This is a genomic window from Proteus sp. fly-1008 (assembly GCF_040140305.1).
GTDB classification, from domain to species: domain Bacteria; phylum Pseudomonadota; class Gammaproteobacteria; order Enterobacterales; family Enterobacteriaceae; genus Proteus; species Proteus vulgaris_B.
In genome coordinates this window covers 57,672-115,342 of the sequence record NZ_JBEEWH010000010.1, presented here as the reverse complement: position 1 = coordinate 115,342, position 57,671 = coordinate 57,672, and the positions used below count along the sequence as shown (strand labels likewise).

Here is a 57,671-nt window from a genome sequence, read left to right as displayed (position 1 = left end):
TGAAGCGGGTTATCGTAACTTTTTACCCGCTTATGGTACGGTGAAAAAAACACCTGAAGGCACTATTCCTTTTGATTTCGATGTAAACAATCCTGATTATCACCAATCGTGGCGTCAACAATATGGCGTAGGCTATGAATTTGAACATGAATTTAGTGACTCACTCAAAATAATACAAAATGCTCGTTATAGTCATATTAATCAAAAATATAAATACCTTGTTTTCGGCTCATTAAGAAAAGACAATCCTTATGTGCTCGAACGTAGAGCTCAACAAGAACAACGTAAAACGGATACTTTAGGAATAGATACACGTTTACAATCTGATTTTACTACTGCAAAACTTAATCATACTGTGATTGTGGGTATTGATTATCAATGGAGTAAAGATCAAGATAATTTACGCCGAGCTATGGGCTCAGAGTACGACTTGGATTGGCGTGATCCTAATTATAATTATCCGATTAATATGAGCTTACAAAAATCTGCAACCGATCAGTTGCAAAAACGCGATCAAATCGGGTTATATCTACAAGATCAGATCCAATGGCAAAATTGGATATTACTTGCAGGTTTACGCCAAGACTGGGCGCAAGTACGAACTCATGACTTCTTAGCAACCACATATGATCAGCAAAATGATAATAAACTAACGGGTCGTGCTGGTCTTTTATATGCTTTTGATAATGGTATTTCACCTTATATAAGTTACAGCACCTCTTTTGAGCCTAATTTACAAACCCGTAGAGCACCGGGTAGTGCGCCATTTGAGCCAAGTGAAGGACGCCAATTAGAAGCGGGTATTAAATACCTCACACCAAATCAGCAAACATTAGCAACGCTCTCTATTTATCAGTTACAACAACGTAATGTTACTAACTATAATGCCGAAAAAGCCTATTTTGAGCCTGTTGGTGAAATTAGAAGCCGTGGTATTGAAGCACAAATTAATAGCCAATTAACTGAAAATATCTCATTGATCAGTAGCTATGCTTACACCGATACAGAGGTCAAAAAAACCATTATTTCAGGAACGCAAGGAAAAGAGTTACCTAGAGTTCCTAAGCATATGGCATCATTTTGGGGTCAATATGATGAAACCTCAGGGCTATTTAATGGGGCTAAAGCGGGTTTTGGCGTGAGATATGTAGGTGTATCTCAAGGTGATACCAAAAATACAATCAGTGTCCCTGCGGTAACCTTGTATGATGCGATGATCGGTTATTCTTTAGATGAATTATCACCTTCTTTAAAAGGGGCTGAGATCCAATTAAATATGAATAATATTGCGAATAAACATTATGTTGCATCTTGTGCTGGTGATACCGCATGCTTTTATGGAATAGGTAGAACAATGACAGCAACGATGAATTATCGCTGGTAAGATCATATAGAATAAATTAACTACGTTAGCCATAGCCAATCTATTGATCGGCTATGGTTTTTAATTCTTATAGCGCTAAAAGAAGTTGTCGTTCTATTTGTGGATCTTGCAAAGTGACATGAAATCCGATTAATCGTACACCTCGGCCATTTCGGCGTTCATGCCATGCTTGATAAGCGATATCTATTAAATCGGCTTTTTCTAAAATAGGATGAGTATGCTCTTGCGTCGTTAACTGAAAATCATCAAATTTTAGCTTAACGCCTTGCCTTGCGATCCTTAGATCGGGTTTAACCTTTGTGAGTCTTTTTTCTAATTCGTGATACAACCCATCAAGTAATACTAAGCAGTCATCCCATGAATTAATATCGTGGGCAAACGTCCGTTCAACACCTACCGATTTTCTAAGTCTATCGGGGTTAATTTCTCGCTCATCAATACCATGACTACGTTCCCAAAGGTTTTGTCCAAACTTTCCTAATGCTTTTACCAAAGAAATAACATCTGTACGACGAATATCAGCACAAGTTTCTAACCCCATTTCTTGCAAGCGTGCAAATGTTACCTTACCTACTCCTGGTATTTTATTAAGCGGTAATTTCAAAATAAAATCATCAACTTGCTCAGGAGTAATAACAAATTGTCCGTTAGGTTTATTAATATCAGAAGCAATTTTTGCCAGAAATTTAATTGGTGCAATGCCTGCGGATGCAGTGAGATTTAATTCATCAAAAATTTGTTGGCGTATTTCTTGAGCCATCAGCGTTGCAGAGCCATGACAAAGCTTGCTTTCAGAGACATCAAGATAAGCTTCATCAAGTGAAAGAGGTTCAATAAGATGAGTATATCGAGAAAATATCTGCCTGATCTTCGTTGAAGTTTCTTTATACAGAGCCATTCTGCCAGGCAATACTTTTAAATGAGGGCATAGCTTCAATGCTGTCGCGGTTGACATAGCACTACGGACACCAAAACGACGTGCAGGATAATTTGCAGTACAGACAACACCTCGGCTAGAGGCATTTCCACCAACCGCAATTGGGATCTCTTTTAGTGCTGGATTATCACGCATCTCAATCGCAGCATAAAAACAATCCATATCAACATGAATAATTTTACGCATACAATTACCTCATCTATTAACTGTTTAAATATACAGTAAATACATATTAACTACAATTTTTATTCACTCTTGACTCCCTCTAACGAGGTGTATTTCTCATAAAAATCTGAATTAGTCTGTTTATTTATAGAATTGTCACAAAGTGATGTTAGATTATTTTTGCTTGTTGATTAATTACATTTACTTTAAAAATTGTTTTGTAACTACATATAAAACAAGGAAATAATTTTTCATGATCAAATTATTTATTGCTATTTCTCTCTTTTTTTATTCTGTAATTCTTATGGCATCTCCTAAAATTATCGCACATCGTGGTGGCACAGCTGATGCCCCAGAAAATACTGAAATTGCTATAAAAACAGCACTCTCTAATCAAGCTGATGCAATTTGGATCACTATTCAATTATCAAAAGATAACATTCCTGTACTTTACCGTCCTAGTGACTTAAAAAGCTTAACAAATGGACAAGGCACTATTTCTGAATTTACAGCACAGCAACTTAAACAATGGGATGCTGGCTATAAATTCGGAGAAGCACAGCAATATCCTTATCGAAATAAAGGGATCACTATTCCTACCTTAGATGAAATTTTAACTCAATTTCCCACTACTCAATTTTATCTTGATTTAAAATCACCTGATGCTGATCCCGTTATTCAAGGTGAAGCATTAGCTACAGTTCTCAGTAAGCATAATGCACTTGATAGAACCCGTGTTTATTCCACTAACACTGCCTTTCTTGAAGCACTCCCGACTAATGTAGAGCATTTTGAAAGTCGTGATATTACTCGCGATATCCTCGCCAATATTACTATGAGTCACGTTTGCTTATTGCCTGAAAACCTAGATATTACTCGTTGGTATGGGCTTGAATTACATAGAAAAGTAGAAGTTGTTGAAAAATATACTCTAGGTGAGGCGCGATCAGCTTCTGTTCTTAGTTGGGATAAGGATGCTATGTCATGTTTTCGTGCTGGTGGCAATGCCCATATTGTTCTTTTTGGTATCAACACCGAAAAAGATTATATTCAAGCTACCGAATTAGGTGCTGATGCCGTCATGGTTGACTCTCCAGCTAAAATGAAAGAATTTAGAAAAGAGTAAATAACTCTATTTAAGCTTTCACTTTTATATTCACTTTATTCTCTTCTACACTTAATAGTGTTATCCGATAGAAATAAGTAAGGAGGAATAAAATGTTAAACAATAAAATTTCTGGTGATTGGAATTTATTCAAAGGAAAAGTAAAAGAAAAATGGGGGAAGATCACCCATGATGAACTTGATATTATCGAAGGTACACGAGAGCAACTCATTGGTAAACTTCAAGAACATTATGACTATTCCTATGAAGAAGCCAAAAAAGAAGTTTTAGAATGGGAGGGGCAAAACCCTTATCCATGGAAGTGAACCTTTAACGCAAGAGTTCACTTTTTATTATCCTACTTCTATTCTATTAAAAACTTTTTTTAGAATACTTATATTTTTAGAATGAATAAAAAAGAGTGATGGTAATTAAAGCCCATCACTCTTTTTTTATCTAAATATATTTTTATTATTAAATAATTCGATTCTTTTTCAGTAACTCTTCTCGTGCGGACTCTTTTGCCATACGTTTTTTACGTGCATCACAAGGTTCAGGACAATCACACTCTTTTTCTATACCCATAGCCCCTAAACCACCGCAACTACCTTGAAGGCTTTTACGCTTTACAATATATCCTAACGCCATTCCAAAGAAGGCAATCAAGAATAAGATGAAGGCAAAAAGAAATATTTTTAACATAACCTTCTCTCCTTAAATTCTATTTTTTCAAGAACGGGGCGAACGCTTTACTATAGCGCTCTTCAAACCCATTTTCAGTTTTCACTATCATAAAGACAGGAATATTTAGTTCATTTGCTACTTCTAACCCCTTTTCAGGTCCTAAAACATTCAATCCTGTAGAAAGGCCATCAGCACTCATGCAAGTGGGGACAATCACAGTAATAGAAACAAGGTTATGTTTAATAGGATGACCTGTAGTTGGGTCAATAGTATGAGAATAACGGACACCGTTTTCTTCAAAGTAGTTACGATAATCACCAGAGGTTGCAATTGAATTATCACCCGGTTCAATAATTAACTGAACACTCTGTTTTGTACCATCATTAGCTGGTTTCTCAATCGCTATACGCCAAAGCTTGTCATTGCCATTTACGCCTTGTGTTCTTACTTCACCACCAATATCAACCATATAATTAGTGATATTCTGTGATATTAAATACTCAGCGACAGCATCGACACCATAGCCTTTAGCAATAGAAGAGAGATCGACATAAAGCTCAGGGATCTTCTTGATCAGCATATTTCCTTCAACAGCGAGGTAATCAATACCAATCCACTGTTTACGCTTTGCTAATTCATCTTCAGAAGGTTGGTGAGTAAATCGACCTTCTGGTCCAAATCCCCATAAATTTACTAACGGCCCAACGGTTACATCTAAAGCACCGTTCGTAATTTTATTAATACGAATGGCTTCACTCACTACTTTAGCAGTCGCAGGCGAAACAGGGAATGGTGTATTAATTTCACGACTTTGATTGAAACGACTCAATTCAGAATGAGGACGATATGTTGACATTTGATCGTTAACTTCTTCAAGAATACGATCGATCTCTGTTTGTAAGACGTTTTGTGGAGGTGAATTACTATCGGGGACATATTTAATCGAGTAATAAGTTCCCATTGTTTCGCCTTCTAATACCTGCTGTTTTTCACCACATGCAGACAATAGAACTAAAGCAGACAGCATCACTATCCAATTTATCATCTTTCTTTTTAACATAACTTTCTCTTCTGATCATGAGCGCCCACATAAGTGGGCGCTTGTCATTTCATTCATTTATGCTTTATGGGAGGTTAGGATCAACCGCCAAAGTCATCCAGCATAATGTTTTCATCTTCAACGCCTAAATCTTTGAGCATTTTAATAACAGCAGCGTTCATTACTGGCGGTCCACACATATAGAATTCACAATCTTCTGGTGCTGGATGATTTTTGAGGTAATTCTCAAACAACACATTGTGAATAAATCCAGTATATCCCGTCCAGTTATCTTCAGGTAAAGCATCTGAAAGTGCGACATTCCATGTGAAGTTTTCGTTTTCTTTTGCAAGCATATCGAAGTCTTCAGTGTAGAACATTTCACGCACAGAACGAGCACCATACCAGAAGCTAATTTTACGTTTAGAATGTAAGCGTTTTAACTGATCAAAAATGTGTGAGCGCATTGGTGCCATACCTGCACCACCACCAATAAAGATCATCTCTGCATCAGTTTCTTTAGCGAAGAATTCACCAAATGGCCCTGAAATTGTCACTTTATCACCTGGCTTTAATGACCAAATGTATGACGACATTATTCCTGGTGGTACATCAGGATTACGTGGTGGTGGTGTCGCAATACGCACGTTTAACATGATAATGCCATGCTCTTCAGGATAGTTTGCCATTGAGTAAGCACGTACTGTGGTTTCTTTTACATCAGAAACGTAGCGGAACAAGTTAAATTTATCCCAGTCTTCACGATACTCTTCTGGCACATCAAAATCTTCATAACGCACGGTGTGAGGTGGACATTCGATCTGAATAAATCCACCTGCACGGAAAGGTACAACTTCACCTTCAGGAATTTTTAATACTAATTCTTTAATGAAAGTTGCTTTGTTATCGTTTGAGATAACTTCACATTCCCATTTTTTAACACCGAAGATTTCTTCTGGTAATTCTAACTTAAGGTTGTTTTTTACGTTGACCTGACAGGCTAAACGACAACCCTCTTTAGCTTCACGCTTGTTAATATGCGAAAGTTCTGTCGGCAGAATATCACCGCCCCCCTCAAGCACTTTAACGCGACACTGGCCACAAGAGCCACCGCCACCACAAGCCGATGAAATAAAAATACCTTCGTTTGATAATACGTTTAGTAATTTATCACCTGCTGGTGCATTAAAGCTTTTGTCTGGGTCTCCATTGACCTCAACTGAAATATCCCCTGTATTGACCAGTTTTGATTTTGCGAACAAAATCAACGCTGTTAATACCAATACAATCAGGGTAAACATCACGACACCTAGAATAATTATATCCATGAGTTCTTCTCACCCTTTATAGCTGAACACCAGAGAAGGACATGAAACCTAATGCCATCAACCCTGTGGTGACAAAAGTAACGCCTAATCCTTTCATACCTGCCGGTACATCCGCGTACTTCATTTTCTCACGGATAGAAGCCAACAATACGATGGCTAACATCCAACCAATTCCAGAGCCGAAACCATAAACAATAGATTCACTAAAGTTATAGTCACGTTGTGCCATAAATGACACACCACCGAAAATGGCGCAGTTAACGGTAATAAGAGGCAAGAAGATCCCTAATGCGTTATACAGCGCAGGGAAATAACGGTCTAAAATCATCTCTAGGATTTGTACCAGTGCGGCTATCACACCAATGAAAGTGATAAAGTTTAAGAAACTTAAATCGACACCTTCCATTAATGCATTATCACGTAACACATAGTTGTAAACCAAGTTATTCAGTGGTACAGAAAGACCTAGAACAACAGTAACAGCGATACCTAATCCAAATGCCGTTTTTACGTTTTTAGATACAGCGAGGAATGTACACATCCCTAAGAAAAACGCGAGCGCCATATTCTCAATAAAAACAGCACGAACAAACAGGCTTATATAATGTTCCATGGCGATTAGTCCTCTTCAACCTGTGCAGGTTTTAATGTACGTAATCCCCAAATTAGCAAGCCAATGATAAAGAATGCACTTGGTGCTAACAGGAATAAACCGTTAGGCTGATACCAGCCACCATTCTGGATAGATTCCATCACGGTAATGCCAAATAATTTACCAGAACCGAAAAGCTCACGTAAAAATCCGACAAGGATCAAGATAGCGCCATACCCTAAGCCATTACCAATACCATCCATAAAACTTTCAATCGGTGGTGATTTCATTGCATAAGCTTCTGCTCGTCCCATAACGATACAGTTAGTAATGATAAGGCCAACGAAAACAGAAAGTTGCTTAGAGATTTCATACGCATAAGCTTGCAAAATTTGGTCAACAACGATAACTAATGAAGCAATAATCGCCATTTGAACAATAATACGAACGCTACTTGGTATGTAATTACGAATTAGTGAAATAAAGAAACTTGAGAATGCAGTAACCAGTGTTACAGCAATTGTCATCACGAATGCCGTTTCAAGTTTTGTTGTTACAGCCAGTGCAGAACACACACCCAATACCTGTAAAGCAATAGGGTTGTTATCTAACAATGGTCCAAGTAAAACGCGTTTAATTTCTTTTGTATCAGCCATTGATTTCTCCTTCACGTACTTTTTTCAGGAATGGGCCGAAACCTTTTTCACCTAACCAGAAGTCGAACATATGCTGGATGCCATTTGAGGTCAGTGTCGCACCAGAAAGTCCATCAATACCATAAGGATTACCAGAAGCAGCGCCACTACGTACAATCTTGATAGCAGGTACGCCTTCCTCATTGATTAGACGCTTACCTTTCCATTGTGCTTTCCACTGTGGATTGTCAACCTCTCCCCCTAAACCGGGCGTTTCACCATGAGCATAATAAGTAATACCTTTGGAGGTTACACCATCAATATCAACCGCTATAAAAGCATACATCACAGACCATAAACCTGAACCATAGACAGGTAGTACGACTTCTGTTGTTTTACCTTGCTCATCAAGGACAAAATACACTTCTGCTGTATTTGAACGTCGGCGAATTTTGGCAAAATCATCTGCCGGTGATAGTGCAATTGAAGTATCGTCACTACGTAATGCCGTATTTAAATCAAAATTACCTTTACTATCAGTCAGTTCACCTGTCTGAAAATTAACAATTTTTGCTTTAATACGAGTGTCATACACTTTCAATACATCTGTTGCGCTCATTTTAGGTACAAGCAATCCAGCAACATCAAGAATATTACGTTGTTTATCAAGAAGTTTTTGTTCTTCTTGTTTAGACTTAAGTCCAACCGCGGCCCCTGCTACTACGACGGAACACACAAGACACAGAATAAATACAACGAGAAACGTTCTTGCGACGCTATCTTTGTTTTTCTCTTTAGCCACGAGCTTTTCTCCGCTTAATATTCGCCTGAACAACCACATAATCGAACAGTGGTGCAAATAAGTTTGCGAATAAGATTGCCAGCATCATTCCTTCTGGGTAAGCCGGATTGACGACACGAATAAGCACAGCCATTACGCCAATCAAAATACCGTAAGCCCATTTACCTTTATCAGTAAATGATGCAGATACTGGATCTGTTGCCATAAACATCATACCAAACGCAAAACCACCTAAAACAAGGTGCCAGTGCCAAGGCATTGAGAAGAGAGGATTGGTATCTGAACCGATAAAATTAAACAGATATGACATCACGATCATGCCTACCATTACTCCTGCAACGATACGCCATGAAGCGATACGAGCAAAGAGAATGACAGCACCACCAATTAAGATCATCAGCGTTGAAACTTCACCAATCGAACCTGGAATATATCCCAGAAAAGCATCCATCCAAGAGATAGGTTGTTGGGTAACTGTGTTTAATAATGCGCTTTCACCTGATACAGACCATTGTGACAATGGTGTTGCACCCGAGAAACCATCAGCAGCAGTCCAAACCAGATCACCTGAAATTTGAGCTGGATAAGCAAAGAACAGGAATGCACGACCCGCTAATGCTGGGTTCAAGAAGTTACGACCTGTACCACCAAAAATTTCTTTTGCGATAACAACACCAAACGTAATACCTAGTGCAGCCTGCCAAAGTGGTAGCGTTGGCGGTACAATCAAAGCAAACAGTATGGATGTAACAAAGAAACCTTCGTTAATTTCATGCCCACGAATGAAAGCAAAAAGTACTTCCCAAAACCCACCAACCGCAAAAACAACAAGATAAATAGGTAAAAAGTAAGTTGCACCAAGTAACATCTTACTTCCCCAACCTGCATCCGTTGCTAATGATGCACCAAGGTATTGCGCAAGGCGATAATGCCAGTCGGAAGCGATGATTTGCTGTAATTCTACGCCACTATATAACTGATTCAGTGCAGGGATCGCTTGGTGGCCGACATTATACATTCCCCAAAACATTGCTGGAAAAACGGCTAACCAAACCAAGATCATCATGCGTTTTAGATCGATAGTGTCACGAACATGTCCACCATTACGCGTTACTGTGCCTGGCGTATAAAATACTGTGGTCACAGCCTCATAAAGTACGTACCATTTTGCTAATTTGCCACCGGGCTCAAAATGGTGCTCTACTTTTTCAAATAAATTTTTCAAACCCATGAGTTACCCTTCCTGCTCAATTTTGGTCAATACTTGGCGCAGTGCTGGGCCATACTCATATTTGCTTGGGCAAACATAAGTACATAATCCCAAATCTTCTTCATCCAATTCCAAACAACCTAATGCTTGCGAACTGTCTGTATCACCTACAACTAAATCACGTAATAAATGCGTTGCCATAATGTCTAATGGCATAACACGCTCATAGTTACCAATTGGTACCATTGAACGTTCGCCACCATTCATTGAAGTTGTAAAAGCAAAGCGTTTATTTTTTAGGAAGTGACCGATAGTTGTACGAGTGATAGAAAATTTATCGCTACCCGGCATACCCCAACCAAATAACTCTTTATCACGACCTTCTCGTAATACAGAAACTTGATTATGGAAACGACCTAAATAGTGATGAGCCTCATCAGATTTCCATCCCCATAACACAGAGCCAGAAATAATGCGGTTTTCATCATCAACTAATTGATCTTTGGTTAACTCATAGAGATCAGCCCCTAAACAAGTACGCACTAAACGCGGTGCTTTTACTTGAGGGCCGGCTAATGCAACGACGCGTTCAGTGTATAAAGAACCTGTTGTAAACAAGTAACCAATAGCAATCACATCTTGGTAATTTAAATGCCAAACCATTTTCTTAGCACTGACAGGCTCTAAGAAATGAATGTGAGTACCTACCAATCCTGCTGGGTGAGGACCAGAAAATTGGTTATAGCTAATTTGTCCGTCATTTAATTTTGCAGGTGATTTTTCGCCATGACAAACATAGACCTTTCCTTCAGTTAATCTGGTTAAAACAACAAGGCCATCATTAAATGCCTTCTCATTTTGCTCAATAATAACCATAGGATCAGCCGCAAGTGGATTGGTATCCATTGCAGAAACAAAAATGGCAACAGGTGTTGTACCTAAATGCGGAGTACGACTGTAAGGACGAGTCCTTAACGCAGTCCACATGCCCGATTTAACAAGGTTGGTTTCAACCTGTTCACGGGTCAAATCTGACAACGCAGCGCTATCATAGCGATTGAAGGTAATTTCTTCGTTGCCATCAATTTCTATCACGATAGATTGGAACACACGGCGTTCACCGCGGTTAATTTCAACGACTTTACCACAAGCTGGGCTGGTGAAAACAACACCGGCATTCTTTTTATCTTCAAAAAGAATTTGCCCTTTTTTTACATGCTCACCTTCCGAAACCATCATAGAAGGACGCATACCGACATATTCTTCGCCTAGCAGTGCTACGCGTTGAATCGCGGGTCCGTCTTCTATCACTTGGGCAGGCGCTCCTGCAATTGGGAGGTCGAGTCCTTTTTTAATTTTAATCATAAGATTTGCACAAGTTTATCAGTTAAACCCTAAGCTACAAATTCACCCCGAAAATGTAGCGACTCTGTAATAAAAACATCTTAAGGTGTTTTTGAACCTTAAGTTATTTATCTCCGATAATTGTTACTATTTTCTCTTATTCTGCCGACCTGAATTTTATCATCTCAGCCTAACCCTGTCTGACTATTCGAGTGATTTAGCTCAAGCAAATGGGAATATTATTTTGACTGAAACGTTAACAACTCGTATAAACCGAATTAAAATATCATCTTTCTCGACGATCGCTTAAATTTTACACAGAATATTTTGTAATAGAAAAGAAACCATCTCAGATTTTAATTTACAAATTTATTGCTTCATAGCAATCTACGATCTACTTTATCAACAAATTTTAAGCTATTTTTCTGATAAAACCATGACCAGTCACGCAAAACAACTAATCAGTTTTTTAACATTAATGTTAACTTCTTTATTAGTTAACGCCGAGAATAGTTCAAGATTTCTAATGGAACCTGTTAAAAAAAGTACAGGACAGCCTATCTATATTCAGATTTTCAAAGAAGAAAGCTTACTTGAACTTTATACAGAAAAATTAGATGGGCAATTAGAAAAAGTACGTACTTACCCCATCTGTAGCTATTCTGGTGGGTTAGGCCCTAAAAAGTTTCAAGGTGATTTAAAAAGTCCAGAAGGCTTTTATCAGGTTAATTTTTCACAATTAAATCCGAATAGTCGATTTTACCGAGCTATCAATCTAGGATTTCCTAACCAATACGATAAATCAAAAGGATACACAGGGGATTTTTTAATGATCCATGGAGCGTGTAAATCGGTTGGTTGTTATGCAATGACCGATTCAGTTATGGATGAAATTTATCAGTATGCTGAACTAGCCCTGAAAAATGGACAATCAGTGATCAATATTCATATTTTCCCATTTAAAATGACTAACGAAAATATGAAGAAACATCGCTATTCAACGGACATAGATTTCTGGCAACAACTTATGCCCGCCTATCAATATGTCGAAGAGCGCAAACAGATCCCTTCTGTAACTGTTAAGGATGGACACTATCTTGTTAATAGCACCTCAATTGTACCTAATCAAGCCATCCTTAATTTATCACAAAATAGTGAAAGTAAATGGCTACAGGATACGCACACCACGATCAAATAATACAAACTCCCCCACAGGAATACGTTGCCAAGACTCATTTCCAGTAAGTGGTAATGTTGAAATAACAGAAACAACATCATCTGATTGTGTATGTTGCTGAAAATCAATTTCTACATCTTGATCAAGTAGTTTTGCTTTTCCAAAAGGCGCTTTTCGCGTGATCCAATGCAAATTTGTTGAACAATATGCCATAACAAATCGTCCATCGGATAACAGCATATTAAAAACCCCTTTTTGCCTTAATTGAGAGGCTAAAGTAGCAATAAAACGAAACACAGCCGGCCAATTAGCAGGTGTTCGTTTATAACGCTCTTCAAGTTGATTTAAAATCCAACAAAATGCTTTTTCACTGTCTGTTTGACCGATAGATCTAAAGCGTCCTGTTTCAAGAGATTGATAGCCTTTTAATTGACCATTATGTGCATAGGTCCAGTTTTTACCCCATAATTCACGGGTAAAAGGATGGGTGTTTTCTAAAGAGACATTTCCTCGATTCGCCTGACGAATATGGGCAATGACAGCCTCAGATTTAATCGGATATTCTTGAACAAAGCGAGCGACAGGTGAAATAGCACTGGCTTGAGGGTCTTTAAATGTGCGACACCCTAGTCCTTCGTAAAAGGTAATTCCCCAACCATCTTTATGAGGCCCAGTTTTGCCCCCTCTTGGAATTAACCCACTTAGGCTAAAATTAATATCTGTCGGTACATTTGCACTCATGCCTAATAATTCACACATCGCTCACTCCTTCTTGTCGATGTTTATTGCTGATTTATAGCAATCTCAATAACGACTTACTTTTCCATTTCTTTTTCAATTAATTGGATCAGAATATGGATAACTTTGATATGGATTTCTTGGATGCGATCAGCATAACCAAAATGAGGAACACGAATTTCAATATCCGCAGTTCCATCCATTTTGCCACCGTCTTTACCCGTTAGCGTAATGACTTTCATGCCTTTTTCACGCGCAGCACTAATCGCTTTGATGATATTGCCTGAGTTACCTGAAGTTGAAATTCCCAGCAGAACATCACCTTCTCTACCTACAGCTTCAACATAACGTGAAAATACATATTCATAGCCAAAATCATTACTCACACATGAAATATGGCTTACATCAGAAATCGCAATGGCAGGATAACCTGGACGATTTTCACGGTAACGCCCTGTCAGCTCTTCAGCAAAATGCATTGCATCACAATGAGAACCACCATTACCACAAGATAATACTTTGCCACCAGCCTTAAACGAATCTGCTAATAATACAGCTGCTTTTTGAATAGCTTCAATGTTTGCATCATCTTGAAGAAAGCGAGAAAGGGTATCTGCTGCTTCTGTTAACTCACCACGGATAAGATCTTGGTACATAGGATTTTTACTCCAGAAAGGGTAATCGAAATTTTCTGTTTCTCAGTGTAACGGATTCGATGTCATGAAAGAAGATACCCATTACCGACAAATGCTAACTTCTCTCATTTACGAATAATTTGTGAGCTATATTGTAATTAGAATGTAAATATATTGATAAAAGTTAGTGACTAGATTAGATCTAAATAACAAACAACAGGTCTGACCTCTGATCTCTTGCTAAATACAGGAGTTTATTATGACACTACTCAGTATTGCACTTTTCATTATTCTTATTGGCATACTTAGTTATCGCAAATCTGGTATTGCGGTAAGTAGCCTTGTCCTTATTGCTTACACTTTTGTAATGGGTCTAGTCAATATTTGGAGTTACTGGCTACTTCTTCCCGTTGCATTAGTTTTATTACCCTTTACACTTCCGTCTATTCGTAAAACCTATATTTCTGCTCCTGCACTTAAAGCATTTCAAAAAGTCATGCCTTCTATGTCTAAAACAGAACAAGAAGCCATTGATGCAGGTACAACATGGTGGGAAGGTGAGCTTTTCCGTGGCGCTCCTGATTGGAAGCAATTGCATAATTATCCCAAACCACAACTCACCGCTGAAGAACAAGCGTTTCTTGATGGTCCAGTAGAAGAAGTTTGTCGTATGACAAATGACTTTGAAATCACTCATGAGTTAGCTGACTTACCACCTGAAATCTGGCAGTACCTGAAAGATAATCGCTTCTTTGCGATGATTATTAAAAAAGAGTATGGCGGATTAGAGTTTTCTGCCTATGCACAATCTCGTGTATTGCAAAAGTTGGCTGGAGTATCTGGTATTTTAGCTATCACAGTTGGTGTACCTAACTCTTTAGGCCCTGGTGAACTTCTTCAGCATTATGGTACCGATGAGCAGAAAAAACGCTATTTACCCGGTTTAGCCAAGGGAGATGAAATTCCTTGCTTTGCTTTAACCAGCCCTGAAGCTGGCTCTGATGCAGGTGCGATCCCAGACAGTGGTATCGTTTGCATGGGAGAATGGCAAGGAGAGCAAATATTAGGTATTCGTTTAAATTGGAATAAGCGCTATATCACCCTTGCACCTATCGCAACCGTATTAGGATTGGCGTTTAAATTGCGTGATCCTGAACATCTTTTAAGTAACGATGAAAACCCTGGCATTACCTGTGCATTAATTCCCACCTATGTAAAAGGCGTTGAAATTGGCCACCGCCATTTCCCATTAAACGTTCCGTTTATGAATGGCCCTACTCGCGGTAAAGATGTTTTTGTTCCTATTGATTACATTATTGGTGGGCCAAAAATGGCAGGACAAGGCTGGAGAATGCTGGTGGAGTGCCTTTCTGTTGGTCGTGGAATTACTCTACCTTCAAACTCGACCGGTGGATTAAAAAGTGTGGCAATGGCAACGGGCGCTTATTCTCGTGTACGCCGTCAATTCAAAATTCCTATTGGTAAAATGGAAGGTATTGAAGAGCCATTAGCACGTCTAGCTGGTAACGCTTATCTTTTAGATGCGGCTGCAACCTTAATTACCACTGGTATTATGTTAGGGGAAAAACCTGCCGTTCTATCTGCTATCGTCAAATATCATTGTACTCATAGAGCACAACGTGGTGTTATTGATGCAATGGATATTGTTGGTGGTAAAGGGATCTGCCTTGGAACTTCAAACTTTGTTGCCCGTTCTTATCAAGGTTCGCCTATTGCGATCACCGTTGAAGGTGCCAATATTTTAACACGTAGTATGATCATTTATGGTCAAGGTGCTATTCGTTGCCACCCTTATGTGTTAGATGAAATCGCCGCAGCACGTGACAGCAATCTACATGATTTTGACCGAGCCTTATTTGGCCATATCGGGCATGTTGCAAGTAACACCTTACGAAGTATTTGGTTAGGTATCACTAATGGTCGTTTAAGTGCATCACCAACCAATGATGAAACACGTCGTTACTATCAGCAAATTAACCGCCTTAGTGCCAATATGGCTTTATTATCTGATGTTTCAATGGGGGTTTTAGGTGGAAGTTTAAAACGTCGTGAGCGTATTTCTGCTCGTTTGGGTGATATTTTAAGCCATATCTTCCTCGCTTCTGCGACCTTAAAACGCTATGAAGATGAAGGTCGTCATACTGCCGATTTGCCATTAGTACATTGGGGTGTGAAAGAGTGTCTATACCAAGCTGAAAATGCAATTGATGAACTGTTACGTAATTTCCCGAGCCGAATGATCGCAGGTACTATGCGCGCCATTATTTTTCCTCTCGGTAAAGTGCAGAAACTGCCATCTGATAAACTAGACAGTAAAGTGGCTCAAATTATTCAACAACCATCTGAAACTCGCGATCGTATTGGTAGAGGCCAATTCTTAACACCTTGTGAACACAATCCACATGGTTTAATGGAAGAAGCATTACTTGATATTTTGGCAGCAGAACCTATTTTCGACCGCATTTGTCGCCTCTACGAGAAAAAATTCAGTTTTACTCAATTAGATAAGTTAGCAGATAAAGCATTAGCAGATAAACGAGTGACACCAGAAGAGGCTGATATTTTACGTAAAGCTGAACAAAGTCGCTTACGGAGTATCAATGTTGATGAGTTTGACTTTGATGCACTGGCGGTGCCCGCAAAAAAGTCTAAAACGAGTGATACTAAAACAGATAAAGCAGCCTAGTTTATTTATATGAAGGGCATATCACCCGCTGAATAAAACAAAACACCTCATAACTAAATAAGTCATGAGGTGTTTTTATTTCAATAAAAGTAAGACTAATAAAAAGGATTAATTAAAGATTTAACTCCAACGCTAATAATTCTTCTATGGTTTGACGGCGTCGAATTAATTGAGAAGCCCCTTTTATTATTAATACTTCTGGAATAAGAGGACGACTATTATAATTAGATGACATTGAAGCGCCATAAGCCCCTGTATCATGAATAATTATGTAATCACCCACTTGAATTTGAGGTAACAAACGAGGGGTAACTGTGCCACCTTCCTGCTGAGTAAAAACATCACCCGATTCACAAAGCGGGCCTGCAACAATAGTTTCTTGTAATTCTATCATTGGCTTTATTTGCCCATGATTATCTAAAACTGAAATTTGATGGTAACTTCCATACATAGCAGGGCGCATTAAATCACTAAATCCAGCATCCACCAGTACATAGTGACGGCTTCCCATCGATTTAACCGCTCTTACTTGAGAAACTAATACACCAGACTCAGCCACTAAGAAACGTCCCGGCTCGATTTCAAGCTCAATATCATGACCAAGATGTTGTGCAATACGTTGACGTGCTTTATCCCACAACGAAAAATAGTGAGTTAAATCGACCGTAGCATCACCTTCTTGATATGGCGTTGATAATCCGCCACCAGCTGAAATTGCTTGAATATCAACCTTAGCGGTAAGCACTTGTTCTACCATTGCATCACAAACGCTTGATAGATGCTGATAATCGACCCCTGAGCCAATATGCATATGAAAACCAACTAGAGTTAGGTTGTATTGTTGGATCACAGATAATGCTTCAGGAACATCATCGAACCAAATACCATGCTTACTATTTTCACCACCTGTATTAGTTTTTTGGCTATGTCCGTGACCAAATCCAGGGTTGATTCTTATCCAAACAGCATGCCCTTGATTGCGTTCACCTAATTGACGAAGCATATCTATAGAACCTGCATTAACAGGAATATCTAACTCAATAACACGTTCAATAGTTTTTTCATCCAATAAATCAGCAGTAAAGACAATCTCACTTTTTTCTCTACCGCCTTGATAACCTGCCACTAAAGCACGTTCAATTTCACCTAATGAAACCGAGTCTACTTTTACCCCCTGCGCTTTCATTAAACGTAAGATATGAATATTTGAGCAAGCCTTTTGAGCAAAGCGAACCACATCAAACGATTTTAGTTGAGCAATACGTTCAGAAATTGTATCGCCTTGATAAATCCATAATGGCGTTCCATACGTTTGCGCGAGTTGATATTGAGCCATAGTGATTGATGTTGTCATAATATTTACTCATAAAAGTCACTGGTGAATAAAATGATTATTAATTAACTTAAAAAGGAATAAAAATATCAAATAAGCTACACTCTATTCATCTGTGATATAGGAATAATAAATGAAAGCTCCTTTTAACTGGCGACATATTGAAATATTTCATGCTGTAATGACGACACAAAATCTCACTGAAGCAGCTGAATTACTGAAAACCTCACAACCTACTGTAAGTCGAGAGTTATCACGTCTTGAGCATTTATTATCATTTAAGTTATTTGACAGGATAAAAGGTCGGCTTCAGCCCACAGCAGAAGGATTACGATTTTTTGAAGAAGTGCAACGCTCTTATTATGGTTTAGATAGGATCATTAATGTTGCTGAAAGTATTCGTCATTTTCGACAAGCTGAACTAAATATCACTTGTTTACCTGCATTCGCTCAATCATTGCTGCCTTCTATTTGTCGTCAATTTATTGATCAACATCCCGATGTCAATTTAACTATCGTCCCTCAAGAATCACCATTGTTAGAAGAATGGCTATCAGCTCAACATTATGATTTAGGATTAACAGAACACACCCAGACACCAGCAGGAACTCGACAAGAAACACTGTTAACACTCAATGAAGTTGCCGTTTTACCTAAGTCACATCCATTGTGTCAAAAAACATTGTTACACCCGTCTGATTTTCAGAACGAGCGTTTTATCAGCTTATCTGTTAATGATACTTATCGACAGCTCATTGATACCGTTTTTATTCAAGAAGGAATAACGCGACAATTAATCATGGAAACACAAAGTGCTGCATCTATTTGCGCCATGGTCAGTGAAAATATCGGCATTTCAATTGTTAACCCTATTACTGCTCTTGATTACCTCAATAAAACACTTTGTATTCGCCCTTTAAGTTTTACAATCCCTTTTACTATAAGCTTAATTTGCCCATCTCACCGCCCATCATCACAACTGGTTTCCTATTTTATTGATGTAATGAAAAGTGCATTAGCGAATTACCCTGCACACTTAAAGCTCGCCTTTACCCGATAAACCAAGCCAATGTGAAGAGGATGAAAACCATTCAACAAGAAAATCGAGCAATACACGTACTGCAGCTGGCATATTTTGCCGACTTGCTAAAACAGCATAAATCCCCATAGGTTGAGCTTGATAGTCAGCTAAAACGTGTTCTAACTCTCCACTTTCAAGATAAGGTTTTGCTGAATAATAAGGCTGTAATGATATCCCCGCTCCTTTTAATGTTGCCTGTAATAACACAACGGATTCATTAGCACTCAAATTACCGCCAACGGGCACAGAATAACGCTTATCTCCTAAATTGAATTCCCACAAGCTACGACCAAAAAAACGATAAGTTAAACACTGATGTTGAGCGAGATCATCCGGTGTTTTCGGTATTCCTTTTTTTACTAAATAATCTTTATGAGCACATACTACAGAAAGGCATGTTGCCAGCGGCCGCGCAATTAAATTAGGCTCAAGATGATTAGTAATACGCAAAGCAATATCAATGCGTTCTTCCACCAAATTCACTGTTTGATTAGTAATTTGTAAATCGACAGCAATTAAAGGATAACGCTGCATAAACTCACAAATAGCAACAGATAAAATGCTATTTGCTAATGATTGTGAACTGGTAATACGAACAAGCCCACTAATTTGATGACGCTCTTTAGGAATATTGGCAGGGATACGTTCTGCCATTTCTAATAATTGCAAACTTTGTTCATAAACCATCTCACCAACAGATGTTAAGCTCTGTTTGCGTGTCGTTCTATGCAATAAACGAACACCCGCCCATTCCTCCATTTCATTTAAATAGCGAGTTACCATGGCTCTAGACATGCCTAGATAATCAGCAGCTTTTATCATGCTACCTTGCTTCACAATAGTCACAAAAACTTCTGATGCTTTTATTTTATCCATTTTATTTGCTCGATTTACGCAACAATTAATTGCCTGAAATGGGGTTTTTCTCTTGTTTTATGCAACATATTATAGTCAGCAACAACATTATGGAGAAAACAAAAGATGAAAAAATTACTTCCTTTAACACTTGCAACAACCGCCTTCTTCGCAACTTCAGCATTAGCTACTGAATTAACATTAGATATCTATAATCCAGGAGAGGCGAGTGTTTTTCCTGTTTCTTCTGAAATTATTTATGGTGATAAAGATGCTGTTTTAATTGATGCTCAATTTCAGAAAAATGATGCACAAGCCTTAGTTGATAAGATCAAAGCTTCTGGAAAAAACCTGACTTATATTTATATCAGCCATTCAGATCCTGATTTTTATTTTGGATTAGATGTTATTACTGATGCGTTTCCAAATGCTAAAGTGATTGCAACTGCGCCCACAATCAATGCAATCAACGAAACCCAAGCAGGAAAACTGGCCTACTGGAGCACAGTACTTAAAGAAAACGCCCCTAAAAAAATCATCATTCCTGAAGAGGTAACAGGCGATAGTTTTTCTATTGAAGGAGAGACTATTTCTATCAAAGGATTAGATAGCCAATCTCCAGATAGAACATATCTTTATGTTCCAAAACTGAACGCAGTGATGGGGGGTGTTTTAGTTTATGAAAATATTCATGTCTGGTTAGCAGATACTCAAACTATCACAGAGCGCCAACATTGGGTTAAAGCATTGCAACAAATAAAATCACTCTCACCAAAAACTGTTATTCCAGGCCACTATTTACCTAAAGTAACATATAGTCTACAAGCAGTTGACTTTACAATGAATTATCTAATTGAGGCTGAGAAAAATCTTGAAAAGACAAAAAATTCAGATGAATTTATTGCAGTGATGGAAAAAACTCATCAGAATTTAGCAGATAAATCAAGCTTAGAGCTCAGTGCAAAAGTACTTAAAGGAGAGATGCAATGGCCTCAGTAACAAGCAGTACAGGTAACACTCATAGTACTAAAATATTGCACTATGTTTACGATCCTCTTTGTGGTTGGTGTTATGGCATTGCTCCCCTTATTGAAGTAGTGAGTAATATATTTCCAGATGCTATTAAGTTACATGGTGGTGGTTTATTTACACCAACAAGAGCCGTAACCGGTGGTCAATCATGGAAAGAGCACGTCACCCCCATTGATGAACGTATTAGTCAGTTATCAGGTCAAGTATTTAGTCATGCATATCGTGACACTCTTGGTAACACAGAAATGGTATTAAACTCTCTGTTACCTATTTCAGCTATTCTTGTTGCCCAAATAATGGGAAAGCGTGACGTTTATTTATTAAAAGCATTACAAGAAGCCTATTACCTTGACGGTTTAAATATCAGTGATAAAAACACACTATTATTTATTGTGAAAAAGCTAGACTTTGATGTTGAACAGTTTGCATCTTTACTGTCTGAAATTAATGAAGCACAAACTCAACAACATTTAAGTCAAACACAGCAATTAATGAGCCAAGTTAATGGCCGTGGTTTTCCGACACTATTTATTGAAGATGCTCAAGGTTATCACCTGATATCAGTTGAAAAATATTTAGGTAATACAAAACGTTGGCAGCAATTTATAACAGAAAATCTATAATCAATTTTATAGTGTGCTGATTTATTTACGTATTTCTGCACACTACCTTCTTTATTATTCAAAACATTACCCATTTTAAATGTTATAAATATAAAATTATCAATAAACTAAAAATAGAAACTAAGCACCATTAGTGTCGAAAAAGATAAACAAGAACCAAATGCGACTTTGTTTAAATATTCTTTTGTGGTTATTAATACGATGCAATACACACAAAGCCCCAACAAAGAAGCACCTAAAAGAATATAAGGTAATTTTTCAAATCCACACCATGCACCAATTGCACCAAACAATTTCACATCACCAAAACCCAATACACATTCTTGATAAATAAAATATCCCCATAAATAAATGCCATAAAACAGCCCCGTTCCCATTAAAAAACCATAAAAAGCATGATGAAAAAGGACTAAACCATATGTAGTATAATTTATTGATAATCCTAAAAATAACAACCAAAATGTTAAGTCATTAGGCAACAAAAAATAGTCCGCATCAAAAATAGAAAGCATTAATAAATAAAAAGTTAACATTGAAAATATTATCAATAAAGACAATGAATTAATTGAAGTTATCCAATAAAGAAAAATAACAAAATAACTAAAAATAAGCTGATAACGCCGAGATTTAGGCAATAAAGATAATAAAGAATAAAATGTACAAATTTTAATTGTCATAAAAAAATAACTAAGAAAAGAGAGCAAGAAATCACGTTTAAAGAGAAAATAAATAAAATTCATAAATATCAATTCCTTATTTTTTACAGCTCCTGTGAGTTAACTGTATAAGAGAATAAATTGAATACCGAGAATTCTTTTATAATTACCCTAAAAACATGAAATTTTGCGACAAAACTCGCAAGAAAAATCACGCTATAATAACGATAAAAGCAAAGTGATAACTTGCATGCCATAATGTCATGCGTATGATGCATATCACATATTTTATTTATCACGGTTAACCATCTTTTACGTAAGGGTTTCACGTTATGCGTATTCCTCGCATTTATCATCCAGAATCACTCACAACAGGCATGCAAACAACATTAGATGACGAAGCATCTAATCATGTTGGGCGTGTATTAAGAATGTCTACAGGGCAAAAATTGGCATTGTTTGATGGTTCAAACCAGGTGTTTGATGCCGAAATCATTGAAAGCACAAAAAAGTCAGTCACAGTGCAAGTAAATGAAGGCATTGTTGATGATAAAGAATCCCCTCTCGACCTCCATTTAGGGCAAGTATTGTCTAGAGGTGAAAAAATGGAGTTTACTATTCAAAAATCAGTAGAGTTAGGTGTAAATACAATTACGCCACTGATCTCAGAGCGCTGTGGTGTTAAACTAGATCCAAGCCGTTTAGAGAAAAAACATCAACAATGGCAAAAAATTATTATCTCAGCCTGTGAACAGTGTGGTAGAAATACACTTCCACAATTGATGCCAGTGATATCATTAGAAGAATGGTGTGCTCAAAATGATGATAGTTTAAAACTCAATTTACACCCTAGAGCAAACCAAAGTATTAATACCTTACCCTTACCTGTTAAAAAAGTGCGCTTATTGATTGGCCCTGAAGGTGGGCTTTCCCCCGAAGAAATAGCCATGACAGCAGAGCACCATTTTACTGATATTTTATTAGGTCCTCGTGTATTAAGAACTGAAACAACAGCGCTCACCGCAATCACCGCTTTGCAGGTTCGGTTCGGCGATCTGGGATAAAGGAGAAGTAATGATTAAATTAGGTATTGTGATGGATCCAATTTCATCCATCAAAATCAAAAAAGACACCAGCTTTGCCATGCTATTAGAAGCACAGCGCCGTGGTTGGGAAATTCATTATATGGAAATGAACGATCTTTACCTACATCAAGGTGAAGCTCGCGCTCATACTCGTTTACTCAGTGTAGAAGAAAACCCAAAAAAATGGTTTGAATTTGGCCAAGAGCAAGATATTGCTTTAGGTGAACTTGATACTATTTTAATGCGTAAAGATCCGCCTTTTGATACCGAGTTCATCTACGCAACCTATATTTTAGAGCGTGCAGAAGATATGGGAACACTCATTGTTAATAAGCCACAAAGCTTGCGTGATTGTAACGAAAAACTCTTCACAGCGTGGTTCCCAACATTAACACCAGATACTTTAGTTACCCGTGAAGCTAAACATTTACGGGCTTTTCATGAAAAACACGGTGATGTGATCTTCAAACCATTAGACGGTATGGGTGGCGCATCTATTTTCCGTTTGAAAAAAGACGATCCTAACGTAGGTGTCATTATCGAAACACTCACAGACCATGGCCATCGTTTCTGTATGGCGCAAAATTTCTTACCTGAAATTGTTGATGGTGATAAACGCATTCTTGTTGTAGACGGCGAACCTGTTCCTTATTGCTTAGCACGTATTCCTGCAAAAGGGGAAACTCGTGGCAATTTAGCGGCTGGTGGTCGTGGTGAAGCTCGCCCATTAACAGAGAGTGATTGGGCAATTGCACGTCAAGTCGCACCTATACTTAAGCAAAAAGGCCTTATTTTTGTTGGCTTAGATGTTATTGGCGATCGCTTGACTGAAATTAACGTCACAAGCCCAACTTGTGCGCGTGAAATTGAAGCTGCTTATCCTGATGTATCTGTAACAGGTATGCTAATGGATGCAATAGAAGTACGCCTAAATAAGAAAAACTAACTTTTAATCCCCCCCGCTAAAGGGTTTAAAAGTCTGAACCTAGCCCCTACATATAAATAGATGGTATACATTAAGAAATACAATGTATAAAGGGCTAGGTTTTTTACTAAAAATGATCAGGGAACAGTATTACTATTATGAATTTACTTAACCATTTTCTTATTGCTATGCCTTCATTAAGCGATCCGCTATTTGAGCGTTCGGTCGTCTATGTTTGCGAACATAATGAAAACGGTGCGATGGGCTTAATTATTAATAAACCTATCGAAGACATCTCAGTGGAAGGCGTATTAGATCAACTAGAGATTTTTTCAACGGACAGAGACGAAGCGATTAGCTTACAAAAACCTGTGATGTCAGGAGGTCCAGTTGCAGAAGAGCATGGTTTTATCTTACATACTCCGGTGTCAGGTTTTAGCTCTAGCATAAAAATCAGTGACAGCACCATGATCACAACATCCAAAGATGTATTAGAAACCTTAGGCACAGCAAGACAACCAGAAAAAACATTAGTTTCTTTGGGATATTCCAGCTGGGAACAAGGTCAGTTAGAGAAAGAGATTTTAGAAAATAGTTGGCTTACAGTTGAAGCTGCGCCTCAGATTATTTTTGATACCCCTATTGCTGAACGTTGGCATAAAGCTGCTGAATTAATTGGGATTAATATCCATACTATTTCGCCTATAGCGGGTCACGCATAATGTCAAACAGAACAGTAATGGGCTTTGATTTTGGCACTAAAAGTATTGGTGCTGCTATTGGCCAAGAGATCACAGGAACTGCTAGACCTTTAGCTTCATTTAAAGCCAAAGACGGTATTCCTGATTGGTCTCAGATCGAAAAAATCATAAAAGAATGGCAACCTGATTTAGTCATTGTGGGTTTACCTCTTAATATGGATGGCACGGAGCAATTAGTCACAACCCAAGCAAAAAAATTTGCCAATCGCCTACATGGTCGATTTGGTGTACAAATTGCCTTGCATGATGAACGCCTTAGTACCGTTGAAGCTCGTTCTCACCTTTTTGAGCGTGGTGGCTATCGTTCATTAGATAAAGGCAGTGTGGATGCAACATCTGCCGTTATTATTCTTGAAAGCTGGTTTGAACAGCAATGCTAACAAGTGCACGTCATGCAAAACGACAGGTCTTGTTAATCTCACTCTTAAGCAATCAATCTCGTTGAATTAATCCTTCATGTTGACGTTGCTGACGACTTAACATGAAGGTTTGCATGCCATATTCACTACCCGTTTGCATTAATGTTGTTACTTGGTGATATTTCCCTTCTCTAATAAGATGCGAAATGCCCTGCGTAACTTGCATTATTTCAAATAATGCCACTCGCCCACCTTCAGTTGAAGGTACCAACTCTTGTGAAATTATCGCCCTCAAACTGCATGCTAATTGTGATGAAATCCATTGACGCTCATTACCTGCAAATACGTTAGTAACACGTTCAAGTGTTTGTGTTGCGCCTTGAGTATGCAAAGTAGCTAGAACTAAATGCCCTGTTTCAGCTGCGGTTAAAGCTAACTTAATGCTTTGTGCATCTCTTAACTCACCTAGCATAATAACGTCTGGATCTTGACGTAAAGCACTCTTTATTGCACTTGCACTATTTTTCACATCGCGTCCAACCTCTCGTTGCTGAACAACACTTTGTTTATTGTTATGTATAAATTCAATTGGATCTTCTAATGTCAAAATATGCTGACGTTGATATTGATTTAAATGATCAATCATCGCGGCTAATGTCGATGACTTACCACTGCCTGTAGCCCCAGTAACTAAAATAAGCCCATAAGAATAGTTATCTAATAATGTTGAAACCGACTTAGGTACTCGAAGTTTATCTAAAGAAGGGATTTGTGTTTCAATTATTCTTAATACTGCTGAAACACCTTTTTGTTGTCGAAACAAATTAATACGAAGCCGTTGCCCACAGGGCAATGTAAGTGCTGTATCAATCTGACCTTCATTCTCAAAAATTTGCTTTTGGGCATCCGTCAAAAAAGGCCTGAACCACGCAAGTAGACTATCGGAAGTGATAGGTTTACATTGATTTTGTTGATAAAGTATTCCATTGATCCGTAATCGTGGTACATCGCCACAACAAAGATGCAGATCAGAGGCGTTATGCTTTACACTATACGCAATTAAATTTTCCATTTTCATCTTATTATCTCCTGAGTTGCCATGAATACTATTAAACAGAATCTCGTCAATGTCAGGTCTCACATTGACACAGCAGCGCAGAAATGCGGCCGTTCTTCAGAAGAAATAACACTACTTGCAGTGAGCAAAACAAAACCTGCGAGCGACATCGAAAAAGCAATCGCGTGTGGGCAAACTGAATTTGGTGAAAACTATGTCCAAGAAGGCGTTGATAAAATCAATTATTTTGCTGATAACCACACTTTAGTTTGGCACTTTATCGGTCCTCTACAGTCAAATAAAACACGCCTTGTTGCTGAAAATTTTGATTGGTGCCATACCATTGATAGATTAAAAATCGCTCAAAGATTAAGTGATCAACGTCCTACTTCATTGCCACCATTAAATGTACTTATTCAAATCAATATTAGTGATGAAAACAGCAAATCAGGTATTAATCTCACTGAACTTGATGGGCTAGCAGCACAAATTTCTATTCTTTCAAGCATTAAATTACGTGGATTAATGGCTATTCCCGCACCTGAAAGTAATTATGACAAACAAGTTGAAGTATTAGAAAAAATGCATCTTGCCTTTAAGCAATTACAATCTCAATATCCCAACATAGATACATTATCTATGGGAATGACGAGTGACATGGATGCTGCTATTGCTTGTGGTTCAACACTTGTTCGTATTGGTACAGCAATTTTTGGCGCAAGAGATTACGCGACTAAGTAAAAATAGAGGTTTATATGGAACATCGTAACATCGCTTTTATTGGCGCTGGAAATATGGCTCAAGCCATTATTGCTGGATTGATTCAAGGTGGATATCCAGCACATAAAATAACCGTCAGCTCTCCTTCTGCCATTCGCAGAGAGCCTTTAGAGAAAGAGTTTGGTATCCATAGTACTAATGACAATATTAGCGCAGTGAAAAAAGCGGATGTCATTATACTGGCTGTAAAACCTCAAATGATGGAAGAAGTTTGTAAGCCCTTACAAAATATTGATATGAGTAAAAAGTTAGTCCTCACTATCGCTGCTGGCATTCCTGCTACACGTTATAACGACTATTTTGCAGCTCAATTACAACTCGTTCGTATTATGCCAAACACGCCTGCACTCGTAGGTAAAGGCTTAAGTGGTATGTTCGCGTGCCATTCACTTTCATCTCAAGATAAACAATTCGCCGATGAATTAATGAAAAGTGTCGGAACAACTGTTTGGGTAGAGCAAGAATCTGCCATCAATGATATTATCGCCGTTGCTGGTAGTGCACCCGCTTATTTCTTCTTGTTTATGGAATCAATGCAACAAGAAGCTGAACGTTTAGGTTTTTCACCTGATGTAGCAAAAGCCATCGTGCAACAAGCGGCAAGTGGCTCTACTGCCTTAGCTGAAAAGCAACATATGCTACCTTTCTCAACTTTACGCGAGCAAGTAACATCAAAAGGTGGAACGACAGCCGCTGCGCTTATGCAGTTTTATGAAGGTAAATTACCTGAAAACGTCGCTTCTGCCATGCAAGCTGCGATTAAACGTGCGCAAGAAATGGAAAAACAATTTTAATTTCATCAGGGCCAACTAATGAATTTTTTAAATTTCGTCATTCTGACTCTTCTTCAACTCTATACATCCGTACTTTTATTACGTGTTTGGATGCAATGTGTTAGAGCTGATTTTTATAATCCTTTTTCACAATTTATCGTCAAGATCACACAGCCAATTGTTCGCCCATTAAGAAGTGTAATTCCTTCTATTGGCCCTATTGATACAGCCTCCGTTTTACTGGCATATGTATTAATTCTACTAGGTATTATTATTCCATCTTATCTATCTGGAACATCATTTCCTTTATCTTTAATGTTCCCATTTGCTTTTATTGAACTACTCACAGCAGCAGGTAAGATGATTTTTTGGTTGATCATTATCCGCGCGATCCTTAGCTGGGTAAGCCAAGGTCGTAATCCAATTGATCATCTTTTATATCAATTAACAGAACCTTTAATGGCACCTATTCGTCGTGTAATTCCGGCAATGGGTGGTTTAGATTTCTCTGCAATGATTGTTATTCTCGTGCTTTACGCTCTGAATTATCTGCGTGTAGACGTTTTACAATGGTTACTTAGCGCAACTCTTTACTAAGGATAACACTCATGCAAAAAGTAGTACTCGCAACAGGAAATCAGGGAAAAGTCAAAGAGCTAGCCTCTTTGCTTTCTGATTTTGGTTTAGATATTGTTGCTCAAACAGAGCTTGGTGTTGATTCAGTTGAAGAAACTGGCTTAACTTTTGTTGAAAATGCGCTAATTAAAGCGCGTTATGCAGCAAAAGTGACCGGTTTACCTGCAATTGCCGATGACTCAGGAATTTCGGTTGATGCTTTAGGTGGTGCACCAGGAATTTACTCAGCACGCTATGCAGGTGTAGATGCAAGCGATCAGCAAAATCTGGATAAATTGCTTAATGCAATGAAAGATGTACCTACTGAAAAACGCCAAGCGCAATTTAATTGTGTATTGGTTTATATGCGCCATGAAAACGATCCAACACCTCTGATTTTCCACGGTATTTGGCATGGTGTATTAAGCACAGAAATGCATGGTGAAGGTGGATTTGGTTATGATCCTATTTTCTTTGTTCCAGAGTTAAATTGCACTGCAGCGCAATTAACTAAAGAGCAAAAAAATCAGCACTCACATCGTGGTAAAGCACTTAAATTAATGTTGGATGCGCTTAAGAATGCTTAAGTTGCCCCCATTAAGTTTATATATTCATATTCCTTGGTGCGTACAAAAATGCCCTTATTGTGATTTCAATTCACACACACTAAAAGGTGAAGTACCACATCAGGAATATGTGCAACATTTACTCAATGACTTAGATGCTGATCTTATTCACGTTGGTTCTCGTGAAGTTCAAACGATATTTATTGGTGGTGGAACACCTAGTTTATTAAGTGCTGAATCAATGGCTGATTTGCTTTATGGCGTTAAAGAACGCTTAGCTGTTAGCCCTAATGCAGAAATTACCATGGAAGCAAATCCGGGAACCGTAGAAGCTGAACGCTTTGCCGGATTCCAACGTGCTGGTGTAAATCGTATTTCTATTGGTGTGCAAAGTTTTGGCAATGACAAACTTATTCGCTTAGGGCGCATTCATGATGCAGATGAAGCTAAAAATGCAGCTCGTTTAGCCAAAGAATTAGGCTTACGTAGTTTTAATTTAGATTTAATGCATGGATTACCAGACCAATCATTATCTCAAGCGCTTTCGGATTTACAGCAAGCAATAGAATTATCCCCACCACATTTGTCTTGGTATCAATTAACCATTGAACCCAACACACAATTTGGTTCCCGCCCGCCTAAATTACCTGACGACGATATGTTGTGGGATATTTTCTCAGAAGGCGATAAATTATTGACAGCTGCAGGCTATCAACAATATGAAACATCAGCATATTGCAAGCCGGGTTTTCAATGTGAGCACAACTTAAACTATTGGCGTTTTGGAGATTATTTAGGTATTGGCTGTGGTGCTCATGGAAAAATAAGTTTTGAAGATGGTCGCATAATGCGAACAGTAAAAACCAAGCACCCTAAAGGTTTTATGGAAGGCCGTTATCTCGATCAACAACATTTTGTTGATAATGATGACCGTCCATTTGAATTTTTTATGAACCGTTTTCGCCTATTAGAAGCATTTCCAAGACAAGACTTCAGCAATTATACGGGGCTTTCTGAAGAGGTTATTCGCCATCAGATAGATGAAGCATTGGCTTTAGGTTATATCAATGAAACAGATACTCATTGGCAAATTACACCTCATGGCAAGCTGTTCCTCAACTCATTGCTTGAACTATTTCTTTAATATTAATGATTTGAAATAGCTAGCTTAAAAAATGCCCATACTGTTATTCTCAGTTGGGCATTTTTCTTTAATAACAAACTTTAAAGATTAATCAATTAAAGTGCACTTTCTACTGCTTCAATCTGTTTAGTTAAGCTATCTAAACCACCGCCAGAGAGATACCAAAGATCAGCTTGCAGATAAACAATACCACCATTTTTATAGGCTGAAGTTGTTTTGATAGCATCATCTTCAAATACGGTTTTTTCTAATTTACCCGCACCAATAGCTTCGCTACGATCCACAATTAGAATAACATCTGGATTAGCTTTTGCGATCATTTCTGATGTAACTACACGACGTTTACCTTTATCTTCCTCTGCTACAGGTGGTAACTCGGCTCTTTTTGCCTTAACAACATCATAAACAACACTTTGATTATTAGGCATTAAATTACCAGCATTATGCATCAACACTAATATTTTTTTATCAGATTCAGTAGCTTTTTTCTGAGCTTGCTCAATAACGTTATTTAATTTAGTAATTTGTTCTTGAGTCGCTTGCTGTTTATCAAATAACTCACCTAATAATTTTATATTCGACTCAACTGAATTGAGATAATTAGCGCTATTAGTACCTAAATTAACAGTAGGTGCAATTTTCGCTAAAGCTTCATAAGATGCACCTTGGCGACCAGTAATAATGATTAAATCAGGTTTAATTTCAGCTAGTTTTTCTAAGTCAGGCGCTTTCATACCACCGACATTAGCAACATTACTTGCAATACTACCTTTAATGTAAGCAGGGGCATTACCTAACGGTAACCCAACCACTTTATCGGCTAAGCCTAACTGAACTAAAGAATCATAGAGGCCAAAATCAAATAGGACCACTTTGGATGGGTTCTTAGCGACCGTTGTTTCACCTAACAAGTGTTTAATCACCATCTTGTCATTCTGTTGACTAATAACTTGGTTAGGTTGATATTCAATTGGCGTTTTGCTTAACGCAGAGAAACTCGTTACAGAAAGGATAGATGCGATAACTAAAGGAAGGATCTTCTTCATTAATTTTGCCCTGTTTAAGTGGAATACTCAAACAGGGCATTGTAAACAGCTCATCTCACAAGTCAATTGAATAGGAATGATTTTCATTATTATTTTCAATTATTGTGAGTTCACAATTTATAAAGCTTATTAATTACAAGGAATATAACGCTATTATTTATTCATATTTAATGAATTAATAAGTTCGATATGTTGGTTTTCCATCTGAGTTATTTTACTACAAGCTTGCTGACCAAATTGAGTAAATGCAGCTTCTTGCTGCTTCCACTCCTGATCTATGATTTTTTGGAAACCATCTAAGCTTCCTAATAATCCACCTAAGGCTTTTTTACTGTCGCCACCAGCAGCCGCTAATAACTGTTTTTTCCCCAATTCATTAATGCTGTCTTGCAACATACCACCAAGACTATTCTCTACGATTTCACGGCCTTTGGCTTCAACTTCTTTAATAGCTTGAGCATGAAAGGTGATGTTATTAGGTTCTATGCTAACCACTCTATCCATTTGTTGATTAAGATCTTTCTCTAACCGACTTAATCTATTGAGGATGTTGCTTTCTTTACCAAAAGCTTCAATCACCACTTTATCGAGCACTTTGCGAGAATCTTGCAGTTTTACCCCGGTTTCAGTTCTTAACCAAGGTACGTCTCGTCTCACTGTGGCTTGATACTTTTTTGCTAACTCTTGTTGTTGTGGCGTCAATGTGGCGCTTTTTTCATTTTGGAGTAATGTGCCATCAGGATAAATGACCATTAAACCATGTGAACCTGCAACTTCAACAAATTCAGAGGTTATGCGCAAATCATCTTTTGGCATTACAGCACAATCAAAACTGGGGGATGCATTGGCAGAGCCTGCAACAAAAAACAGTGCTACAGCAATATTTCTTAAATTCATAACAACTCTCCTGAAAACATGGCTAAAAAATCGAGCGCCCTACTTTGTTTGCTAATAATTCAAGTGCTGCACAACCTGCTAATGAGTTACCTGATTTATCCAGCTCTGGTGACCAAACTGCAACGGTAAAAGCATCTGGAACGACAGCAACAATGCCACCTCCAACACCTGATTTTCCCGGTATCCCAATACGAAATGCAAATTCACCGGCACCATCATACATACCACAAGTTAACATTAACGCATTTATTTGTCGGGTCTGTCTTGGCGTAATAATCTGATTTTTATTCCCAACACTTACACCCTGATTAGCTAAATAGCTAAAACATCGAACTAATTCAGTACAACTCATTTCTATTGAACAATAGTGAAAATAAGTTTCCAGCACCGTGATAACATCATTTTCAAAATTATCAAAAGATTTCATCAGATAAGCAATTGATGCATTTCGACTAAGATGCTCCATCTCTGATTTAGCCACTACTGAGTTATAACAAATATCAGGAGCATCAGTTAAAAAGCGAATAACTTCTAACATTCTTTGCTTTGGTGCACTTAATCGAGACTGCAACATATCAGTGATAACAATAGCACCCGCATTAATAAAAGGATTCCGAGGTATCCCTTTTTCCATCTCTAACTGTATTAAGGAATTAAAAGGCAGACCTGAAGGCTCTTTTCCTACACGTTGCCAAATTTCATCTTCTTCATAACGAGTTAAAGCGAGTGTCAAACTAAGCACTTTAGATATGGATTGAATAGAAAAACGCTTGTCTGCCATGCCCGATTGATAGAGTTCGCCATCCACCGTATAAACAGCCATAGCAAGCTGTTCCGGCAATACTTGGGCTAACGCGGGGATATAATCCGCGACTTTTCCTTGCCCGATTAATGGGCGAATTTGTTGCAAAATATCTGACAGTAATGCGTTAGATAACGTTGTAGTCACAGTCCCTTCCCCAGACAGACAAGGGCATCCTTTTGGATGCCCTTGTAATTATTTGCTAAATGTATAACTTTCTATCAGTCCCACCAAACGTCAAATAATTCAGAGGTCTGTACATCTTGCATTTTATTCTCTTTTAGGAAGTTTTCGACTAATTGGCGATGCTCTTCTGTACATTTACCAATTTGTTGTAAGCAGATTAAACCTTCCCAGCTCAGGTAACCACTTGCATCAAATGCCAGCCCATTTGGCTCAATGACTTTGAGGATCAGTTCATCAACAAAGCGATCCACTTCCTCAATTGGGGTATTTTCTGGGAAAGTCCATTTAACTGAAAAACCTAATTCCTGAAATTCATCGATACGCATTTTTTTGCGTAAACGGCGACTACGTTGTTTAGCCATTATTTTACCCTCTTGAACATAAGATCCCATACACCATGCCCTAAACGATGACCTCGTTTCTCAAACTTAGTCACTGGGCGTGTTTCTGGTCGTGGTACATAATCCTGAGTTTCTGACAAATTCTGATAACCTTCAACACTTGTCATCACTTCAAGCATATGTTCTGCATATGGTTCCCAATCTGTTGCCATATGAAAAACACCGTCTAACGTTAATTTTTTTAAAATTAATTCTGCAAAAGGCACTTGAACAATACGGCGCTTATTATGGCGCGCTTTGTGCCATGGATCAGGAAAGAATAACTGAACCATTTTTAAACTATTATCTGGGATCATGTGATTAAGTACTTCAATCGCATCATGACACATGACTCGCAAATTAGTTACTTGTTCTTCTTCAGCACTTGCAAGACAAGCCCCCACACCTGGCGCATGCACTTCAATACCGAAATAATTATTTTCTGGCGTATTTTTTGCCATAGTCACGAGCGATGCGCCCATTCCGAAGCCAATTTCCAAAATAACAGGTGCTTCGCGTCCAAAAACCTGACTGAAGTCGATGGGTTCCGGTTGATATTCAATGCCAAAAACAGGCCACTGCATTTCTAATGCTTGCTCTTGACGAGGAGTTAAACGGCCTTGTCTACGAACAAAACTACGAACGCGCCGTAAAGCACGCCCTTCTTCATTGAATTCCGGAGAAATTACATTCTTGATCATGTCTAATACTGTCAGTCGTTAGGCCAATTATTTACTTAAAATCGTTATAATGTCGCTATGGTATAAACTTAACCGACATTATCCAAAGATCCCTAAGTTTAGCAAGAGTCACTTATAGAAGCATCACTCTATAAGATAAATATTAAGAGTGTTTACAGTTTATTCTCACTGTGGTGCAATCTTACCTTAATCAGAACATGAGTTAATAAAATAAAACATGATGGAAGCACTGCAATTTTCGCAAGTCGTACTCAATTGGTATCATAAATATGGGCGTAAAACGCTCCCTTGGCAGCAAGAAAAAACGCCTTATCACGTTTGGTTATCTGAGGTAATGTTACAACAAACCCAAGTTGCAACGGTTATTCCTTATTTTGAGCGTTTTATTTCACGTTTTCCTGATGTCGTTGCGTTAGCTAAAGCACCATTAGATGAAGTGCTTCATTTATGGACAGGCCTTGGTTATTACGCAAGAGCCCGAAACTTGCATAAAGCAGCACAACACATTGTAGATAAACATCAAGGGCATTTTCCTGATACCTTTGAGGACGTTTGTGCTTTACCGGGTGTTGGCCGTTCAACCGCTGGTGCTATTTTATCGTTATCATTGAAAAAACCTTATCCAATCCTTGATGGTAATGTGAAGCGTGTTTTAGCTCGTTGTTATGCCGTTGAAGGCTGGCCAGGTAAAAAAGAAGTTGAAAATAAGTTGTGGGAAATCAGTGAAAACGTCACCCCAACTGTTGGTGTTGAGTATTTTAATCAGGCAATGATGGATTTAGGTGCAATGGTTTGTACTAGAAGCAAACCTAAATGTGATCTATGCCCATTAAATACAGGTTGTATCGCTTATGCTCAAAACAATTGGGCGGATTATCCTGGAAAAAAACCGAAAAAAGTTATCCCAGAAAAAACAACTTATTTTCTTATTTTACAATATGATAATCTTGTTTGGTTGGATAAAAGACCACCAGCAGGAATATGGGGTGGGTTATTTGCCTTTCCTCAGTTTGAGACAAAAACGCTTTTAGAACTGTGGCTAACTGAGCATGGACTAGAAAATAATGAATCAGAACAACTGATTTCATTTCGACATACTTTTAGCCACTTTCATTTAGATATTGTGCCAATTTGCGTAAAACTCTCGACGTTTACCTCTATGATGGAGGAGCAAAAAGGACTTTGGTATAACTTACAGACACCTGCAACCGTTGGGTTAGCGGCGCCTGTAGAGAATTTACTTAGACAATTAGCCTAAGCTAATCCCTGCGATATTGAGGACGTATTATGAGCAGAACTATTTTTTGTACTTTCCTAAACAAAGAAGCTGATGGACTTGATTTTCAGTTGTACCCAGGAGAAATTGGAAAGCGCATTTTCAATGAGATCTCAAAAGAAGCATGGACTCAGTGGATGACAAAACAGACGATGTTGATCAATGAGAAAAAACTCAACACTATGAATCCAGAAGATCGCAAACTATTAGAACAAGAAATGGTACGATTTTTATTTGAAGGTCATGATGTTCATATTGACGGCTACACCCCACCTGAAAAATAATATTCACTTTTCCAGAGCCTTTAAGGCTCTGGTCTTTTATTCACCATAGCGATGCAATTGACCATGAAAAAAATCCTTCTCTTGCTAATTATCGCCCCACTACTCATTTCATGTAGTAGCCAACCCTCTAAGACATTTGAACCTGATTACGCAAAGGACACCAATGCATTCGATATTCTTATGGGGCAATTTGCCAATAATATCGAAATGATTTGGGGGATGAAGGAAGTTTTAATAGCCGGCCCTAAAGACTACGTAAAATATACTGATGCTTATAAAACCCGTAGCCATATTAACTTTGAAGCAGGTACCATCACGATAGAAACACTAGGTGGTGATGCTCCTCAATTCCAATTACATAAGGCGATTGTCACTACATTATTAATGGGTGAAGATCCTGGCTCTATAGACCTCTATTCTGATGTCAATAACATCCCTCACAGTACAGAACCTTTTTTATCAGGACAGGTTCTTGATAATACAGGTCAGCCTATACGCTGGGAATGGCGAGCCAATAAGTTTGCTGATTATCTGATTGCCAATAAATTACAAAAACGCCAATCTGGTATAAATACAATTTGGTATGTCACCATTAATTTAGTCCCTAATCACCTTGATAAACGTGCACATAAATACTTACCATTAGTCCAACAAGCGGCAGCTAAATATGGTGTTGAACCTTCGCTTATCCTAGCTATTATGCAAATTGAATCAAGTTTTAACCCTTATGCAGTCAGTAGTTCAGACGCATTAGGTTTAATGCAAATTATGCCAGCAACGGCAGGACGAGATGTATTTCGCATGCAAGGTAAATCAGGGCAACCAAGCCGCAGTTACTTGTTCGATCCTGCTAATAATATCGATGCGGGAGCTGCTTATATTTCAATACTGCAAAACAGCTACCTTGGTGATATCAAAGATCCTATTTCCCGCCGTTACGCCGTTATACAGGCTTACAATGGCGGAGCTGGCAGCGTCTTACGTATATTCCATAGCGATAAGAAACAAGCAGCCGCTATGATTAACAACTTAGAGCCTACGCAAGTGTATACCACGTTACGTAATAAGCACCCTGCCGACCAATCTCGTCGTTATCTTGAGAAAGTCAGTACGGCTCAACGCAACTATCGTTAATTATTATTTGCTCTAAAGAAACAAAGCTTACTCAATCAATTTGGGTAAGCTTTGTTTGTTGTTACTAACCAAGAAACCGTCTTATTGTATTTTTTGTCACCATAATTCTAGCTACTACAAACTATGTTCAGCTTTGTTTTTACTCTTTCTTCGCGATAAATAGCGTTTTATTAACCAATAAGTTTAAAAAAACAGCAATCAAACAGTTTTGTGATAAATAACGTTGACGAGCAAGGCGATATCGGGTTTAATACGCCCCGTTGCCCGAATAGCTCAGTCGGTAGAGCAGGGGATTGAAAATCCCCGTGTCCTTGGTTCGATTCCGAGTTCGGGCACCATCTTCCATTTGTTCGTCAGTGAGTTAAATCACTGAGAGGGCAATCAAGAGTTGAGAAGTATAATTTGGCACTGTCACTTTATGTTGAAACTCTTAAACTAAACAGTCTTGCTCAAATCAAGGCTGTTTTTTTTATTTGTAACTTTTACTTTCTTTCCTAATCACTGTCAAATCTTGATACTCCTCCTGTTATTTTCATCACATCAATTCCGCTTCTAATATATCTCGCAAGTTATCAACACTTTCATCAATGTATTCTAATGTCGATATAATACTGGCATGAATTCATTGTAAATAACTCTCAATTAGCTACTTCCTTTTCTAGCAAGTCTTGAAGTATGCCCTGTTACTGCATTAACGGATAGCCCTTTATGCCAAGGTTCTATTCCTTTCTCTAATGCTTCAATAATCTTACTTGTCACTATGTGATAAGGATAGTTTTGCCGTGAGGATGTCCGACCTATTAATTCCTTTTTCATAGGCAATTCTCTTTTGGGGAAAATAAAGAAAGTTGATTTAATGAATGTTGTAATCACCCGAAAGTATTTCTTTCAGATTGCTGAAATATTGGCTGTTGCTAAAAATAACAAGATAATATTTAAAAAGCAAACACTAGGAATACTTAGTATGTAGGTTAAATTATTTTCTCGTAATTTATATTAACCCCTAATTAGAGTGATTTTATATTACTTAAAATAAAATCATAAAAATACACTCAAAAAATTTAACTTAAGATAATTAAATTAACCATAAAATAAAATCAATCTTCAATTATGGTATTAAATATTAATCTTATGTTATCATTAATCTGTAAAAACAAAAAATGGTATAAAATAAATGTTTAATAAAAAAGAAAAGAAAATATTAAAAAAAGCAAGAACAACACCTTACTTTATTAGTATAAAGTCAAGTGTATCATCAGTAATAAACACAACCTTAGTCATTTTATTATTATCTATTTTTTTCAAAAAGACAATAACTTACCATATCTAGTGATAATATTAATATCATTATCACTTTCAGTTACAATATATTTAGTTATTACAAAATTCCTCTTTGGAAGCATACTAATCGGTTTTAAAATAACTATAATTTATCTAAAAATAAAGATGAATAAATTACTCCTCTTTATATTCAGAAAGTAAAACTCTTGCTTTATTTACTGACATTCCTGAATTATACAAAAAAGTAGGCTTTGACATTTGATTTATTTTAAATGTGAAATCAGAACGGATAGCACTGACTAGCCTTCTTGAGCACCAGCCACATGCCTTTTGAACCTCTTAAAATGTCACAAATCCAAGATTTACACCACTCCAACTCACAGCACCAAACTAGAAAAGCGGTAATACGATATACATAGCGATTACGTTCTGGTGATTGCACCATATAAATTGTCACAATACATAGATAGTAATTTATCTATTTTTAAATATAATAAATACATAAATTAATCTAATAAGATTAACTTTAAAGTAAATTTAGCTTTAGATAAACATGAAGTTTAATTATATAAAAAGGAAAATAATTAATGTCTAATAATATTTATTTAAGAATAAATGGAAATATTCAGGGTAATATTTCAGCAGGATGCTCTTCATACGATTCACTTGGCAATAAATATCAGAGTTCTCACTTAAATGAAATATTAGTTATAGCATCCACATTTGATATATCAAGAAGACAAAATTTAAGTCATGCCCCTCTTTCTATAACCAAACATGTTGATAAATCGACACCATTACTAATTACGGCAATTACAAATAACGAAATTTTAAAATGTGAAATTGATTACTATAGAACTTCTCATACCGGCGCCCAAGAGAAATATATGACGGTTGTTTTAACCAATGCTTCTATTGTCAATTACTCACAAATACATGCAAGTACCTTAACTCAAAGTAATTCATTACCTAGCGAAATTATCACTATACAATATGAAAGTATCACCTGTAACCATATAATGGCAGGAACATCTGGATATAGTATTTCTGAACTAAGTTAACTAGTGAAAATTTAATGGTGAATTTAATATCTTGATTCACCATTAATTAAATCTATCTTTCATAAAATATCAATATGATAAATTACTTTTTTTTACCAAATGTCAGTGATATACAAAGGTAAAGTGCAAAAAAGAGACAGCTATAGCGAATAATATCTTTATTACCAGATCTTATAAATAATTCACCAATAAAAAATTTATCACCAAATTTAAATATAATAAGGCAACTACTACCAACAATATAAATAAATATAAGATACATTAAATTTAAAAATCTACTCTCTTTATTAAGAAGATAAATCTGTAATTTATATAGAATATAAAATAATAGAAATGAAGATAGATAGAATAGAAAAAGTTCCAACCAGCCAAATGGAAAAGGTGATAACACATCAAAATCATTCACTTTTATTTTTTTCCTTATATAAATCGTATGTAGAATAGAAGGTCACACCATCAAAGAAAAACTCAGAAGTAAGTGATAATCGCCCCATTGATTGCCATGATGTTATAAAATCACTCTTAATATAATGAAATAACTTCCATGAATCTTCTTTAAGAACAGGTTTTAGTAGTGATGCACCAGATAAACTTAAATCAACCACATTATAAAATATATCCGCTTCATTATCACCATAACCTAAAGCTTTAGATGTTGCTCTATATCCGTTTCTTACAGGTCCGCTATATTCCTCTCTAAATAATAAATAATATCCATTTTCAATCATACTATTTACACCTTGAGATACCATTCCAACTCCTAAACTACTGCATAATGTTCCGACAGATCCCACACAAGAAGCTCCCCCTCCATATATTTGCATTGCTCCGCTGACAAAACCTACTTGTTTGAGTGTTAATTTATTATTTTCCTCACTTTCTTCTTGTTTACGTATTATTTCAAAAAGTGCATATTGCATTACGCTTCGATTTCTTAGTAAATTATCCTGTAACTCTAACCTTTCAATTTCATCTGAGATATTATCTAACCCTGCTGATAAACTTAAGCAATAACTGCTTACCTCTAACTCTGTTCTAGCAATAAGTTGTTCTATATCATTTAAGAACATCATTCTTGCAAAAGAATCACCAATATATTGATAGGCAAATTTCATTGCTATTTTTCTTAAATAACTGGATTCTCTTCTTAATGTATCTCTATATACATCGCTATAACTATAGTCTAGTTCATACTCAGTCATTTCTTTCACATCCTTATTTAAAATAAAAACTTAAGTAATATCTCATCCAAATTATCGGCTATTATAGTGTAATATTTAATAATTCTTATCAATAGTGAATATTTAGTTTTCTACTTAGCAGAGAGATAAAAGTCCATTTAACTAAAGCAATAAGATAAATAGACTATAAATCTAAATATATAAGATAGATCATTATTTATTTTAATAATTAGAAAAATAATTTCATATAAAGACTTTCTATATTTACATATTATTTATGATATTTAACGGAAAACCAAACATTCCCCTAATAATGTTATAAATGTTATAAATTTTATAAATTTTATTTAATATAAAAATCAATATATTATTAATACAAAAAACTCAGGGGTATTTCTAATTATATTTTATTATTAGTATATAAATCACAATTTAAATAACTCTTAAAAAAATAAATTCACTACCAATAATAATTCTTATTTTCATTTTGAAATTAAAAATATAATTTTAAATATACTTAGCCTAAAAAAGCGATCTGTTTTATAACATTTATCATACAATTTAAGTTCATTTAAGAAATACTCCATATATATATCTCTTTTTAATTAATACCTATCTCACAGAATATGAAATTCACCTGAATTGTCATTGACGAAATATAACTTCAGCAGTAAATATAATAGGTAATGATTATAAAAACAGTGACCATCTTTGAAGATGGCTTTTTTAATCCTTAAATTGTCTCATTTTTTAGACAGAGAGATATTACAGAAACCACGGGAGAATTCTCTTATGACTCAACAAGATACAGCGACCCACTATTCAATTGATGATATGAAAACATTAATTGAAACAATGCAGATTTATAAAAAAGACAACAGTGGCAAAGGGATCACACGTATTGCCTATGGTGAAGAAGATGAAGCCGCACATTTGTATATTGCAGGTTTAATGAAAGAAGCTGGCCTTGAAGTCTATCGTGATGGCATTGGAACACTATATGCCCGTTTACCGGGTAAAGATCGCTCATTACCCGCAGTAGGAACGGGCTCTCACCTTGATACTGTACCTCAAGGTGGAGCATATGATGGTGCTTTGGGTGTAATTGCTGGCTTTTATGCTTTAATGCAATATAAACCACAACAGCTTAAACGTGATCTTGAACTTGTTGTTTTTCGTGCAGAAGAATCTAGCCGTTTTGGTTTTTCATGTATTGGCAGTAAGGTCTTAACAGGAAAAATAGATAGAACTCGTTGGGAGCAAAATAAAGATGATGATGGCAATAACTTCTTTGAAGTTTTGAAATCATTAGGTTATCAGCACGATAATTTGAATAGTTGTTTAGTTAAAAAAGATCGTTATAGTGCATTTGTTGAGCTTCATATTGAACAAGGTAAACGCCTTGAAAATGACAAGAAAACCATTGGTATTGTTAATGGTATTGCTGCGCCGACACGTTTTTCAGTCACTGTTAATGGTCATGCAGATCACTCTGGTGCAACTCCAATGTATCAGCGTCAAGATGCGTTAGTGGCAAGTGCGGAGATTATTACCGATATCAACCGCGCAGCATGTACTGAAGCCGTTTATGGCACTGTAGGTACGGTGGGTAAACTCAACGTTGTTCCGAATTCCATGAACGTCATTCCTGGGCAAGTTAAATTCTCTGTTGATATTCGTGGTATTGATACTGAAAGTATTCAGCGGGTTGTACAACGTTTAAATAACAGTGTTGAAAAAGCAGAAAAAGATTTTGGTGTTGCTATTGATGTTCAACCAATTTCTGCAGAATCGCCAGTCAAATTAGATGATACAATTTGCCAAGTTATTGAAAGCTTATGCCAAAAACACAATATCGACTATATGACCATGTTAAGTGGTGCAGGCCACGACTCTATGAATATGGCGTCACTCTATCCAACTGCGATGATCTTTACACCTTCAGTTGCCGGTATTAGTCATCATCCTGATGAATTTACCGAGTTTAGTGATATTGCTGTCGCTGCAGATTTATTAGCAGAAACATTAGGCACATTAGCAAATCAATAATGACTGACTATTTGTTTTAAAAGGTTAATTGCATCATTCCCTTTGGTCGCTTTTAACCATAATTTATCAAAGAGAGATTGATATTGAAATATCGCCTCAGTTGAAGAAGTTACAGTGGCAATGCCCGTACTGACATTAGGAAACTCACCTAAACGGAACGGGCTAACAGCTAAAGAAAGAGGCACTTTGTCTTGATAAAATAATTGGAAAGTGAGAGATGGCATAGTATCTGAAATAATTGCAATATTAAGATAATTATTCTTTTGCTCTAGCTTTTCAATTAAATGAATAATTTCGCTTCTTGCTCGCTGTTTTCTTTCTTGTTGCAATGTTTTCGTTAAATTAACCGAACCTAGCATACCAACATAAAGAAATTTCTCGATTTGTTGTTGGCTAATAAGGTTATAAATATGAGGTGAATGTAGGGATTGATGTTTCTTACGTTCTTTTAAAATAGATAAAACTTCTTGTTGTTTTTCAGATAAAAGATTTAAAGGTGATGCTTCTGTTAGCATTTCAACCAATGTTTTGTCATAACAATCTGAAGTTAATAAATAAGAAAAAGGTTCGAAGTGAGTATAAATATGTGAAGATTGAGTCTCAAGTTGGCGCATTCGTTCGAAAAAACCATTCGCACTTGAGTAATATTCGGTATTAATACCTAATAAACTCGTTAATGAAGTATTTAATAATCTAGCAAGATTATCGAGAGTTTCAATCTTAACAATTTCGCCTTTTTCTAATCGATATACGGCAGCACGAGAGATACCTAAGCTTTCTGCAACATCTTCAGCTTTTAATGAAGAGGCTATACGGTAAGCTCGTAGTCGATAGCCAATGGATTGATAATCTATTTTTTCTCTAGGTATGTAAGGCATATTTATAATTGGCTCCCAAATGCACAAAGTACCAGGGTAAAGTAACGTCACTACAATAGGATGTTAGTTGAGATAGTTTAAATTAAACCCAAAATAAAAAGAATCACCTTCCTCACAATGAGGTAAATAAAAAAAGTTTGCAGTAAAAAGTTAGTCTATATCAATAAACCTGTCTCCTAGCAGGTAACCTCACCAGGGTTAAGCAGTAAAAATAAACAACAATAAAAAACTAAAAGGCGTTGTAATTGATATTACAGCGCCTTTTTCATTTATTAATTAACCAAATGTTCCAATACCATTGCTCCTGCACCTTGAGACACGATTTCATAAGCATGATTTGCGGGATAAACTTCTGTTTTTATATTTGGGAAAAGTGCGAGTTTAGCTTCAATCGTTTTTTTTACGGTATCAAAAAATGTATATTTAGGAATTAATGTACCGCCACACACAACAATATCAGGCTGTAGCATTAAGATAGAGTTTGCAATAGCCAATCCATAGTAATAAGCAGCTTCTTCTAATGCATCAATACACAAAGGATCACGCATTTCAATTGCCTGAAAAATAGTATGATAACTAATTTCATTATCAGTACTAATAAGCGATGTTAATAAAGAGGTTTTTCCTCGCCTTATTTGATGAATAACATTATTTTTTATCGCATCTAAAGAACAGAGTGTATTTAAACAACCGTAAGAGCCACATTCACACAAAGGTCCTTTTACATCAATTGTCATATGGCCAAAACAATTCATAGTTACTGATGTATCAGTTAAAAACTGGTTAGCAATAATTGCACAACCTCTGACTTCAGTATCACAAGATGTAAATAAAAACCGTTGTGTTTTTTGGCGGTAATATAAACGAAACTCAGCTAATGCAGCAAAATGTACTCCACTCCCTACCGTTACGTAAGTAGGAATTTTTTTACGCAATAATATTTCTAACTCACGAAATTCTTCATCAAGAGATTTAGACACTAATTGATGTTCAACAACATGCTCAATAGAGATCCCTAATCCCAGCACCTTTTCATAATTAATTTTATTTTTTAATAATAAAGCATCAATTTTAGGCAATAGTTTTTCTGTCATTTCAGAGGCAGATAAATAAGGTTCAGGTGAGATTTTAATTTTATCTAACATATTTAGCTTTAGGTCCATTAAGACAATAGTTGAATAGACCTTGCTTAACTCAATACCGATTAAAAACACCCCTTCTGCATTTATATTATACAAAATAGGTTTTCGTCCACCGGTTGACTCACCTAATTCTGCAGTTGTAATTAATCCAAGAGCATTTAATTCGTCAAGTAATCGGGCACAAGTCGCTGGCTTCATTTGTGCTAACTCAGTCAACGTTTCTGTTTTTATCGGGCCATTTTCTGCGATTAATTTATAAAGGCTTTTCAGTTTTAATGCTTTTGATGTCTTAGAAGATTGAAGTTCTTTTAAATTTTTCAATAGCATAGCTATTTCCTTTATTAAATTATTTCGCTAGTCAAAGAGGAATACCGCTATCTTACTGTAAAAAAAGTAATAGTTCCTTAGTCAAAACAAACAACATGATCTTAATCTCAAAATGAGAAAAAGAAAGTTGTTCATTTCTGCATATCAGGCAAAGTACTCTCAAACATAATTTAAAACGTAATGATGATTTACACAGGAGAGTGTCATGCACCAGATTTCTGAAATTAATAAAGCGAAAGAATTTGTTCAATCTAAAACATCTGAAAAACCAACTATTGGGATCATTTTAGGATCAGGTTTAGGTCCTTTTGCCGATACTTTAGAAGATGCTGTACACATTCCTTATCACACTATTCCACACTTCGCAGCATCTGGTGCTGTAGGGCATGCTAATGAATTAGTGATTGGTAAAATCGCGGGAAAAACGGTAGTTGCAATGAAAGGCCGCTTTCATTACTACGAAGGTGTATCTCTTGATGAAGTGACTTTTCCAGTGCGTGTTATGAAAGCTCTGGGTGTAGAAAAATTGATTATCACTAACGCATGTGGCGCTGTAAATACAGATTTTAATCCTGGTGATCTAATGTTAATTACGGATCACATTAATCTGACAGCAAATAACCCCCTAATTGGACCTAATAACCCTGAATTAGGTGTTCGTTTTCTAGATGTGAGTGAAGTTTATAACAAAGCAATGCGCCAAATTGTTATTGATATTGCCAAAGAACAAGATATCACTTTACACCAAGGTGTCTATGCATGGTGGACGGGCCCAACATATGAAACACCGGCTGAAATTCGCATGATAAGAACATTGGGTGCTGATGCCGTTGGCATGTCAACGGTACCAGAAGCACTTATTGCTCGCCATTCCGGCATCAACACTATAGGTATTTCATGTTTAACCAATATGGCTTGTGGAATTTTAGAACAACCACTTAGCCATGATGAAGTGATTGAAACCGCAGAGCGCGTAAAATCTACCTTCTTAAAACTTATTAGTGAAGTGATCGCACGTTTATAACTTTTTATCAATTAAAGAAAAAGTGGAGTATAGATAGCTGCCTATATTCCACTCTAATCCTATCCCCAACAGTGGAGATTGTTATGGGAATAAAAATACAGCTCAAAGGCATGATGTTTATGCAATATTTTATCTGGGGAAGTTGGTTAATCACCCTAGGTGCATACATGATGCAAACATTACATTTCACTGGGGTTGAAGTTGGGTTAGTTTATGGCTCAAAAGGTATTGCCGCCCTCATTATGCCTGGTTTACTCGGAATAATTGCAGATAAATTTATTCCCGCTAATCGTTTATATATTATCTGTCATGTGATTTGTGCTATTGCTTTGTTTTTTGCGGCATCAGTGACTGATCCAACCATCATGTTTTGGGTTATGTTCATTAATGCATTAGCTTTTATGCCAACAATTGCACTTTCAAACTCAATTGGCTATTTCTGCTTAAATAAATACAAACTAGATTCTGTTGCTAATTTTCCCCCTATTCGTGTTTTTGGCACGATAGGTTTTATTATCGCTATGTGGTGTGTTAGCTTACTCAAATTAGAACTCAGTAACACTCAACTATATATTGCATCAGTCGCTTCACTTTGTTTGGCACTCTATTCGTTTTGTTTACCTAAAATACCAACAGCCCAGCATAAACAATCAACGTCTTGGGCCTCTCGCTTAGGATTAGACGCTTTTGTTTTATTTAAAAAACCTATAATGGCTGTCTTCTTTTTATTTGCCATGCTATTAGGTGCAGTGCTTCAAATTACTAATACATTTGGTAGTCCTTTTATTCATGATTTTGCTAAAAACCCTGAATTTTCCGATAGTTTAATTGTTCAGTATCCATCAATTTTATTATCAGTATCACAAATGGCTGAAGTCGCCTTTATCTTAGCAATTCCCTTCTTTCTAAAACGTTTTGGCATTAAAAAAGTCATGTTAATTAGTATGATTGCATGGACTTTACGTTTCGGATTATTTGCTTATGGTGATCCCTCTCCTTGGGGTTTCGTATTGCTAATGCTTTCAATGATTGTTTATGGTTGTGCATTTGATTTTTTCAATATCTCAGGCTCTATTTATATTGAAAATGAAGTAAAACCTGAAATAAGAGCCAGTGCTCAAGGGTTATTTATGACTATGGTTAATGGTGTTGGTGCATACGCTGGTTCCATTTTAAGTGGCATGGTTGTAGATCATTTTACAATTGATGGAATAAAAGATTGGCAATCTATTTGGCTAATTTTTGCTTCATATACATTAATTCTAGCGATTATCTTTGTGATTGCTTTCAAAGAAAAAAAAGAACACTCAGATATAAAACCATGACGAGCAAGTAATAAATATATAACGGTAATAAATCATTCTATATTTATTACCGTTTTTATAAATATCTCTTTAATTTATAACAGCATAACCTCCCTAAAAAATATGAATCTATTCAAATCATATTTAATAAAAATCACTTACAAGATAAAACTATAAATTAATTATTTAATTGTTAATTTTTTGAAAGTTATTTAATTAGCCTACAATAAAATACAACTTCTTTTTATATAAATATAGTATTAATTAAAGGTAAATATATGGTAAGCAAATCAAATGGATTTAATGCTGTTTATAATATAATGTTAGGAAATAAAAACACCTCTAAATGGAACAACTATATACCAGAAAAAGGTTATACCGAAGTATCATATAGTTTCCCTTTATGGAGTGATTTAAGAGAAAATAAATATAAAACAATAACAACATTCAATGAATCACAGAAACAATTAGCTAAAGAAATATTGCAACAGTGGGAAGATGTTGCAAATATAAAATTTGTAGAACACACCCCAAATAAAGATACAAACATCAAATTTGGTTTATATAATAATGTACATGAAGGATTTAATTATACCTCACCTTCTGTTGCAGGATTTGCAACATACCCAGAAAAAAATGCCTTTTATAAAAATAAAATAGAAAAAGTAAGTGATTATAATTATAGCGGTCAAGTATGGATTAATTTATTTGAAGTGAAACAGGCTGATGTTATTGAAAAATCATCAATAACATCAAGTCAAAAAATAAAAGTAAATTTATTTAAATCAAAATCTGATAATATTAATTACTATTTTCATGAAACAGATACTCATTTTATTTTATATGAAAGTAAAAATTTAAATGTTCATAATAATAATCAAGGGCAAGCACCAGAAAAAGGAACATTTAAAGAGCATGCTTATCGGCATGAAATAGGACATGCGCTAGGTTTGCATCATACATTTAACAATGTAGATAAGACCGATTACAAAGAAAATAGCACACAATATTCAGTAATGGCATATCGTTCTCCTACACAAGATGCGTATTATCATGGCATTAATCCTATGACACCTCAAATTATGGATATTTGTGCTATTCAAACCCTTTATGGAAAAAATACTACAACTCGGATTGGTAATACTATTTATGGATTTAATTCAAATACTGAAAGAACAGCGTATAGCTTAAATTCGGCAGAAGATAAAATTGTTGCATGTATTTGGGATGCCGGTGGAAATGATTGGCTCGATTTATCAAAATATCATGTTGATCAAAAAATAGATCTTAATGAAGGAGCATTTTCTGATGTTGGAGGATTAAAAGGTAATCTTTCTATTGCTTATGACACCGTTATTGAAAATGCGATAGGCGGAAGCCAAGACGACATCATGACAGGAAATGATATTAATAATTGCCTTCTTGGAAAAGACGGAAATGATACGTTATATGGTCGTGATGGTAATGATTCCCTTTATGGTGGTCAAGGTGATGATAAACTTTATGGCGAAGCGGGTAATGATATTCTTTTAGGTCATTTAGGCAATGATCTTCTATGTGGTGGTCAAGGAAATGATCAATTAATGGGCGGATTAGGTAATGACTATCTTTGGGACGATGAAGGAAATAACATTTTATGGGGTGATGAGGGAAATGACATTTTAATTTCCGGTGAAGGTAATGATCACCTCTATGGTGGAAATGGTGATGATTATTTAGATGCTGGTAAAGGTTATAATCAATTAAATGGTGGTGATGGTAAAGACATATTTGCTTTCCATTTAGGCAATAATAATGAGATCAATTTGATTACTGATTTCAAACCTAATATTGATAAACTTACATTTTATCAGATTGAAAATGGTATAAAAATTAATACAGCACTCACTTTTTCAAACAATCAGTGGCTAAGTAAAAATGAAGCTAATATCAATTATGATAAAGAAAAAAACGTTACAACATTAAAAATAAATTCAGATAATGAATTTTCACAAAATCATTTAATAATCAATTTGGTTGGTGAGTTTAATCATGATGCTCTATTTTTATAATTAGCAAATATTAATCTCTTATTATTATAAATTACTTGATGATAATTTCCATCATCAAGTAATTTGATTTATCACCCTATTAATAAACTCTAACACCTTAATAAAACACATATAAAAACGACCCCATTAGTCATATATAAAAAAGATTATTCTTTTAAAATAACCTTTATAAATAATAACGATAATAAAAATCTCGAAAGGTAATATAACTACAATTGTATTTACTTAATTAAATTATTCTGACTTAAAACACACCTCACTTCACAATTATTTAAAAACATATTTTCCCCCTCTAGATTAATATCAATAAATAGCTATCTTTATTATCGCTGGCATTCGCCAGATAATAAAACTATTTTCAATATGAAAATAAACTTAACCTAAACTTGATATCCGGAGGATATTATGGGTTCTTCTTTATTAAAAAAAGCAGTAGGATTATCTAATGTTTCTGATTTATTAGATAAGAGTGGAATTTTTTATAATTTCTCAGCTAAGACTCTACCTTCTTTTGATTATGATACCGCAGGAAAACATATCGCGCGTGAAGATTCCACATGGAATGGGAAATATGTTATTGGACAAGCGGCAGAAGTAACGTATTCATTCCCAACTTGGGCGGGTAAAAAATTTAATGACTTTGGTGATAAAAATCCCTATGGGTTTAATTCAGCACAAAAGGATCATGCAAGACAATCTTTAGATGCATGGTCTGATATTGCAAATATTAAATTTACAGAAGTAGCACCGAATGTAAAATCAGATATTACTTTTGGAAATATTACTGATCCTTACGGTAAATTCCAAGCTTATGCAACATTACCAAATACCCCTGATTATTATGGGCGTGATATTTCAGGACAAGCCTGGTTTAGTGATTATTATTATGCGGGTAATACAACGCCTGAATTAGGTAATTATGGTCGCTTAACAATCATCCATGAAATTGGTCATGCTCTTGGTTTAATGCATCCTGGTGATTATAATGCAGGTCAAAATGTGCCTGGATATTTAAAATCTGATTATGCTGAAGATAGTCGCCAATATACCGTTATGAGCTATTGGGATGAATATGAAACTGGTGCACACTTCCAAGGTGCTTATGCTGGTGCTCCTTTACTTCATGATATTTCAGCAATGCAATACCTCTACGGTGCAAATACAACAACCAGAACAGGTGATGATGTTTACGGCTTCAACTCAAATACAGGTATTGATTATTACACTGCAACAAGCAGTAATGATAAATTAATATTCTCTGTTTGGGACAGTGGTGGTAACGATACATTTGACTTCTCAGGATATTATCAAGATCAAGTAATTGATTTACGTGAGGGTCATTTCTCTGATGTTGGCGGACTACAGAAAAACATATCTATTGCCCAAGGCGTTACAATAGAAAATGCAATTGGTGGCTCTGGTAATGATATTATCTATGGAAATGATGCTGATAATATTCTCATCGGTGGTGGCGGTAACGACATACTGTATGGTGGCGGTGGCCAAGATACATTATGGGGTGGTACAGGTAGCAACACCTTTGTCTATAAAGAAATCTCCGACTCTCTAGTCTCAGCAGCAGACAAGATAATGGATTTCAAATCAGGCATTGATAAGATTGACCTATCGGAGTTAATCGAAAATACCTTCAGTCATAAATTCCTTAATTTTGTTGATAATTTTACAGGTCGTTCAGGTGAGGCAACCATTAAGTATGATCAATCAACAAACTCAAGTGAACTCGCTATTAATGCTTATGGTTATGACTCTAGTGCTGATTTCAAAATTGATATCGTAGGATTTGTTAATTACGAAACTGATTTTATTGTTTAAGTCGTGATTTATTGGGTAGGAGAAATAGTATTCTCCTGCCCTCTTTTTACTTACATGGAGTTATTTTTATATTTTTTTAAAAAAATAAATATAAATTATCATGCATATAGATAAAAAATCACAAATATAAACAAATAGATAAGAATAAAATCAGGAATAACATTATGCCAGAAAACAAACACAACAATGAAATAACCAGTATTATAAAAGAGAGAAAAAAAGTATTTCTTTCCATTGGAATATTTACAGCACTAATAAATATTTTAATGCTAGTTCCTTCAATCTATATGTTGCAAGTTTATGATCGTGTATTACCTTCTGGTAATGAAATGACACTATTGATGCTAACACTTATTATGTTAGCTCTCTTTATTTTTATGGGTGGACTAGAATATTTAAGAAGTATCATTGTAATTAGAATGAGCAATAAGCTTGATTTATCACTTAATTCGCGCATTTATACCGCTTCATATCAAGCTAGATTAAATAAAATACCGGGTATTAATTCTTCTTTAGCTTTTAATGATTTAGTGACAATTCGTCAATTTATTACAAGTCATGCTATTTTTGCCTTTTTTGATTTACCTTGGTTTCCTATTTACCTTCTTGTTATTGCTTTATTTAATCCTTGGTTAGGATTATTTGCATTATGTGGTGCACTCATTTTATTTTCATTAGCTATTCTTAATGAATATTTGTCTAGAACATCATTAAAAAAAGCCAATGAATTTGCTAATCAAGCACAAGTCATACAGGGCCATCATTTCGAACATCCACAACCCATTGAAGCAATGGGCATGTTAAATTATTTGCGAACTCAATGGCAAATTACCCACTTTAAATATCTACAAGCACAAACTCAAGCAAGTGATAATGCTGCAGGAGTTAATGCAATAACGAAAGTCACTCGCATGGCATTGCAATCCTTAATGCTAGGATTAGGTGGCTGGCTTGCAATAGACAATACAATTAGCCCAGGAATGATGATTGCAGGATCAATATTATTAGGTCGTGCTTTAGCACCGATTGAACAAGTTATAGGTGTATGGAAAAACTGGGATAGTAGTAAAGAAGCCTATAAAAGGTTAGCCACACTATTAAAAGCTTATCCTGAAGAAAATAAAAAAATGGCACTACCTGCCCCTAAAGGTGAATTAACGGTCAATATTAATCAGGCTCAATACCCTCAAACAGAACATACACTATTAAATAATATTCATTTTTCACTCAGCCCAGGTGATGTGCTTGGTATTATTGGCCCTAGTGCTTCAGGTAAATCCTCTTTAGCTAAATTTATTGTTGGAATATGGGAAGTTAAAACAGGTTCAATTCGCCTTGATAATGCAGATATATATCAATGGAATAAAAGCGAAGTTGGTCAATATATTGGATACCTTCCCCAAGAAATCGCCCTTTTCCCAGGGACAATTGCCGAAAATATTGCTCGTTTTTCCGAAATAGATCCTCAAAAAGTGACTCAAGCTGCAATGATGGCAAATGTTCATGAAATGATTTTACGTTTTCCTAATGGGTATGAAACCGTTATTGGTGCGCATGGAGAAGGATTATCAGGGGGACAACGACAACGAATTGCGTTAGCGCGCGCATTGTATGGTAACCCTACACTGGTTGTTTTAGATGAGCCAAATTCTAATTTAGATGATTTGGGTATTAAAGCGTTAATACAGGCAATTCAAACTCTCAAACAAAATAAAAAGACCGTTATATTAATCACACATCAAAAACAATTACTCTCAGTGATGAATAAGCTTTTAGTTCTTTTCGATGGTCACACTAAATTATTTGGCTCTACAACCGCCGTTATTGCTGAATTAAATAACTCATCAATAATAAAGAACACCCCAACACCATCAAATACACCGATTACTCAAAGTAATTCTTAATATTGAGAAAATAATGATGATCACAGAGAAAAATGAAATCAATATAGTTAAAAATATTTCCGATGATCCTAAAAAATTCTTAATAATAGGATGGTCTGTTATTCTTTTAGGCTTGGTGGTCTTTATTTTTTGGGCTGCATTTGCACCTTTAGATAAAGGGGTCTCCGCCACAGGTAATGTTTCAATTTCAGGCAATAAAAAAAGTGTTCAAGCATCCGTAGAAGGTATTATCACTGATATTTTAGTGAAGAATGGAGATAGTGTAACTGAAGGCCAAACACTTATTCAATTAAGTCCCATACAATCTAAAGCCTTAGTAAAATCCCTATCAGATCAATATGATAATTTACTTATTACTCAACAACGTCTTTATGCTCAACTCAATGAAAAAACAGAGTTTATTTTAGACCCTACCGAAAAATACTATTCATCTTCAAAGAGCCTAAATAAACTCTTGCAACTACAAAATAGATTACTTAATGAAAAATATATTGAATTGCATAGTGAAATAAATGGCTATAACGCCATTATTGATGGTATTTCTAATCGTTTAATTCATCTAAAAAGATCAATACTAAACAAACAAAATCAAATTAATAGTTTACAGAATCAAATAAAAGATTTACGTACTCTTGCTACTGAAGGCTATATTCCTCGTCATCGTTATCAAGAGGTTGAGCGTGAGCTCGCTGAAAATAACAATCATCTTAATGATACCTTAGGGCAAATAAGTACTTTAGAAAAACAAAAACTAGAGTATGAACAGAAAATATTACAACGTAATGCTAACTTTTATCAGTCAGCACGTACTGAACTTAATCAAATTCAATTACAAATAAGTGAAACTGAAAAGCAACTTATTATTGAGATGGATAAGCTGGCTAAAATGAAAATTACAGCCCCTATTTCAGGAACAGTAATGGATTTGTCTGTTTTTACACAAGGTGGTGTTGTTAGAACAGGACAAACATTAATGGAAGTTGTTCCTCAGGATCATCAATTAATTATTGAGGCTCGTTTAGCTCCTCATTTAATTGATAAAGTAACTCCCGGCCTTCCTGTTGATTTAATGTTCAGTGCTTTTAATCAAAATACAACACCTAAAATTCCGGGTGAAGTTACTTTAATTTCAGCAGACAGACTTATTGATGACAGAACAACAGAACCCTATTATCAAGTATTTATTAATGTAAAAGATAATGCACTTCTTGCTGATAATAAAAATATATTAAAGGCTGGTATGCCCGTTGATGTGTTTATTAATACAGGCGATCGTTCATTACTCAATTATCTCTTTAAGCCTGTATTAGATAGAGTTCATACTTCTTTAACGGAAGAATAATTATGCTAATAAAAAAACTTTCTATTATTATATTGATATGGATGTTCAGTTTTCATACTTTTGCTATCACATTATCTGATCTCTATTTTTTGGCTGTAAGAAATGATCCGACTTTTAATGCTGCAATAAAAGAACAAATTGCAGGCAAAGAGTATGAAAATATTGGATTATCTCAGTTACTTCCTAGTGTTCATGTCAATTACCAAAATAATCCGCGAAATTGGCAACGTAAAATTTATCCGATTAATACTAGCCAAGGAGAAATACAAAGAACAGAATATCAAAATTACCAAAGCCACTCTGTCAGTGCAATTATTAGTCAACCTCTATTTGATTACACTGCTTTTAGTGACTACAAATCATCAGTTATACAAACGTTACTATCAGATAGTCGTTATCAAGTGAAATTCTCTGAACTAGTGATTAGATTGGTTGATCATTATATTGAATTAGCCTATGCCCAAGATAAATTATTATTAAATCTTTCTCAGCAAGAGATTTATAAAAAACAGCTTACTTCTAGCCAACGCTTATTTGAGTTAGGAGAAGGAACAAAAACAGATATTTCAGAGATCCAAACTCGATTATATTTAACTCAATCTCAATATACGGATATCCAGCTTGAATTAGATAATGCTAAAAATAAATTAAGTTCAATGATCGGTAATCCACTTCCTTATGATGAACATATTGCAAAATTAAATAGTCAAAAATTTATATTACAGCCTATTACTCCAAATAATTATGAAGCATGGGAAATGGAAGTAATGCAAAATAACCTCAATATTCAAACTGCACGTTATGAAATGGCAATAGCGAAACAAGAAGTAGAAAAAAATAGAGGTGAATTTTTTCCAACCGTACAACTCTATGCTTCTTATTCTAATAGTGATTCTGATAGCAATAATACAGTAAATCAGAAATATCAATCTGCTAATATTGGTTTTTATGTCAGCTTACCATTATTTAATGGTGGAAAAACGACAGCATCAATGCGTCAATCTACTGCGATGTATCAGATGAGTGCTTTTGAAAGAGATGCTATTATTCAACAAATTACACAAGAGTTACGTTATCAATATCAAATTTGTACGACCAGTAATATAAAACTAAATGCATATGAACAGTCTGTTTCCTCTGCTAAGTTACAATTAGATGCAACTCAAAAAAGTTATATTGGTGGGCAACGAACCATGGTGGATGTTCTTAATGCTGAAGAATTATTGTATCGTGCTCAACAAGATTTAATTAAAGCTAAATATGATTATATTCAAGCTTGGACATTATTACATCAATATACTAATACATTAGATATTGAGAAAATAAAATTAATTGAAAATTATTTTCAATAGAGTAATTAAATATTTTCAATAAGAAATACTAATATAAATATAAAAGTCCTAGATCGTATATCGATCTAGGGCTTTTAATTTAAGTAATTTTTGATTACTTACTTTAGCTAGCGGGTATCATCACTTCTTTTTAGTACCGTACAACGTTAATACACGGTGAGTAAGAGCAATTGATGCTAGACCGATAAAACATTCAACTAGGAAAATCAGCATAAATTACCCCCATTCATAAGTACATTTTGTTTGGGCGGGGGTTCTGATAAAGTAAAGTGACTTGTCATATATTGCTTAGCTAACTCCGATTTAATGGACACATTCTAAACCTATCATTAAAAGGGAAAAGAGCAAAATAAATTTCTCAACAAAATCTATTTTTTAACTTAGATCACATAAAAACAACACAAAAAATCAAATCTAAGCCATACAAAAACTTGAATAACATTTTCGACCTCATTTATAATATATAAATAGACTTTAAAATCAGTTAATTAAAGAAAACAAATGTTAGATCACCCTGTTTTTCTACAATAGGTTTTATCTTTAATTGGCTTATAACGGATAATATGTCTTTGCGCTCAGGTCTGATCAAAACAATAGCAACACCTTGATAGTTATTCTTTTCAATTAAGTTAACTAGTTGCTTAAGATCATAATATTTATTTTGCACATCAGGATATGCTAAGCCGTAGGCAAGCTCTCCTCTCGTCTCAGTTAAACGAATATCTGTACGTTTCAATCCCCATGCTAGTGACGTTCCAATACCAACTTCATCAGCTAAAATATAAGGCTTATTTGCTAGCTCACTATAATAATGATTAATTGCTTTTTCAGGAGTATTTTTACTTTCAATTTTATGTGGGATCGCATATCCAATAGCAAGACTTAATCCAACAGAACAAAATAAAGTTAACAAACGTGTGGGTTTAAAGAATGAAGCAATTCCCATCATACTCCATATAAAAAATCCCCCTATCGCCAGCATCGCTTTATATTGTTCATCTACTTCATATAGTCTAAATTGAGATGAATAAAGAGAATAAACAATAATAGAACCACCGGTTATCCCAAAGGCTGTATTTATTATTGCGTTGATAGTATAAATTTTCTCATTTGGATTATTTTTCAATTCTTCCATGTAACTCGCAATCAAAATCGATAATGGAACAAAACAAGGCAACATATAAGTTAATAGCTTGCCACTAGAGGCCGAAAAAAATGCAAAGAAAAGAAATAGCCAAAATGAAAAATAGAGAGTGCCCTTTTTCAAAAAAAGCGCAGATTTAAGCGTGCCAAATAGAAATCCCAGCCAAGGTAAAATACCCAGAATAATAATAGGCAAGTAAAACCACGTAGGTTGTGATCTTGCTGATCCTTTTGCGATAAAACGTTGCACATGTTCGATCCAAAAAAAGTAATGCCAATAATCTGGGGCTTGAAGTGCAACTGAAATTACCCATGGACCCGCAATAATAAACATAGCGATAAATGCTATTGGCGCATAACAAAGGACTTCCTTCAAACGAGATAAGCTAATTGCTGTAACCATAAAGACTAATGTGGGTAGAACAACAGCAATAAATCCTTTAGTTAAAAAACCTAAACCACAAAAAATACCAACTAAAAAAGAAGCATAAATTTTTGATTTTTTATCTGTTACCAATAATCCACTTAAAAAATAATACATTGCCACAGTAACAAACATGGTCACTATAGGATCAAGGATATTATAAGTGCCAATAGACAACACAAGAAAAGAGGATAAAAATACCACTAATGCATTAAAAGCCAGAGCTTGATTATGCCAAACTAACAAAGCAGCTCGATAAACAAATAGGCCAGTTAATAGCGTTGAGGTGACAACAACAATGCGAACGGAGAAATGACCGCCCCCAAATAACCATTGTGCAATACTGTTTAGCCAATACCCCAAAACCGGTTTTTCAAAATAGCGAATATCGAGTAAATAAGGCACTGACCAATTACCCGATGTCAGCATTTCTCTGCTAATTTCGGCATAACGGATTTCATCTGGTTGCCACAATAGCCGCGTTTCTAAAGGAATGAAATAAGTTAATAATATAAAAATAAAAAGTAGAAACCATTTATATC

At 35.9% G+C, this 57,671-nt stretch carries 54 protein-coding genes and 1 tRNA gene (2 of these 55 cut by a window edge); 30 read left to right on the top strand and 25 right to left on the bottom strand.

The genetic code is table 11. The features are described from left to right. Positions 1–1,384 carry the 3' portion of a TonB-dependent siderophore receptor gene (locus tag ABN256_RS15535; RefSeq protein WP_197269463.1) on the top strand. The gene continues 779 nt to the left of window position 1, outside the view, so only the last 1,384 of its 2,163 coding nucleotides appear in the window; its start codon lies beyond the left edge, outside the window; the stop codon is at positions 1,382–1,384. Positions 1,385–1,451: 67 nt separating this feature from the next. Here ABN256_RS15535 and dinB read toward each other — a convergent pair whose 3' ends face one another. Next, positions 1,452–2,507: a DNA polymerase IV gene (gene dinB / locus ABN256_RS15530; RefSeq protein ID WP_196553670.1), complete on the bottom strand. Its 1,056-nt coding sequence runs from the start codon at positions 2,505–2,507 to the stop codon at positions 1,452–1,454. Between the two features lie 232 nt (positions 2,508–2,739). Between dinB and ABN256_RS15525 the strand changes: the two genes are divergently transcribed. Then, entirely contained in the window at positions 2,740–3,612 is an 873-nt protein-coding gene (locus ABN256_RS15525; RefSeq protein WP_197269464.1) for a glycerophosphodiester phosphodiesterase family protein, read from the top strand. Positions 3,613–3,704: 92 nt separating this feature from the next. Further along, complete coding sequence (locus tag ABN256_RS15520) at positions 3,705–3,917, top strand: CsbD family protein (protein WP_072070896.1); 213 nt, start codon at positions 3,705–3,707, stop codon at positions 3,915–3,917. A 148-nt stretch (positions 3,918–4,065) separates the two neighbouring features. Here the strand turns inward: ABN256_RS15520 and nqrM are convergent, their stop codons facing one another. The 8 genes from nqrM to ABN256_RS15480 all read right to left on the bottom strand — a co-directional run bounded on the left by nqrM (position 4,066) and on the right by ABN256_RS15480 (position 11,246). Beyond that, positions 4,066–4,293: a (Na+)-NQR maturation NqrM gene (gene nqrM, locus ABN256_RS15515; protein ID WP_197269465.1), complete on the bottom strand. Its 228-nt coding sequence runs from the start codon at positions 4,291–4,293 to the stop codon at positions 4,066–4,068. 19 nt (positions 4,294–4,312) lie between these two features. After that, positions 4,313–5,335 carry an FAD:protein FMN transferase gene (locus tag ABN256_RS15510; RefSeq protein WP_072070897.1) on the bottom strand — a complete coding sequence of 341 codons (1,023 nt, stop codon included), beginning with the start codon at positions 5,333–5,335 and terminating at the stop codon, positions 4,313–4,315. Between the two features lie 80 nt (positions 5,336–5,415). Next, entirely contained in the window at positions 5,416–6,642 is a 1,227-nt protein-coding gene (gene nqrF / locus ABN256_RS15505) for an NADH:ubiquinone reductase (Na(+)-transporting) subunit F (protein ID WP_072070898.1), read from the bottom strand. 16 nt (positions 6,643–6,658) lie between these two features. Then, the gene (gene nqrE, locus ABN256_RS15500) at positions 6,659–7,255 is read right to left on the bottom strand and encodes an NADH:ubiquinone reductase (Na(+)-transporting) subunit E (RefSeq protein ID WP_006534792.1); all 597 of its coding nucleotides are present in this window, start codon (positions 7,253–7,255) and stop codon (positions 6,659–6,661) included. Positions 7,256–7,260: 5 nt separating this feature from the next. Beyond that, positions 7,261–7,890 carry an NADH:ubiquinone reductase (Na(+)-transporting) subunit D gene (locus ABN256_RS15495; protein ID WP_072070899.1) on the bottom strand — a complete coding sequence of 210 codons (630 nt, stop codon included), beginning with the start codon at positions 7,888–7,890 and terminating at the stop codon, positions 7,261–7,263. Next, positions 7,883–8,671 carry a Na(+)-translocating NADH-quinone reductase subunit C gene (locus tag ABN256_RS15490; protein WP_196553668.1) on the bottom strand — a complete coding sequence of 263 codons (789 nt, stop codon included), beginning with the start codon at positions 8,669–8,671 and terminating at the stop codon, positions 7,883–7,885. Before ABN256_RS15490 ends, ABN256_RS15495 begins: the two co-directional genes overlap by 8 nt. After that, positions 8,664–9,902, bottom strand: a complete 1,239-nt coding sequence (locus ABN256_RS15485; protein WP_196553667.1) for an NADH:ubiquinone reductase (Na(+)-transporting) subunit B — start codon at positions 9,900–9,902, stop codon at positions 8,664–8,666. The genes ABN256_RS15490 and ABN256_RS15485 overlap by 8 nt, the downstream gene beginning before the upstream one ends. Before the next feature lie 3 nt (positions 9,903–9,905). Continuing rightward, positions 9,906–11,246, bottom strand: a complete 1,341-nt coding sequence (locus tag ABN256_RS15480; protein ID WP_072070902.1) for a Na(+)-translocating NADH-quinone reductase subunit A — start codon at positions 11,244–11,246, stop codon at positions 9,906–9,908. Between the two features lie 415 nt (positions 11,247–11,661). On the opposite strand from ABN256_RS15480, the gene ABN256_RS15475 reads away from it, so the two are divergent. Next, the gene (locus ABN256_RS15475; protein ID WP_196553666.1) at positions 11,662–12,423 is read left to right on the top strand and encodes a L,D-transpeptidase family protein; all 762 of its coding nucleotides are present in this window, start codon (positions 11,662–11,664) and stop codon (positions 12,421–12,423) included. Here ABN256_RS15475 and ABN256_RS15470 read toward each other — a convergent pair. Together ABN256_RS15470 and lpcA are read right to left on the bottom strand one after the other, a co-directional pair. After that, positions 12,394–13,161 carry a class II glutamine amidotransferase gene (locus ABN256_RS15470; RefSeq protein ID WP_196553665.1) on the bottom strand — a complete coding sequence of 256 codons (768 nt, stop codon included), beginning with the start codon at positions 13,159–13,161 and terminating at the stop codon, positions 12,394–12,396. The two genes, ABN256_RS15475 and ABN256_RS15470, sit on opposite strands and share 30 nt — an antisense overlap. A 56-nt stretch (positions 13,162–13,217) precedes the next feature. Beyond that, positions 13,218–13,796, bottom strand: coding sequence for a D-sedoheptulose 7-phosphate isomerase (gene lpcA / locus ABN256_RS15465; RefSeq protein WP_072070905.1), 579 nt, complete (start codon positions 13,794–13,796; stop codon positions 13,218–13,220). Positions 13,797–14,034: 238 nt separating this feature from the next. On the opposite strand from lpcA, the gene fadE reads away from it, so the two are divergent. Next, the gene (gene fadE, locus ABN256_RS15460) at positions 14,035–16,482 is read left to right on the top strand and encodes an acyl-CoA dehydrogenase FadE (RefSeq protein WP_349439698.1); all 2,448 of its coding nucleotides are present in this window, start codon (positions 14,035–14,037) and stop codon (positions 16,480–16,482) included. 112 nt (positions 16,483–16,594) lie between these two features. Here fadE and lysA read toward each other — a convergent pair whose 3' ends face one another. Beyond that, a complete protein-coding gene (gene lysA, locus ABN256_RS15455; RefSeq protein ID WP_349439697.1) occupies positions 16,595–17,836 on the bottom strand; it encodes a diaminopimelate decarboxylase in 1,242 nt (413 codons plus the stop codon). 112 nt (positions 17,837–17,948) lie between these two features. On the opposite strand from lysA, the gene ABN256_RS15450 reads away from it, so the two are divergent. Next, positions 17,949–18,875 (top strand): LysR family transcriptional regulator, encoded by a 927-nt coding sequence (locus tag ABN256_RS15450; RefSeq protein ID WP_196553662.1) that lies wholly within the window; start codon positions 17,949–17,951, stop codon positions 18,873–18,875. Here ABN256_RS15450 and ABN256_RS15445 read toward each other — a convergent pair. Next, positions 18,852–19,772 (bottom strand): LysR family transcriptional regulator, encoded by a 921-nt coding sequence (locus tag ABN256_RS15445; RefSeq protein ID WP_072070909.1) that lies wholly within the window; start codon positions 19,770–19,772, stop codon positions 18,852–18,854. The genes ABN256_RS15450 and ABN256_RS15445 overlap by 24 nt on opposite strands. 105 nt (positions 19,773–19,877) lie before the next feature. Here ABN256_RS15445 and ABN256_RS15440 point away from each other — a divergent pair, with 105 nt between their 5' ends. Beyond that, a complete protein-coding gene (locus ABN256_RS15440; protein WP_349439695.1) occupies positions 19,878–20,750 on the top strand; it encodes an MBL fold metallo-hydrolase in 873 nt (290 codons plus the stop codon). Beyond that, positions 20,738–21,406, top strand: coding sequence for a DsbA family protein (locus ABN256_RS15435; protein ID WP_349439693.1), 669 nt, complete (start codon positions 20,738–20,740; stop codon positions 21,404–21,406). Before ABN256_RS15440 ends, ABN256_RS15435 begins: the two co-directional genes overlap by 13 nt. Positions 21,407–21,513: 107 nt before the next feature. On the opposite strand, the gene ABN256_RS15430 is transcribed toward ABN256_RS15435, so the two are convergent. Next, positions 21,514–21,939, bottom strand: a complete 426-nt coding sequence (locus tag ABN256_RS15430) for a prepilin peptidase (protein ID WP_349439692.1) — start codon at positions 21,937–21,939, stop codon at positions 21,514–21,516. A 455-nt stretch (positions 21,940–22,394) separates the two neighbouring features. Between ABN256_RS15430 and rsmE the strand changes: the two genes are divergently transcribed. The 4 genes from rsmE to ruvX all read left to right on the top strand — a co-directional run bounded on the left by rsmE (position 22,395) and on the right by ruvX (position 25,213). Beyond that, complete coding sequence (gene rsmE, locus ABN256_RS15425) at positions 22,395–23,126, top strand: 16S rRNA (uracil(1498)-N(3))-methyltransferase (RefSeq protein ID WP_349439691.1); 732 nt, start codon at positions 22,395–22,397, stop codon at positions 23,124–23,126. A 10-nt stretch (positions 23,127–23,136) separates the two neighbouring features. Further along, complete coding sequence (gshB, locus tag ABN256_RS15420; RefSeq protein ID WP_196553657.1) at positions 23,137–24,093, top strand: glutathione synthase; 957 nt, start codon at positions 23,137–23,139, stop codon at positions 24,091–24,093. Between the two features lie 137 nt (positions 24,094–24,230). Continuing rightward, entirely contained in the window at positions 24,231–24,794 is a 564-nt protein-coding gene (locus tag ABN256_RS15415) for a YqgE/AlgH family protein (protein WP_072071101.1), read from the top strand. Continuing rightward, complete coding sequence (gene ruvX / locus ABN256_RS15410; RefSeq protein WP_072071102.1) at positions 24,794–25,213, top strand: Holliday junction resolvase RuvX; 420 nt, start codon at positions 24,794–24,796, stop codon at positions 25,211–25,213. Before ABN256_RS15415 ends, ruvX begins: the two co-directional genes overlap by 1 nt. A 52-nt stretch (positions 25,214–25,265) precedes the next feature. On the opposite strand, the gene ABN256_RS15405 is transcribed toward ruvX, so the two are convergent. After that, positions 25,266–26,270 carry a type IV pilus twitching motility protein PilT gene (locus tag ABN256_RS15405; RefSeq protein ID WP_340895407.1) on the bottom strand — a complete coding sequence of 335 codons (1,005 nt, stop codon included), beginning with the start codon at positions 26,268–26,270 and terminating at the stop codon, positions 25,266–25,268. 21 nt (positions 26,271–26,291) lie between these two features. Here ABN256_RS15405 and ABN256_RS15400 point away from each other — a divergent pair, with 21 nt between their 5' ends. From ABN256_RS15400 to hemW, 5 genes are read left to right on the top strand one after another with little or no spacing between them, the layout of a single operon-like run. After that, on the top strand, positions 26,292–26,990 hold the full coding sequence (locus ABN256_RS15400) for a YggS family pyridoxal phosphate-dependent enzyme (RefSeq protein ID WP_349439690.1): 699 nt from the start codon (positions 26,292–26,294) through the stop codon (positions 26,988–26,990). A gap of 14 nt (positions 26,991–27,004) precedes the next feature. Then, entirely contained in the window at positions 27,005–27,823 is an 819-nt protein-coding gene (proC, locus tag ABN256_RS15395) for a pyrroline-5-carboxylate reductase (protein ID WP_349439689.1), read from the top strand. 18 nt (positions 27,824–27,841) lie between these two features. After that, positions 27,842–28,399, top strand: a complete 558-nt coding sequence (locus tag ABN256_RS15390; RefSeq protein WP_072071106.1) for a YggT family protein — start codon at positions 27,842–27,844, stop codon at positions 28,397–28,399. Between the two features lie 11 nt (positions 28,400–28,410). Further along, complete coding sequence (locus tag ABN256_RS15385) at positions 28,411–29,004, top strand: XTP/dITP diphosphatase (protein WP_196553652.1); 594 nt, start codon at positions 28,411–28,413, stop codon at positions 29,002–29,004. After that, positions 28,997–30,127, top strand: coding sequence for a radical SAM family heme chaperone HemW (gene hemW / locus ABN256_RS15380; RefSeq protein ID WP_072071108.1), 1,131 nt, complete (start codon positions 28,997–28,999; stop codon positions 30,125–30,127). The genes ABN256_RS15385 and hemW overlap by 8 nt, the downstream gene beginning before the upstream one ends. 95 nt (positions 30,128–30,222) lie before the next feature. Here the strand turns inward: hemW and ABN256_RS15375 are convergent, their stop codons facing one another. The 5 genes from ABN256_RS15375 to trmB all read right to left on the bottom strand — a co-directional run bounded on the left by ABN256_RS15375 (position 30,223) and on the right by trmB (position 34,139). Then, positions 30,223–31,173, bottom strand: a complete 951-nt coding sequence (locus ABN256_RS15375; protein ID WP_349439687.1) for a siderophore ABC transporter substrate-binding protein — start codon at positions 31,171–31,173, stop codon at positions 30,223–30,225. A 153-nt stretch (positions 31,174–31,326) separates the two neighbouring features. Further along, positions 31,327–32,070, bottom strand: coding sequence for a DUF2884 family protein (locus tag ABN256_RS15370; protein ID WP_196553649.1), 744 nt, complete (start codon positions 32,068–32,070; stop codon positions 31,327–31,329). 22 nt (positions 32,071–32,092) lie between these two features. After that, complete coding sequence (glsB, locus tag ABN256_RS15365) at positions 32,093–33,019, bottom strand: glutaminase B (RefSeq protein WP_072071111.1); 927 nt, start codon at positions 33,017–33,019, stop codon at positions 32,093–32,095. Between the two features lie 74 nt (positions 33,020–33,093). Continuing rightward, positions 33,094–33,420, bottom strand: coding sequence for a YggL family protein (locus tag ABN256_RS15360; protein WP_006534836.1), 327 nt, complete (start codon positions 33,418–33,420; stop codon positions 33,094–33,096). Beyond that, complete coding sequence (gene trmB / locus ABN256_RS15355; protein WP_072071112.1) at positions 33,420–34,139, bottom strand: tRNA (guanosine(46)-N7)-methyltransferase TrmB; 720 nt, start codon at positions 34,137–34,139, stop codon at positions 33,420–33,422. The genes ABN256_RS15360 and trmB overlap by 1 nt, the downstream gene beginning before the upstream one ends. A 217-nt stretch (positions 34,140–34,356) precedes the next feature. Between trmB and mutY the strand changes: the two genes are divergently transcribed. From mutY to ABN256_RS15335, 4 genes are all read left to right on the top strand, one after another. Beyond that, a complete protein-coding gene (gene mutY / locus ABN256_RS15350) occupies positions 34,357–35,397 on the top strand; it encodes an A/G-specific adenine glycosylase (protein ID WP_197269473.1) in 1,041 nt (346 codons plus the stop codon). Positions 35,398–35,426: 29 nt separating this feature from the next. After that, positions 35,427–35,699, top strand: coding sequence for an oxidative damage protection protein (locus ABN256_RS15345; protein WP_072071114.1), 273 nt, complete (start codon positions 35,427–35,429; stop codon positions 35,697–35,699). Positions 35,700–35,762: 63 nt separating this feature from the next. Continuing rightward, entirely contained in the window at positions 35,763–36,833 is a 1,071-nt protein-coding gene (gene mltC, locus ABN256_RS15340) for a membrane-bound lytic murein transglycosylase MltC (RefSeq protein WP_115350598.1), read from the top strand. 262 nt (positions 36,834–37,095) lie between these two features. Continuing rightward, positions 37,096–37,171 (top strand) — tRNA-Phe (locus ABN256_RS15335). Between the two features lie 304 nt (positions 37,172–37,475). Here the strand turns inward: ABN256_RS15335 and ABN256_RS15325 are convergent. Then, positions 37,476–37,649 (bottom strand): ArdC family protein, encoded by a 174-nt coding sequence (locus tag ABN256_RS15325; protein WP_164526001.1) that lies wholly within the window; start codon positions 37,647–37,649, stop codon positions 37,476–37,478. Between the two features lie 1,052 nt (positions 37,650–38,701). Here ABN256_RS15325 and ABN256_RS15320 point away from each other — a divergent pair. Then, entirely contained in the window at positions 38,702–39,175 is a 474-nt protein-coding gene (locus tag ABN256_RS15320) for an Hcp family type VI secretion system effector (protein WP_072071115.1), read from the top strand. Between the two features lie 398 nt (positions 39,176–39,573). Here ABN256_RS15320 and ABN256_RS15315 read toward each other — a convergent pair whose 3' ends face one another. After that, positions 39,574–40,377, bottom strand: coding sequence for a DUF4225 domain-containing protein (locus tag ABN256_RS15315; RefSeq protein ID WP_151434463.1), 804 nt, complete (start codon positions 40,375–40,377; stop codon positions 39,574–39,576). A gap of 771 nt (positions 40,378–41,148) precedes the next feature. Here ABN256_RS15315 and ABN256_RS15310 point away from each other — a divergent pair. Beyond that, positions 41,149–42,405 (top strand): M20 family metallo-hydrolase, encoded by a 1,257-nt coding sequence (locus tag ABN256_RS15310; protein WP_340895386.1) that lies wholly within the window; start codon positions 41,149–41,151, stop codon positions 42,403–42,405. On the opposite strand, the gene ABN256_RS15305 is transcribed toward ABN256_RS15310, so the two are convergent. Together ABN256_RS15305 and ABN256_RS15300 are read right to left on the bottom strand one after the other, a co-directional pair. Further along, the gene (locus tag ABN256_RS15305; protein ID WP_340895383.1) at positions 42,399–43,283 is read right to left on the bottom strand and encodes a helix-turn-helix domain-containing protein; all 885 of its coding nucleotides are present in this window, start codon (positions 43,281–43,283) and stop codon (positions 42,399–42,401) included. The genes ABN256_RS15310 and ABN256_RS15305 overlap by 7 nt on opposite strands. Before the next feature lie 272 nt (positions 43,284–43,555). After that, a complete protein-coding gene (locus ABN256_RS15300; RefSeq protein ID WP_340895381.1) occupies positions 43,556–44,752 on the bottom strand; it encodes an ROK family protein in 1,197 nt (398 codons plus the stop codon). A 205-nt stretch (positions 44,753–44,957) separates the two neighbouring features. Between ABN256_RS15300 and ABN256_RS15295 the strand changes: the two genes are divergently transcribed. The 7 genes from ABN256_RS15295 to ABN256_RS15265 all read left to right on the top strand — a co-directional run bounded on the left by ABN256_RS15295 (position 44,958) and on the right by ABN256_RS15265 (position 55,562). Next, entirely contained in the window at positions 44,958–45,776 is an 819-nt protein-coding gene (locus ABN256_RS15295; protein WP_349439685.1) for a purine-nucleoside phosphorylase, read from the top strand. An 83-nt stretch (positions 45,777–45,859) separates the two neighbouring features. Next, complete coding sequence (locus tag ABN256_RS15290) at positions 45,860–47,101, top strand: nucleoside permease (protein ID WP_196553641.1); 1,242 nt, start codon at positions 45,860–45,862, stop codon at positions 47,099–47,101. A 257-nt stretch (positions 47,102–47,358) separates the two neighbouring features. Then, positions 47,359–49,131, top strand: a complete 1,773-nt coding sequence (locus ABN256_RS15285; RefSeq protein WP_349439684.1) for a M10 family metallopeptidase C-terminal domain-containing protein — start codon at positions 47,359–47,361, stop codon at positions 49,129–49,131. A gap of 405 nt (positions 49,132–49,536) precedes the next feature. After that, a complete protein-coding gene (zapA, locus tag ABN256_RS15280; RefSeq protein WP_197269477.1) occupies positions 49,537–50,964 on the top strand; it encodes a ZapA family metalloprotease in 1,428 nt (475 codons plus the stop codon). 164 nt (positions 50,965–51,128) lie between these two features. Beyond that, positions 51,129–52,868, top strand: coding sequence for a type I secretion system permease/ATPase (locus tag ABN256_RS15275; protein WP_349439682.1), 1,740 nt, complete (start codon positions 51,129–51,131; stop codon positions 52,866–52,868). Positions 52,869–52,881: 13 nt separating this feature from the next. Beyond that, a complete protein-coding gene (locus tag ABN256_RS15270) occupies positions 52,882–54,210 on the top strand; it encodes an HlyD family type I secretion periplasmic adaptor subunit (protein WP_231619323.1) in 1,329 nt (442 codons plus the stop codon). Between the two features lie 2 nt (positions 54,211–54,212). Beyond that, complete coding sequence (locus tag ABN256_RS15265; protein ID WP_349439681.1) at positions 54,213–55,562, top strand: TolC family outer membrane protein; 1,350 nt, start codon at positions 54,213–54,215, stop codon at positions 55,560–55,562. A 484-nt stretch (positions 55,563–56,046) separates the two neighbouring features. Here the strand turns inward: ABN256_RS15265 and arnT are convergent, their stop codons facing one another. Continuing rightward, on the bottom strand, positions 56,047–57,671 hold the 3' portion of the coding sequence (gene arnT, locus ABN256_RS15260) for a lipid IV(A) 4-amino-4-deoxy-L-arabinosyltransferase (protein ID WP_349439680.1). It continues 22 nt past the right edge of the window; the window shows 1,625 of its 1,647 coding nt (coding positions 23–1,647); the start codon falls outside the window, past its right edge; the stop codon is at positions 56,047–56,049.

What these genes read in the sequence shown, in the direction of transcription:
- ABN256_RS15270 (WP_231619323.1), top strand. Translation starts at nt 52,882, where the DNA reads ATGATGATCACAGAGAAAAATGAAATCAATATAGTTAAAAATATTTCC.
- ABN256_RS15300 (WP_340895381.1), bottom strand. Translation starts at nt 44,752, where the DNA reads ATGCTATTGAAAAATTTAAAAGAACTTCAATCTTCTAAGACATCAAAA.
- nqrE (WP_006534792.1), bottom strand. Translation starts at nt 7,255, where the DNA reads ATGGAACATTATATAAGCCTGTTTGTTCGTGCTGTTTTTATTGAGAAT.
- fadE (WP_349439698.1), top strand. Translation starts at nt 14,035, where the DNA reads ATGACACTACTCAGTATTGCACTTTTCATTATTCTTATTGGCATACTT.
- ABN256_RS15435 (WP_349439693.1), top strand. Translation starts at nt 20,738, where the DNA reads ATGGCCTCAGTAACAAGCAGTACAGGTAACACTCATAGTACTAAAATA.
- hemW (WP_072071108.1), top strand. Translation starts at nt 28,997, where the DNA reads ATGCTTAAGTTGCCCCCATTAAGTTTATATATTCATATTCCTTGGTGC.
- ABN256_RS15445 (WP_072070909.1), bottom strand. Translation starts at nt 19,772, where the DNA reads ATGGATAAAATAAAAGCATCAGAAGTTTTTGTGACTATTGTGAAGCAA.
- ABN256_RS15325 (WP_164526001.1), bottom strand. Translation starts at nt 37,649, where the DNA reads ATGAAAAAGGAATTAATAGGTCGGACATCCTCACGGCAAAACTATCCT.
- ABN256_RS15520 (WP_072070896.1), top strand. Translation starts at nt 3,705, where the DNA reads ATGTTAAACAATAAAATTTCTGGTGATTGGAATTTATTCAAAGGAAAA.
- lpcA (WP_072070905.1), bottom strand. Translation starts at nt 13,796, where the DNA reads ATGTACCAAGATCTTATCCGTGGTGAGTTAACAGAAGCAGCAGATACC.
- ABN256_RS15360 (WP_006534836.1), bottom strand. Translation starts at nt 33,420, where the DNA reads ATGGCTAAACAACGTAGTCGCCGTTTACGCAAAAAAATGCGTATCGAT.
- zapA (WP_197269477.1), top strand. Translation starts at nt 49,537, where the DNA reads ATGGGTTCTTCTTTATTAAAAAAAGCAGTAGGATTATCTAATGTTTCT.
- mutY (WP_197269473.1), top strand. Translation starts at nt 34,357, where the DNA reads ATGATGGAAGCACTGCAATTTTCGCAAGTCGTACTCAATTGGTATCAT.
- ABN256_RS15385 (WP_196553652.1), top strand. Translation starts at nt 28,411, where the DNA reads ATGCAAAAAGTAGTACTCGCAACAGGAAATCAGGGAAAAGTCAAAGAG.
- ABN256_RS15285 (WP_349439684.1), top strand. Translation starts at nt 47,359, where the DNA reads ATGGTAAGCAAATCAAATGGATTTAATGCTGTTTATAATATAATGTTA.
- ABN256_RS15440 (WP_349439695.1), top strand. Translation starts at nt 19,878, where the DNA reads ATGAAAAAATTACTTCCTTTAACACTTGCAACAACCGCCTTCTTCGCA.
- ABN256_RS15480 (WP_072070902.1), bottom strand. Translation starts at nt 11,246, where the DNA reads ATGATTAAAATTAAAAAAGGACTCGACCTCCCAATTGCAGGAGCGCCT.
- lysA (WP_349439697.1), bottom strand. Translation starts at nt 17,836, where the DNA reads ATGACAACATCAATCACTATGGCTCAATATCAACTCGCGCAAACGTAT.
- ABN256_RS15370 (WP_196553649.1), bottom strand. Translation starts at nt 32,070, where the DNA reads ATGAATTTAAGAAATATTGCTGTAGCACTGTTTTTTGTTGCAGGCTCT.
- ABN256_RS15295 (WP_349439685.1), top strand. Translation starts at nt 44,958, where the DNA reads ATGCACCAGATTTCTGAAATTAATAAAGCGAAAGAATTTGTTCAATCT.
- gshB (WP_196553657.1), top strand. Translation starts at nt 23,137, where the DNA reads ATGATTAAATTAGGTATTGTGATGGATCCAATTTCATCCATCAAAATC.
- ruvX (WP_072071102.1), top strand. Translation starts at nt 24,794, where the DNA reads ATGTCAAACAGAACAGTAATGGGCTTTGATTTTGGCACTAAAAGTATT.
- ABN256_RS15320 (WP_072071115.1), top strand. Translation starts at nt 38,702, where the DNA reads ATGTCTAATAATATTTATTTAAGAATAAATGGAAATATTCAGGGTAAT.
- ABN256_RS15510 (WP_072070897.1), bottom strand. Translation starts at nt 5,335, where the DNA reads ATGTTAAAAAGAAAGATGATAAATTGGATAGTGATGCTGTCTGCTTTA.
- ABN256_RS15315 (WP_151434463.1), bottom strand. Translation starts at nt 40,377, where the DNA reads ATGACTGAGTATGAACTAGACTATAGTTATAGCGATGTATATAGAGAT.
- rsmE (WP_349439691.1), top strand. Translation starts at nt 22,395, where the DNA reads ATGCGTATTCCTCGCATTTATCATCCAGAATCACTCACAACAGGCATG.
- ABN256_RS15305 (WP_340895383.1), bottom strand. Translation starts at nt 43,283, where the DNA reads ATGCCTTACATACCTAGAGAAAAAATAGATTATCAATCCATTGGCTAT.
- ABN256_RS15265 (WP_349439681.1), top strand. Translation starts at nt 54,213, where the DNA reads ATGCTAATAAAAAAACTTTCTATTATTATATTGATATGGATGTTCAGT.
- ABN256_RS15345 (WP_072071114.1), top strand. Translation starts at nt 35,427, where the DNA reads ATGAGCAGAACTATTTTTTGTACTTTCCTAAACAAAGAAGCTGATGGA.
- proC (WP_349439689.1), top strand. Translation starts at nt 27,005, where the DNA reads ATGGAACATCGTAACATCGCTTTTATTGGCGCTGGAAATATGGCTCAA.
- ABN256_RS15430 (WP_349439692.1), bottom strand. Translation starts at nt 21,939, where the DNA reads ATGTTAACTTTTTATTTATTAATGCTTTCTATTTTTGATGCGGACTAT.
- ABN256_RS15485 (WP_196553667.1), bottom strand. Translation starts at nt 9,902, where the DNA reads ATGGGTTTGAAAAATTTATTTGAAAAAGTAGAGCACCATTTTGAGCCC.
- ABN256_RS15475 (WP_196553666.1), top strand. Translation starts at nt 11,662, where the DNA reads ATGACCAGTCACGCAAAACAACTAATCAGTTTTTTAACATTAATGTTA.
- ABN256_RS15470 (WP_196553665.1), bottom strand. Translation starts at nt 13,161, where the DNA reads ATGTGTGAATTATTAGGCATGAGTGCAAATGTACCGACAGATATTAAT.
- ABN256_RS15290 (WP_196553641.1), top strand. Translation starts at nt 45,860, where the DNA reads ATGGGAATAAAAATACAGCTCAAAGGCATGATGTTTATGCAATATTTT.
- ABN256_RS15415 (WP_072071101.1), top strand. Translation starts at nt 24,231, where the DNA reads ATGAATTTACTTAACCATTTTCTTATTGCTATGCCTTCATTAAGCGAT.
- ABN256_RS15310 (WP_340895386.1), top strand. Translation starts at nt 41,149, where the DNA reads ATGACTCAACAAGATACAGCGACCCACTATTCAATTGATGATATGAAA.
- ABN256_RS15275 (WP_349439682.1), top strand. Translation starts at nt 51,129, where the DNA reads ATGCCAGAAAACAAACACAACAATGAAATAACCAGTATTATAAAAGAG.
- mltC (WP_115350598.1), top strand. Translation starts at nt 35,763, where the DNA reads ATGAAAAAAATCCTTCTCTTGCTAATTATCGCCCCACTACTCATTTCA.
- ABN256_RS15400 (WP_349439690.1), top strand. Translation starts at nt 26,292, where the DNA reads ATGAATACTATTAAACAGAATCTCGTCAATGTCAGGTCTCACATTGAC.
- dinB (WP_196553670.1), bottom strand. Translation starts at nt 2,507, where the DNA reads ATGCGTAAAATTATTCATGTTGATATGGATTGTTTTTATGCTGCGATT.
- nqrM (WP_197269465.1), bottom strand. Translation starts at nt 4,293, where the DNA reads ATGTTAAAAATATTTCTTTTTGCCTTCATCTTATTCTTGATTGCCTTC.
- ABN256_RS15405 (WP_340895407.1), bottom strand. Translation starts at nt 26,270, where the DNA reads ATGAAAATGGAAAATTTAATTGCGTATAGTGTAAAGCATAACGCCTCT.
- ABN256_RS15450 (WP_196553662.1), top strand. Translation starts at nt 17,949, where the DNA reads ATGAAAGCTCCTTTTAACTGGCGACATATTGAAATATTTCATGCTGTA.
- ABN256_RS15375 (WP_349439687.1), bottom strand. Translation starts at nt 31,173, where the DNA reads ATGAAGAAGATCCTTCCTTTAGTTATCGCATCTATCCTTTCTGTAACG.
- ABN256_RS15495 (WP_072070899.1), bottom strand. Translation starts at nt 7,890, where the DNA reads ATGGCTGATACAAAAGAAATTAAACGCGTTTTACTTGGACCATTGTTA.
- ABN256_RS15390 (WP_072071106.1), top strand. Translation starts at nt 27,842, where the DNA reads ATGAATTTTTTAAATTTCGTCATTCTGACTCTTCTTCAACTCTATACA.
- trmB (WP_072071112.1), bottom strand. Translation starts at nt 34,139, where the DNA reads ATGATCAAGAATGTAATTTCTCCGGAATTCAATGAAGAAGGGCGTGCT.
- nqrF (WP_072070898.1), bottom strand. Translation starts at nt 6,642, where the DNA reads ATGGATATAATTATTCTAGGTGTCGTGATGTTTACCCTGATTGTATTG.
- ABN256_RS15525 (WP_197269464.1), top strand. Translation starts at nt 2,740, where the DNA reads ATGATCAAATTATTTATTGCTATTTCTCTCTTTTTTTATTCTGTAATT.